Below are 53959 nucleotides of genomic sequence, written 5' to 3' on the forward strand. Positions count from 1 at the left end.
GGACGGCTGCTAGGTTGCGGTGGCATGGCGAAGTCCTCCCGGCATAAGGCGCCGCACCTTTATGTGATCGATGAAGATTTCGTCCTGCCCGATCGGGGTGACGAGCAGGAAGGGGCGCCTGAGTCCGCGGTTCCCGCCGGCGATCCGGACGAGGCGGTGCGGCTCTTCCACTCCTACCGGCGGCTGATGGCGCGGATCCTCGGATACGAGGAGGAGCTCCCCGAGCCCGCGAGTGAGGAGGACCTCGCCGCGGTGGAGGACAGATTCGGCGTTACGCTGCCTCCGGACCTCCGCGCGCTGTACGGCATCGCCGACGGTGACGGCGACCTGATCAATGCGCTGTTCGACCGGCACCCGTGGCTCTCCCTCGCCGAGATCGGCGACCAGGATGACGAGTGGTTCGACATCGGGCGGGAGTGGCAGTACGAGCCCTGGCGCCGGACGGTGTTCGATGCCCAGCCCCCGAACACCGTCCTGAGGTCGTCGCTGCGCCTGGGCTGGATCCGGTTCGCCTTCGACACCGGCGGCAACTGGCTCGCCGTGGACATGGATCCCGGCCCGAACGGTCGTCCCGGGCAGGTCATCTCGGTCGGAGTCGACTACACGACAGAGCCGACGTACATCGCCGACTCGGTGACCACGTTCCTGCGCCGTCTGGTGGAAGCGCTGGAACGCGGTGACTACCGCCGTCACGACGAGAGCCTGTGGATCGACGCGGACCTGCCGCAGCTGCCCGTCGAGCATGCCACGTACAGCGACGACCCGCCCTCCCGGGAGCGGGCCATGCGGGCCGGTCCACGGGTGCAGGAGGTGCGGGTGGTCGACGTAGAGGATTGCGCGTTCCTCGCCGTGGTGCCCGAGGTGTGTTCGCTGGCGCTGTCGAGCAAGGGTTCGCCCGATCTGACCCTGCTCGGTGACCGTCCGGTGGAGTATCTGGAGCTCGATGTGGAGTCGGCCGACCTGACGGCGCCGGCCCGAAACCGGGAGTTGCGTTCGCTGTCGATCACCTGCGCGCGACCCGTCGAGCTGGCTCCGCTCCGTACGGTGCCGAACCTGTGGGCGCTGGACATCGCGGCGGCGCCCGTCGCCGACATCGCCACGGTGACCGAGCTGAAGGGACTGCGGTACCTGGAGGTGACCCAGGACCAATGGCGGGAGCTGTCGGAACTCGATGACCTGCCGCCGCTGGCCGTCGTCGGTATCCACCCCCACCGCCCCGAACGCGACTGGCCGAGCTCAACGGACTGGGTCACCAGTTATGACGATCCGCCCAGGAGCTAAGAGGGCGGCTCGCCCGAATCGACGTCTGGTTCGGGCTCGCGGCCCGGGGTCATGATGTTCAGTTTGCGGATGAGGAAGCTGAACACCACGTAATAGACCACCCCATAGATCACCCCGAGCAGGAGGATGCCCGGCAGGTTGTGGGTGTTCGACTTGCTGGCGTTCAGCAGCATGTCCAGCAATCCCGCCGAGAAGCCGAAGCCGAGCTGCCCGCCGATGAGCGTGGTGAGCGCCATCGCCAGTCCGGTCAGCACAGCGTGTACGGCCAGCAGCACGGGTGCCACGAAGATGAACGCGAACTCGATCGGCTCGGTGATCCCGGTGACGAACGACGCCAGCCCGGCCGACAGCATGATGCCGCCCACGGCCGCCCGCCGGTGCGGGGGCGCGGCCCGCCACATGGCCAGCGCGGCGGCCGGCAGCGCGAACATCATGATCGGGAAGAACCCGGCCATGAACTGGCCGGAGTGCGGGGCGCCGCCGAAATAGCAGTTCCAGTCGCCGCCGAGGACCTGGCCGCCGACCTGGCACTGCGGCACCACGTACCAGACGATCGAGTTGACGAAGTGGTGCAGACCGAGCGGGATCAGTAGCCGGTTGATCAGGCCGTAGATGCCGGTGCCCAGTGGTCCGAGTGTGGTCAGGGCCTCGCCCGCGTGGCCGATCCACTCGCCGAGAATCGGCCACACCCAGCCGATGAGCACGCCGAGCAGCAGCGCCACGATCGAGGTGATGATGGGTACGAACCGGCGCCCGCCGAAGAAGGCCAGCCAGGACGGCAGCTTGATCCGGTGGAAGCGCTGCCACAGCATGGCGGTGACCAGCCCGATCATGATGCCGCCGAGCACCTGGGTGGGGTTCTGCATGCCGTAGTTGATGATCTCCTTGATGCTGCCCTGGGGCTGGACCGCCTTGATCAGGACCGTGTCCCTGATCGCCGAGCCGAAGAACATCACCTTGGTCACGCGGTCGAACACCAGGTAGCCGACCACCGCGGCGAGCGCGGTCGAGCCGTCGGACTTGCGGGCGAACCCGATCGCCACCCCCACCGCGAACAGCAGCGGCAGGTTCTCGAACAGCGCCGCACCGGCGGCGGCCAGCACCTCGGCGACCTGGTTCATCCAGCCGAAGCCGGCCACGTCGGCCAGGCCGCCCGGCTCGGCGCCGTTGGAGCCGAGCATGTCGGGCTGGCCGAAGCGGAGCAGCAGCGCGGCCGCGGGCAGGGCGGCGATGGGCAGCATGAGCGAGCGGCCCAGGCGCTGGAGCACGTTCATCACGCGTGAGAACGGCGAAGGCCTGGCGGCGGTGGTCTCGTTCACCGGGCGTTCCTCCGGGTCGGGCCCTCAGCCCCGTCTGGTGGGCATTTCCAGAATGGTGCGCAGCTGGTAGCGGTCCGCGCGATAGGTGGACACGCCCAGCTCCGCGCAGATGCCGCCGGAGAAGGATCTGCGCTGCAACAGTAGTACGGCCCCGCCCCGGGGGAGTTTGAGCAGATCGGCGTCGCTCGGATCGGCGATGCCCCCGTCGATGGTCAGCTCGCCGGCGTCCATGACCAGCCCGTAGCGGTTCTCCAGCAACTCGTAGAGCGACCTGCCCGACAGGTCGTGCTCGGCCAGGTCGGGCGCGAGCTTGACCGGGATGTGCGCGCGCTCGATGGACAGCGGTTCGCCGTCGGCGGTGCGCAGCCGCTCGATGAAGTGCACTTCCTCGCCCGGCTGGATGCCCAGCTCCTTGGCCAGATGGGCGCTGGCGCGTACGACCCGCCGGTCGAGGTCGCGCGAGCCCGGCTCCATGCCGCGCGCCCGCATGTCATCGCTGAACGACGTGAGCTGCAGCGCGAGCTCGATCTTGGGTCTGGCCACGAACGTGCCCTTGCCCGGCACCCGGTGCAGGCGGCCCTCGGACACCAGGTGGTCGACCGCCTGCCGGACTGTCATCCTGGAGAGGCCGAAGCGCTGGCAGAGCTCGCGCTCCGACGGGATGGCGGCGCCGATGCTCAGCTCGTCGCTGTCGATCAGGTCCAGCAGGATCTCGCGCAGCTGGAAGTACTTGGGCACCGGGCTGTCCGGATCGATGTGCGCCACGGATCCTCCCCTCGATCTGACCTGGGCGATGGGCTATGGTTCGTACTGGTCTAGTCCGGACTAGACCACATGTCGCAAAACAGGGTCAAGTCTGCCCGGTAACGATTTGAGGGATGATGACCACCAAGATGCGCAGCGAGATCGCCGAGCAGCCTGAGGCGCTGCGGGCCACGCTCGATTCCCTGCTCCCCAGGGTCGACGAGGTGAGAGCACTGGGCGAGCGGACCCGCCAGCTCCTGTTCATCGCGCGTGGCACCTCCGACAATGCCGCAGTCTACGGCCGCTACCTGGTCGAAGCCCACGCCGGGCGGCTGGCCGCGCTCGCCGCCCCGTCCGTCGCGACGACGTACAAGCGCAAGCTGGACCTCGACGGCGTGCTGGCCGTCGCCATCTCGCAGTCCGGCCGGACCGAGGAGATCGTCGAGACGCTGACCTGGGCCAAGGACTGTGGCGCCAGTACGGTCGGCGTGACCAACGGCGGCCCGGACAGCCCGCTCGCCCAGGCCGCCGACCTGGCGCTGTGCACGCTGGCGGGTGAGGAGAAGGCGGTCCCGGCCACGAAGACCTACACCACCCAACTCGCCGCGCTGGCCGTGCTCGCGCTCGGCCTCGGCGCCGACGTGGACGCGGCCGACCTGCAGCGGGTCCCGGATGCGGTCGAGAAGCTGATCGCCGAGCCGGGCGACCTCGACGCGGTCGTCGAGGGCCTGGCCGACAAGCAGGGCGCCGTGGTCTCCGCGCGCGGGCTGGCCTTCTCCACCGCGCTGGAGACCGCGCTGAAGCTCAAGGAGGCGTGCTACCTGCACGCCATGGGCCTGTCGTACGCCGACCTGCTGCACGGGCCGATCGCCGTGGTCGACGCCGACACCCCCGCCCTGCTGGTCGCCGCCGAGAACAGCCCGACGCTGTCCGGTACGGTCGCGCTCGCCGAGCGCGTCGTCGCCGCGGGCGCCGCGGCCTTCACCATCGGCGGCGGCCCGGCGCTGGCCCACGCGGGTACGGCGGCGCTCAACGGCCCCGATCTGCCCGAGTGGGTCGCGCCCATGGGCCTCATCGTGCCGGGGCAGTTGCTCACCGAGGCGCTGGCCCGGAGGCTGGGCATCGACCCCGACGCGCCGCGCGGGCTCAACAAGGTGACCCAGACCGACTGACGTTTAGCCTGGTCGTAACGTTACGAGGAGGACGGATGGCGGCTGATGCCAGCGCGATCATCGCGGGGCTCGGCGGTGCGGGCAACATCATCGACATAGAACCGTGCATCACCCGGTTGCGTACGGAGGTGCGTGACGTCTCCAAGGTCGACCAGGCCGCGCTCAAGGCGGCGGGGGCGCACGGCGTCATGGCCGCGGGCAACGTGGTGCAGGTCGTCGTCGGGCCCGAGGCGGACACGATCGCCAGCGACATCGAGGACATCATCGGCTAGAGGGCGAGACCATGACGACTGTTCTCGCCCCGGTCGAGGGGGTGGCCGTGGGGCTGTCGGCGGTGCCCGACCCGGTGTTCTCCGCGGGCATGGTGGGGCCGGGAACGGCGATCGATCCGGCGCGGGAACCCGGCAAGGCCGTAGCCCCAATATCCGGGAAAATCATGAAATTGCATCCGCATGCCTACGTCATCGTCGGGGATGACGGCAAAGGCGTGCTGGTGCATCTGGGCATCGACACGGTCCAGCTGAAGGGGAAGGGCTTCGAGTTGCTCGCGGCCGAGGGCGACAGGGTCCGCGCGGGCCAGCCCGTGGTGGCCTGGGACCCGGCCGCGATCGAGGCCGGTGGCCGCTCGCCGGTCTGCCCGGTGGTCGCGCTCGACGCGCCCGCCGGTGCGGTGACGGCCATGGCCGGCGGGCCCGTGCACGCCGGCGACGAGCTTTTCCTGTGGGACTGAAGAGAGCCATGGGCCGAAACTTTGGGTAGGTGCCGGGGTCGGGTGGTCCGGACCGGTTGGACAAGGAGGAGTACATGGCCGAGCGCAAGGTCACCGTGGCGGCGGAAGTGGGCCTGCACGCCCGCCCGGCGGCGACATTCGTGCAGACCGCAGTCAAGGCCCCGATGGACATCACCGTGAGCAAGGGGGTGACCGGCCAGCCCGTCAACGGCAAGAGCATCCTGCAGATCCTGGGGCTGGACGTCCGGCAGGGCGAGGACATCGTGATCAAGGCCGAGGGCGAGGGCGCCGACGAGGTGCTCGACGCACTGGCGGCGATCGCCGGGACACCATGAACCTGCGGGGGGCCGGGGTCAGCCCGGGGATCGGGACCGGGCCCGCCTACGTGCTGACCGGGGCCGTCCCCGAACCCCCCGCCGGCTCCACCTACGAGGGTCCGCCGGAGCCGGAGCGCGAACGCGCGGTGGCGGCGCTCGGACAGGTCGCGGGAGAGCTGGAGGCCCGGGGCAACCGGGCCGGCGGCGAGGCCAAGGAGATCCTCAAGGCCCAGGCGCTGATCGCCGAGGACCCCGGGCTGGTGGTGGGGGTCAAGGCCCTGATCGACCAGGGCGTCGCGGCTCCCCGGGCGGTTTACCAAGCTTTCGCGAAATATCGGGACATGCTGGTGAGTGCGGGTGGGTACCTCGGCGAGCGGGTCGCCGACCTGGACGACATCAGGGACCGCGTGATCGCCCGCCTCACGGGCCACCCCCTGCCGGCCCCGCCACCCGTTCCGGGCACGGGTGAGCCCTATGTGCTGATCGCCGTCGATCTGGCGCCCGCCGACACCGCGTTGCTGTCGAAGGACGCCGTGGCCGCGTTCGTGACCGAGGCGGGCGGGCCGACCAGCCACACCGCGATCCTGTCCAGGGCGATGGGCGTGCCCGCCGTCGTGGCCTGTCCGGGCGCGACGGAGATCCCGGCCGGCACTCGGATGCTGGTCGACGGCAACACCGGGGAAGTACGGCTGGAGCCCACCGAGTCCGACATCGCCCGGCACGTCAGCGCGCACGAGGCCAGGCGGCGACGCATGACGACCGGCGGTCCCGGCCGGACCCGGGACGACTTCCGGGTGCAACTGCTGGCCAACATCGGTGGCCCGGACGATCTCGACGCGGCGCTGGCCGCCGGGGCCGAGGGTGTGGGGCTGTACCGGACCGAGTTCCTGTTCCTCGGGCGGACCGAGGCGCCGTCCGTGGCAGAGCAGGAGGCGGCCTATCGGGCGGCGCTGGCCGCGTTTCCCGGCGGAAAGGTGGTGGTGCGGACGCTGGACGCCGGTGCCGACAAACCGCTGGCGTTCCTGCCCTCCGCCGCGCCCGAGCCGAACCCGGCCCTGGGCGAGCGTGGCGTGCGGCTGTTCGAGAGGTTCCCCGAGGTGATGGCCGCCCAGCTGGAAGCGCTCTCCGTGGCGGCGGCGGTGAACCAATCGGGTGCGGTGCGGGCCAGTGCGGCGGCGGCCGAGCTCCAGGTGATGGCTCCGATGGTCGCCACGGCCCAGGAGGCCCACTGGTTCGTCGACGCCTGCCACGCCAGGGGGCTCCCGCAGGCGGGCGTGATGATCGAGATCCCGGCGGCGGCGCTGCGGGCGGAGAGCCTGGTCACCGTGGTCGATTTCGTGTCGATCGGGACCAATGACCTGGCCCAGTACGCCTTCGCCGCCGACCGCCAGTCCGCCGCGCTGGGCTCGCTGCAGGACCCGTGGCAGCCAGCGCTGCTCGACCTGGTCGCCATGACCGCTACGGCCGCCTCCGACAACGGCAAACCGTGCGGCGTCTGCGGGGAGTCGGCCGCCGATCCGGCGATGGCCTGCGTGCTCGTGGGGTTCGGGGTGTCCACGCTGTCCATGGGGGCCGCCGCGCTGCCCGCCGTACGGACCGGGCTGGGGGCGCACACACTCGACCAGTGCCAGCTCGCCGCCCAGGCCGCGCGGGGAGCGGCTACGGCGGCGCACGCCCGCGCGGCGGCCCGCTCCCACCTGCCGGGCCTCGTCGAGTTGGGGATCTGACCGGACCGGGAGGGCTGGGGCTCCGACAAGACCGGGAGGAAGAGGGCATTTGACGGCTGTGTGGCTCAGGGGTCCCGCGGCATGGATACCTTTGAGAGCATGTTTCGACGGACAGGCACGGCTGGGCTCCTCGTGATGGCTCTCGCGGCATGCGCCGGGGGAGGTGGCGGCCCGGTGGGTGCGGCTCCGGCGACCCGGCCGGAGGTGGCGCCTCCGTCCACGGTTCAGCAGAGCTCCTCGTCGGCCGGCCAGGGCAGCGGGTTGCCGGGCGTCCTGTCGAAGATGAGCGTGGAGGAGAAGGTCGGCCAGCTGTTCATGCCCGTCCTGTACGGCACGGGCCCCGGTAGCGTGTCGGGCGAGAACCAGGCGAGGTATGGTGCGCAGACCCCGGCCAAGGTGGTCGCCAAATACCATCTCGGCGGCGTGATCCTCTTCCCGGCGAACATCCAGAGTGTCGGCCAGGTCGTCGGCCTGACCAACGGGCTGCAGCAGGCGTCGAAGGACGTGCCACTCCTGATCGGCACCGACCAGGAGAACGGCCTGGTGTCCAGGATGGGCGCGCTTATGACCGACTTCCCCGGCGCCTCGGTCATAGGCGCGACCAAGGACACCGCGGTCGCCCGGTCCGTGGCCAAGGCCACCGGCGAGGAGCTGCGCGCGGTCGGCGTCAACCTCGACTTCGCCCCGGTCGCCGACGTGAACATCGACCCGAGAAACCCGGTCATCGGCAAGCGCGCCTTCGGCGATCAGCCCGGTGAGGTGGCCAAGATGGTGGCCGCGTCGGTGAAGGGTTTCAACGACGCCAAGGTAGCCGCCACCGCCAAGCACTTCCCCGGCCACGGCGACACCAACATCGACAGCCACACCGGACTGCCGGTGATCAAGCACACGAAGGAGCAGTGGGAGCGGATCGACGCGCCGCCGTTCAAGGCCGCGATCGCCGCCGGTGTCGACGCTGTGATGAGCGCGCACATCGTCTTCCCCAAGCTCGACGCGTCACGCGACCCCGCGACGCTGTCCAAGCCCATCCTGACCGGACTGCTCCGTAACAAGCTCGGCTTCCAGGGCGTGATCTCCACGGACGCGCTCAACATGGACGGGGTGCGCAAGAAGTACAGCGACGCCGAGATCCCCGTACGGGCCATCCAGGCGGGCGCCGACCTGCTGCTCATGCCGAACAACCTGCCCGTGGCCTACAACGCGGTGCTGGCGGCGGTGAAGTCGGGCAAGATCTCGCAGGAGCGGCTCGACCAGTCGGTGACGCGGCTGCTCAAGCTCAAGCAGGCCCGCGGACTGCTGCCCAAGGCGCCCGTGGCGTCGGCCGCGCAGGCGGCCAAGGTGCTCCGCAGCACGGAACACCGCAAGGTGGCCGCCCGCGCCGCGCGTTAGTGCGAGCCCTTCAGCCCGCTGGCGATGAACATCGCGGCGAGCAGGGCGAACAGGAACGCCTGCAGGAACTGGATGAACATCTCGAACGCGGTCATCAGTATCGTCATCGCCACGCCGAGGACGCCGATGCCCGCGCCGAGCACGGTGAGCCGCTCGAACAGGAACCAGAAACCGACCGAGCTGAAGAAGGCCAGCAGGAGATGGCCGGCGAACATGTTCGCGAACAGCCGGATGAAGTGCGTGAACAGCGAGTTGATGAAGGTCTCGGCGAGGATCAGCGGGGCGTAGATGCCGTAGGCCCAGCCGGGTAGGCCCTCCAGGTACACCACGCCCTTCAGGTAGCCGCGCACGCCGTGGTGCTTGACGCCGAGGAAGACCTTGACGACGTACACGCTGAGCGCCAGCCCGAGAGGGAAGTCGATGTGCGCGGCGACCGGGAACTGGATGAACGGGACGACGCCCATCAGATTCCAGACCAGCACGGTCAGGAAGATCGTGAGGAGCAGGCCCATCCACCGGTCGGCGTCCTTGCCGAGATTGGGCTTGGCCACCTGTTCGCGGACGAACACGTAGGCGTACTCGCCGAGGTTCTGCCAGCCTCGGGGGACCAGTTTCGGCTTGGCGAAGGCGCCCCAGCACAGGGCGATGACGATGATCGAGGAGAGCAGGGCGAGCAGCGTGGGCTTGGTCAGCCATTCCGGCCCGCCGGGGAGTATCGGGTCGAAGTCGAACAGCTCCGTACCAGGAGCTTTGAACTCATCCGAGGTGATCAGGATCGTCGTGCGCACGGCGGTCCCTCCATGGGGTCAGCTCAATGGACCCTCACGATAGCCAGGGAATTTGGCCGCCCTTTATCCGGGGTTTATGTGGGTCTGCGGGTGATGTGCGACGCTCAACTACCCTAGAACGGGATTCCAAGGAGGGGCCTTGATCACAGGGGTGCTGATCGACTGGGGTGGCGTGCTCACCACCAGTCTCTCTGTCTCCATCGGCAAGTGGATCGAGGCGGATCGCATCGACGACCGCCACTACCGAGCCGTCATGCGCGAGCTGATCGACCAGGCCTACGGCGGCGAGCAGGAGAGCGTCGTGAACGCGCTGGAGCGCGGGGAGATCGACGGGGCCGCGTTCGAGCGCGACCTGGCCGCCCGGCTGCTGACCGTCGACGGGGTCTCGCCCGAGGCCGAGGGGCTGCTGGAGCGGATGTTCGCCGGCTTCGAGCGGGTCGAGGTGATGTACGACATGCTGCGCGACGTCAAGCGCAACGGCGTCAAGACGTGCCTGCTGTCCAACTCCTGGTCCAACGTCTATCCCCGGGACGGCTGGGACGAGCTCTTCGACGCGGTAGTGATCTCCGGAGAGGTCGGCATGCGCAAGCCGGAGCCGCGCATCTTCGAGCACGCGCTCGGCCGGGTCGGGCTGCCCGGCGAGGCGTGCGTGTTCATCGACGACATCGAGGTCAACATCCTGGCCGCGCGGGGCCTCGGCATGGCGGGCATCCACCACCGCGACGCCGATTCGACCATCGCGGAGCTCGAGACTCTGCTCCAACTTCCGTTGCGACGGGCATGATAGAGCCCTTGCACGCTGTGAAAGGTTCGTGATGCGCGTCTATTTGCCGTGCACGCTCCCCGCGCTGGCCCGAGCGGTCGAGGCGGGGGAGCTAGGCCCGGCCCCGCTGACCGGCTACGCGGTGACCCCCGCGCTGACCGAGTGGTACGCCTCGGGTGACACCGAGGAGCTCGAATACGTGGCTCTCACCGAGGCCGCCCGCGCCTCGCTGCGCCGGCTGGCCGCCGACCGCGCCGACGGCGTCGAGGCGTCCTCCCGGCGCGTGGTCGTCGTGGCCGAGGTGCCCGACGGCACGCTCTCGATCGGCTCCGACCTGGAAGAACGGGCCCGAGTGCGCGTGACGGCGCCGGTTCCGCTGGGCAAGGTGGACGCGGTCCACGTCGACGACCTCTACGCGATCCCGGACATCCAGGCCGCGGTCGCCGCCCTCCCCGCCGCCGACGAAGGCGACGACGACGCCCGCTTCACCGTGGACGGCGCCGAGGCGCACGAGCTCATGTGGTTCGCCACGCAGGAGATCCCCGATCTGCTTCAGACACGTTAGGTATACGTTAAATAGCTCACAGTGCCTTGACCATTTCTTGAAACTTCTCGCTATGGTCCAGACGGATCCCCATCCCGAACCCAAGGAGTCGGTTCCAGTGAAGTTTCGAGTGACGGCCATCGCGGTCGGCGCGGTGGCGGCGGCCCTGCTCACGATCTCTCCTGCCAGTGCGCAGGCGACCGCGAAGCCGTACGACCACAAGGACCCCTACCAGACCGGCTGCGGCAACTCAGCCAAGATCGTGAAGACTGGCTCGATCAACAGCCGGGCCAACGGCAAGGTCGGCACGATCCAGCTCTGGTGGTCGGGCAGGTGCAAGACCAACTGGATCGAGATCAAGACGGCCACGTCCGCGTCCGGCAGCATCAGCGTCTACACCGAGGACGGCAGGTACGACCGGTTCGCCTTCAAGAAGGGCAACGGCGGCCGTCACTGGGGCAACATGCTCTCTGCCAACAACATGTGCGCCTGGGGCGGCGCCAGCGTCCAGTGGAACGGCGGCCGGGGCGGCCAGAACGGCGCCGGCAGCACCGCCAAGGCCTGCGGCTAGCCACACCTCTGTAGTGCGGGTCTGACCCGCAGTCACGGGTGAAGCCGCGGCCAACGGGCTGCGGCTTCGCCGTTCACCGGGATGTCACACCCGCCCGTTAAACTGATCGTGACATGACAAAGCACATCATCTGGGACTGGAACGGCACGCTGTTCCACGACATCGACGCCGTCGTCGGGGCCACCAACGAGGTCTTCCGGTCGTACGAGTTGCCGCCGCTGACCGCTGACGACTTCCGCGCGGTCTACACCCGGCCCATCTGGGTCGCCTACGAGCGGCTGCTCGGCCGCCCGCTCAACGAGGGCGAGTGGGAGCTGCTCGACAACGGCTTCCATGAGCACTACTTCCGCCTCAGCGTCGCCTGCGGGCTGGCCGCCGACGCCGAGCTGTCGCTCACCAGCTGGACGGGCACCCAGTCGCTCTGCTCGATGGCCCCGCACACCCACCTGGTGCCGCTGATCGAGTCCTTCGGCATCACCCGGCACTTCACCAGGGTCGACGGCCTGGTGGGGCTGACCGGCGGCGAGAAGGCCGCGCACCTGACCGCGCACATCGAGGCCATCGAGGTCGAGGCCGGCGAGATCCTGGTGATCGGCGACAGCGTCGACGACGGGCTCGCCGCCAAGCACGTGGGCGCCAGGGCCGTCCTCTACACCGGTGGCATGACGACGCGCGCCGAGCTGGAGGCCACCGGGCTGCCGGTCGTCGACACCCTCGCGCAAGCCCTCACCTATGCCTGAATGCCCCAGCAGGCAGCCTTCGGCGGCCAGATAGCCGTACCCTGGCTGGATCCCCCACAGGAGGTCGCCATCAAACGCCTTGTGCTCTGGAACATCGACCTCACCTTGGTCGACGTCGCGATCGTGACCAGGGACGCCTACGCCGAGGCGTTCCGCGCCGTGACGGGGCGTCCGTTGCTCAAGCTGGCGCCGGCGCGCGGCCGGCCCGACTCCGAGATCGTCTTCGAGACCCTCGCGGTCAACGGCATCGTCACCGAGGACGACACCCTGCCGAGATTCCTGTCCGCGCTGGCGATGGCCTTCGCCGACCGGCGTAAGCGGCTGGCCACTGAAGGCCACGTGATGGCGGGGGCCAAGGAGGCGCTCAAGGCCGTCGCCGGGCTCGACGGCGTGGTCCAGTCGGTGCTCACCGGCACGATCAAGAGCAACGCCGTGCACAAGCTCAAGGCGTTCGGGCTGGACAAGCACGTCGACTTCGAGCTCGGTGGCTACGGCGAGGAGGTCTATCCCAAGGCGACGCTGCTCCAGGTCGCCCAAGGGCGGGCCAAGGCGCGTTTCGGCATGCCGTTCACCGCGGTCAACACCGTGGTGATCGGCGACTCGACGCGTGACGTGCAGGCCGCCAAGATCGGCGGGGCGGCGATGATCGGGGTGGCCTCGGGCCGGTCGATGGCGAGCGAGCTGCGCGAGGCCGGGGCCGACCTCGTGCTGCCCGACCTGTCCAACGCCTCGGAGGTGGTGGCCGCGGTCGCGGGCCTCACCACGCCGGTCGACCGCAGACCGGTCAGCCCTTGACCTGACCATCGGGCCGCACGTCTGCCGGGCCGCACGTCTGCTGGGCCGCACGTCTGCTGGGCCGCACGTCAGCCGGGCCGCGCGTCAGCTCAGCGCGCTGAGGAAGCGGGCCGCGATCGGGGCCGCCACCGCGGAGCCCGCGCCGCCGCCCTCCACGATCACCGCGAACGCCAGGTCCCCTCGGTAGCCGATGAACCAGGAGTGCGCCGGCGGCTCCTTGCCCGAGCCGTACTCCGCCGTCCCGGTCTTGCCGGCCGTACCGGAGGGGAACCGCACCGCCTGGGCGGTTCCGTCCGTGACGACCGCGGGCATGAGCTCGCGCAGGGCCCGCACCACGCCGTCCTCCAAGGGGCGTGGCCGGAGGGTGCGGTCCGGCACCAGCTCCTGGGCGACCAGCCGGGGCGGGCGCCAGGAGCCGTCGGCGATGGCGGCGGCCACCGAGGCCATGTTGAGCGGGCTGGCCAGCACCCTGCCCTGGCCGATCGAGGCGGAGGCCAGGTCGGTGTCGTCCTTCGGCGCCGGGAACTCGGCCTTCACCGCCGGCACGCCCGGCGTGATCGCGGAGCCGAAGCCGAAGGCGCCGGCCACCTCGGCGAGCCGGCCGTTCCCGAGCTTGGCCACCCCCATGGCGCCGAACGTGGTGTTGCACGAGTGGGCGAAGGCGTCGCGGAAGGAGAGCCTGCCGTAGTCGTGGAAGCCCGCGTTGTGGAAGGGGAAGCCGCCGATGTTCTGCTCGGGCGGGCATTCGACCTGCTCGTTCGCCTTCGCCCCGTCCGCGACCAGCGCGGAGGCCGTCACGACCTTGAACGTCGAGCCGGGCGGGTACTTGCCGAGCAGCGCCCGGTTGAACCCGCCGGGCTTGTTGACCACCGACAGGATCTCGCCGGTCGACGGCCGGACGGCGACCAGCGAGGCCGGTTTGCGCACGCCGTCGAGCGCGGCGGCGCCCGCCCGGTGCACCTTGAGGTCGATCGTGGTGTGCAGCGGCGTCCGCGCCGCCGGCTTGACCATGGTCTGGAGGAACTGATCGCCCTGGTAGAGGTCGATCCTGCGGGACTGCCCGTCGGCGAGCCGGTCCGGATAGGTCTGCTTGAGCCCTTCGACGAGTTGCAGCACCGAGCCGGGCGCGTCCGGGGTGTCGACGCGGCTGCCGTCGGCCGCCAGCACCGGGACCGTCGCGGCCTTCTCCGTGACCAGCCGCAGGGACCTGCCCTGCTTGAGCGAGGGATTGATGGCGGCGGGGGTCCAGTCGACCTTCCACTCGCCGCCGCGTTCGACGAGCTTGAGCTTGCCGTCGTACGTCCAGCTCTTCGGGCCGGTGAGACCGGCGTGGAAGGCGATCACACCAGCCGGGCCGGCGGCCGCGTCGCGCTTGAAGGTCGCGCCGGTGAGCTTGAGGTCGGCGCGGAAGCGCTGGTGCCAGCGCTCGAAGTCGGCGGGCGGGTCGGCGACGAGCTCCCGCATCCGCGCATAGTTCTGGACGGACCAGGCGGACAGGTACGAGTCCGCGGTCTCCTCCGGGGTGCCCTTCGTACGCAGCACCCAGATCGTGCCGGCCGCCGCGACGGCGGGAACCAGCACGGCGGCGGTGATCCACGGCCATCGGCGTTTTCGCCTGGGCGGCGATTCTGGCTGAAGATTCATGAAGATTGTCCCCCTTTGTGACCCCATGCGGCCGAGCACACCAGAGCCCGCCGTGTGGTGTCCAATACCGATATGAGCGCTATGTAGATATAAATGTGGATATAGTTGCTGGTCATGGACCTTGTCCGGCACCTGCGCTACTTCACCGTGGTGGCGGAGGAACTCCACTTCGGCAATGCCGCGATCCGGCTCGGCATGGCCCAGCCGCCGCTCAGCCAGCGGATCAAACGCCTGGAGGAGGAGCTCGGCGTGCGGCTCTTCGACCGCTCCGCCCGCCAGGTCCGGCTGACCGAGGCGGGCCGCCTGCTGGTCGGCGAGGCCCGCGAGATCGTGACCAGGGCCGACCGGCTGCGCGAGCTCGTCCGTCACGGCGAGGGCCGGGCGCTCAAGCTCGGCGTCCCGCCCGACCTGGCCGCCGCGGTGATCGCCGCCCTGGTCGAGGGCTTCCGCGCGAGTAATCCGGACGTACGTCTCACGCCGGCGGAGATCTGGACGGCCGATCAGGTGGCCGCGCTGACCGAAGGCGCCATCGACGTCGGCATCGTGCGCCACCCGATCAACGCGCCGGGGCTGCGGTTCGGGCAGGTGCTGGTGCAGCCGCAGGGCGTGCTGCTGGCCGAGGGGGATCCCCTGGCCGTGGCCGGGGAGGTGCACCTGGCCGACCTGGCGGACCGCGAGCTGCTGATGCCGCCCAAGGAGGGGGAGCCGGGGCTGCACGCCGTGACGCTGGCGGAGTGCCGCCGCCACGGCTACGTGCCCGCCCAGGTGCATCAGGGCGCCGGGCTCGGCCTGGTGCTCGCCGGGGCGGCGGTGGCGTTCGGGGCCAGGACGGACCACCCTGGGATCGTCTGGCGTCCGCTGCTAGGCTCGCCGATCAGTTCCCGGGTCTCCACGGCCTGGCGAGTGGAGACGGAGGCGGTCGCCGGCTTCTCGGCGGTGGCCGTACGAACGCTGAAAGAGAGCGCCGGGATGACGGACGAGGCCGCGGCGCCCGTGCGGCACATCAGCCGCAGACCCGGGATGCTGGCATGAACGAGCCGGATCTGGCCGCGCTGTTCGGCGCGGCGGGCGTGACCGGGTGGCTGCACGCGACCGACCTGCGCTCGGGCCGGGAGATCGGGCTCGGCTCCGATGTGCCGCTGCCGACCGCCTCGATGTTCAAGGTGCCGTTGATGGTGGAGTTCTGCCGTCAGGCCGACGCCGGGCTGCTCGATCCGGCGAGTCGGGTGACCGTGGGGGCCGCCGACCGGGTGACCGGGCCCACCGGCCTGTGCGCGATGCTCGACGACGTCACGATCTCCCTGCGCGACCTGGGCCACCTGATGATCACGCTGAGCGACAACACCGCCGCCGACGTGCTGCTGGCCAGGGTCGGGCGCGAGGAGATCAACGCGATGCTCTACGGGTTCGGGCTGCGCGAGACGCGGGTGCGGCAGAGCTGCCGGGACATCTACGAGAGCATGGCCGAGGACGCCGGGCACAGCTGGCCGTACCTCGATCCGGAGGACATCGCGCGGCTACGGGTGCTCGATCCCCCGCGCGCCAACAGCGCCACGCCGCGCGAGACGGCCGCGCTGTTCGGGCTGATCTGGCGTGATCAAGCGGCCTCGGCGGAATCGTGCGCCTGGATGCGCAACGTCCTGAACCTGCAGGTCTGGCCGCACCGGCTGGCTTCCGGCTTCCCGTACGACGACGTGGAGGTCAGCGGGAAGACCGGGACACTCCCGACACTCCGCAACGAGGCGGGCGTGGTCGAATATCCCGACGGCGGCCAGTACGCGGTGGCGGTGTTCACCCGCTCGCTCAGCACCGCGCTCAACCAGCCGCGCGCCGACGCGGTGATCGGCACGGCCGCGCGTATGGCGGTGGACCACCTACGCCGGTAGCAAGTTATGTGGCGGTTCGGGTATGACATTGCCCTTACCGGCCGACAGGATGGGCACATGGTTGCTGAAGGCACACTTCTCTGGGAACCGACCGAAGACATCATCGCGCGCGCCAGGCTGACTCACTATCTGGAGTGGCTGGGCCGGGCAGGGTCGGACTATGAGGAGGTGTGGCGCTGGTCGGTCGACAGTCCGGCGGAATTCTGGACGTCGATCTGGGACTACTTCGAGGTCATCGGCGAACGTGGTGACGGGCCCGTCTTGACTGGGACGATGCCGGGCGCCGAATGGTTCACCGGGAGCTCTGTCAATTACGCCGAGAACGCGCTGCGCGAACGTGACGGCACCGCGATCGTCTTCGTCTCGGAGGACGGCGCCCGCCAGGAGCTGACCTACGCCGAGCTGCGCGAGGAGGTCGCCCGGGTCCGGGCGGGCCTGATCCGCCTCGGCGTCGGGCGCGGCGACCGGGTGGCCGGTTACCTGCCGAACATCCCGCAGGCCCTGATCGCCTTCCTGGCCACCGCGTCCCTGGGCGCGATCTGGTCGGCCGGGTCCCCGGACTTCGGCGTGCCGAGCATCGTCGATCGGTTCAAGCAGATCGAGCCCAAGGTGCTGATCGCGGTCGACGGCTACCACTACAACGGCAAGAGCTACGACCGGTCGGCGGCTGTCAACGAGATCGCCGCCGAGCTGCCCACGCTCCGCGCGACCGTCTGGATCCCGTACCTTTCGGCGGCCGAGGAGGGGCAGCCGCCGCAGCGGGCCGAGCCCGGCGCCGCGCACACCGACTCCGTGCCGCACGGCGAGGTGATCGGCTGGGAAGGGCTGCGCGCGGAGGAGGGGCCGCTGGAGTTCGAGCGGGTGCCGTTCGGCCACCCGCTGTGGATCCTCTACTCCAGTGGTACGACCGGGCTGCCCAAGCCCATCGTGCACGGGCACGGAGGAGTCATCCTCGAACACCTCAAGTCGCTCTCCTTCCACCAGGATCTCGGTGAGGGGGACGTGTTCTTCTGGTACACCACCACGGGCTGGATGATGTGGAACTACCTCATCGGCGGCCTGCTGGTGGGCGCCACCCCGGTGCTGTACGACGGTTCGGCCGCCTACCCCTCCGCCGCGGTGCTGTGGCGGATCGCCGCCTCGGAAGGGGTGACCTACTTCGGGGTCGGCGCGCCGTACATCATGGCCTCGCTGAAGGCCGGGATCGCGCCCGAAGGGCTGGAGGCACTGCGCGGCATCGGCTCGACCGGGTCGCCGCTGCCGCCCGAAGGGTTCGCCTGGGTGGCCGCGGAGCTGCCGGGCATACCGCTCGGGTCGTTCTCCGGCGGCACCGACGTGTGCACCGGGTTCGTCGGGGCGACCGTGCTGCATCCGATCCGGGCGGGCATCATCCCCTGCCGGTCGCTGGGGGCGCGGGTGGAGTCGTTCAACCCCCTGGGCGAGCCGGTCGTGGGGGAGGTGGGCGAGCTCGTGCTCACGCAGCCGATGCCGTCGATGCCGGTCATGTTCTGGAACGACCCCGACGGCGACCGCTATCGCGAGAGCTATTTCGACGTCTACCCGGGCGTGTGGCGGCACGGCGACTGGATCAAGCTGAACGAGGACGGCAGCTGCGTGATCTACGGCCGCTCCGACTCGACGCTGAACCGGGGCGGCGTCCGGATGGGCACCAGCGAGTTCTACCGGGTCGTCGAGCGGTTCGACGAGATCGCCGACAGCCTCGTGATCGACACCGGCCAGCTCGGGCAGGAGGGGCGGCTGCTGCTCTACCTCACGCTGGCCGAGGGTGTCACGCTGTCGGACTCGCTGGTCGAGGCCCTGCGTACGGCGCTGCGGCAGGAGCTGTCACCCCGGCACGTGCCCAACGAGATCCACGCGGTGCCCGGCATCCCGCGCACCCTGTCGGGCAAGAAGCTAGAGGTGCCGGTGCGTAAGATCCTCCTCGGCACCCCGGTCGAGCAGGCGGCCAACCCCGACGCCATGGCCAACCCCGAGGTGCTGCGCCACTTCAAGCCTTGAATCCGCTTCAGCCATGAGCCTGCTTCAGCCATGAGCCCGCTTCAAGCCTTGAGCCCGCTTCAGGCCGCCCTGAGCGGGCGCAGCGCGGTGCCCCAGGAGACGATCTGGTCCAGCATCGTGGTGACCATCTCTTCGCGGTGCGCGGCGGGCTTGAAGTCGGTGAACCCCTCGAAGTCCGTGTGCAGAGAGAGCGTGACCTGAGCCGGCACATCGGCGACCTTGACCCGGCCGAGCACCTGCCTGAGGTGTTCGGCCGCGCGGGCGCCGCCGTCGACGCCGTAGCTGACGAATCCGGCCGCCTTGTCCGCCCACTCGGCGTAGAGGAAGTCGATCGCGTTCTTCAGCACGCCCGAAGTGGAGCTGTTGTACTCCGGGGTCACGAACACAAAGCCGTCGAACGAGGCGATGCGCTCCGACCAGGCACGGGTGTGGGGGTGTTCGTACTGGCCATAGGCCGCCGGGAACGCCTCGTCCAGGTGCGGCAGGTCGAAGTCCCGCAGGTCCACCACCTCGAACTCGGCGTCGCCGCGCTTGGCGGCCAGGTCGTGCACCCACTCGGCCACGGTGTCCGCGTTGCGGCCCGGCCGGGTGCTGCCGATGATGATGCCAATCTTGATCATTATTTATCCCCTTGAATGATGATTTTTCCGCGTGTCTGCCCGGCCTCGGCCCGGCGATGGACCTCGTCGAGGCCGGTCAGTGGGTATGTCTCGGCGACCTCCACCACGAGCTCGCCCTTGTCGATCAGCGCCACCAGCCGGGCCAGGTGCGCCGGGTCGTTGCGGGCCACGAAGTGGGTGGCTCGGGGCGCGTCGATCGGAGTGGCGATGGTGACGATCACCTCGCCCAGCGTGGCCAGCGTCGCCGCCTGCTCCGGGCCGATGGCCGCCAGGTTGAGCACCACGTCCATGCCGCCGGGCAATGGGGTCGTGGTGTAGTCGACGACCTCGTCGGCGCCGTAGCGCCGTACCGCTGCCGCGCTGCGCGGACCGGCCGTCGCGATCACGGTCGCGCCCGCCAGCTTGGCCAGTTGCACGGCGAACAGCCCCACCCCGCCGCCCGCCCCGTTGATCAGCACCCGCTGCCCCGGCCCGACGCGGGCGTGCTCGTGGACCGCCTGCCAGGCGGTGAGCCCGGCGACCGGGATGGCGGCGGCGTCCGCCAGCGGGAGCCGCTCCGGCGCCCTGACCAGTGAACTCGCCGCCGCCACCGTGTACTCGGCCGCCGCCCCCTCCACGAGGCCGATGACCCGGTCGCCGACGGCGGGCCCTTGTACGTCCGCGCCCACCTCGACGACCGTGCCGGCGAGGTCCAGGCCCAGCGTGTACGGCAGGGTGACCGGGAGCAGGTCCCGCAGGAACCCGGCCCGCAGCCCCACCTCGGATGGGTTGAACGAGGTGGCGGCCATCTGGACCAGCACGTCCCCCGGCCCCGGCGAGGGCCGGGGGATCCGGTCGTAACGGATCACGGACGCGTCGCCGTACTCGTGGATGCGGGCGGCGGTCATGGTTGGGCTCATGAGGGACAACGGTAGGAGCCTGGAGCGAGATGGCCAATGCTTGTGTATCTGCCTTTTATACGCGATCGTCTCGCAGGGTAGACTTCGGTCATGGACGTGCTCAGCGACGTGATCGCCATCATGCGCACCGGACAGCCCCGTTCCGCGCTCGTCGAGTGGCACGCCCCCTGGGGTCAGTGGTTCCCCTCGGCTCCCGGCTCGGCGGGCTTCCAGGTGATCATCCAAGGCTCCCCGTGGCTCATCCCGCCGGACGGCGATCCCGTCCAGCTGAGCGTCGGCGACGTGGTCTTCTTCCCGCACGGCCACGGCTACGCGATGGCCGACAGCCCGGCCACCCCGCTGGCCGACCCTGAGTGCGACCCGCTGGAGGAGCGGGACCTGTTCGCCTCGGCCTCCATGGAAGGGCCTGGCGCGGCCACGGTCCTGCTCTGCGGCGGCTACCGGCTCGACCCCAGCCGGGCCCATCCGGTCCTGCGCGACCTGCCCGACATGGTCCACCTGCCCGCCCGCCTCGGCCACCACCCCGAGCTCCGCGCGGCCGTCGACCTGCTGGGCAGCGAGATCGGCAGTCCGCGCCTGGGCGCCGACACCGTCGTCACCTCGCTGCTCGACATGCTGCTGCTGTACATCCTGCGCGCCTGGCTCGACACCGAGCCCGGACAGTGCGAGGTCGGCGGCTGGGCCACCGCCCTGGCCGACCCGTCGATCAGCGTGGCGCTCAACGCGATCCACCGCGATCCCGCGCATCCCTGGACGGTCGAGGCGCTCGGCGGCGAGGCCGGGCTCTCCCGCGCGGCCTTCTCCCGCCGCTTCACCAGCCTGATCGGCCAGCCGCCGCTCACCTACGTCACGTGGTGGCGCCTGGCCACGGCCGCCCGCCTGCTCCGCGAGTCGGAGGACTCACTGAGCGAGATCTCCGCGCGCGTCGGCTATACCTCCGAGTTCGCCTTCGCCAACGCCTTCAAGCGCGAGTACGGCACCGCGCCCGGCAGATACCGCCGCCACGCCTGCCCGCCGCCCGCGTCTGTCGGGGTGGCGCCTTAGCCCGCGAAGGGGTGCGTCACGCATGAAGCAGGCGCGAAAGCCGTGCACCCGGCACACCTGCGGACGGCCGGGACCGCATACGGTGCGGCCATGACTTTTCGCGTCGCCATGGACATCGGCGGTACCTTCACCGACGTGGTCTGCTACGACGAGCAGACCGGTGCCGTGCTGGCCTCGAAGGCGCCGACCACCCCCGGAGATCTCGCCGAGGGCGTCTTCGCCGCACTCGGCCGCGTGGTCGACGACCCGACCCGGATCTCCTTCTTCGTGCACGGCACCACCCAGGGTCTCAACGCCCTGCTCGAACGCAAGGGCGCCAAGGTCCTGCTGCTGACCAGCGCCGGCGCGCGCGACGTCTACCAGATCGCCCGCGGCAACCGCGACCGCATGTTCGACCTGCGCTACCGCAAACCGACGCCACTGGTGCCCCGTGCCGACGTCATGGAGGCGGCGGGCCGGCTCGACTGGCGCGGCACCGAGCTTCAGCCGCTCGACGAGCAGGCCGTACGGCGGGCCGCCCACCGCGCGAAGGCCGAGGGCTTCGACGCCGTCGCGGTCACGCTGCTGTTCTCCTTCGCCAACCCGGCCCACGAGCTCCGCGCGGGCGAGATCCTCCGGCATGAGCTCGGCGACGACGTGCTGATCGTGCTCAGCCACGAGGTGGCCAGGGAGTGGCGCGAGTACGAGCGCACCTCCTCCGCCGTTCTCGAGGCCTATGCGGGACCGGTCGTACGCACCTACCTGTCGCGGATCGAGCGGCGCTTCGCCGAGCGTGGCCTGACCGTGCCCGTACACGTGATGCAGTCCTCCGGCGGCCTGGTCAACGCGGGCTTCGCGATGCGGCGGCCCCTGCAGACCCTGCTGTCGGGCCCCGTCGGCGGCACGATGGGCGGGGTCGCCGCGGCCCGCCTGCTCGGCCGCGAGAACGCCATCTGCGTGGACATGGGCGGCACCTCCTTCGACGTCTCCCTCGTCGTCAACGGTCGCCCGGACGTCAGCGCCGAGGCGCACATCGAGGGCTTCCCCGTCCTGATGCCGATCGTGAACCTGCACACGATCGGCGCGGGCGGCGGCTCCATCGCCTACGCCGAGGCGGGCGCGCTGCGCGTCGGCCCCGAGTCGGCGGGAGCCGTGCCGGGGCCCGCCTGTTACGGCAGGGGCGGCGACCGGCCGACCGTGACCGACGCCAACGTGGTGCTGGGCCGCGTCGACCCCGCCTGGTTCGCCGGCGGTCTGATGGAGCTGGACGTCGAGGCCGCGGGGACGGCCGTCGCCACGCTCGCCGAGACCCTCGACATGGATCCGCTCCAGCTGGCCGAGGGCGTGTGCGACGTCGCCAACGCCAAGATGGCCCAGGCCATCCGTACGCTCACGGTCGAGCACGGCGTGGAGCCGCGCGAGTTCGCCCTGGTCGCCTTCGGCGGCGCGGGCGCCATGCACGCCGTCTTCATCGCCCGCGAGCTCGGCATCGGCGAGGTGGTCGTGCCGCGCTTCCCCGGCGCCTTCTCCGCGTGGGGGATGCTGGAGGCCGACGTACGGCGCGATCTCACCCATCCGTACTTCCGCGCGCAGGACGACCTCGACGGCGAGCACCTGGCGGCGCGGCTGGCCGAGCTCGAACGCGACGCCATGGCCGCGCTCGACAGCCAGGGCGTCCCCCTCGACCGGCGGCGGGTCGAGCACGCGCTGGACATGCGTTACGAGGGGCAGGACTACACGCTCACGATCCCGCTCCTGGACGCCACCGAGCCCGCTGCGCCCGGCTTCCTCCAGGCCATCGCGCGGCGCTACGCGGAGGCTCACACCAGCAGATATGGCCATGCCACGCCTGAGGCGCCGGTTGAGTTCGTCATGCTGCGCAGCGCCGGCTTCGGCACCTTCCCCAAGGCCGCCACCGCGGCTCCGGTGCGCGAGACGCACCCGCCCGCCGTACGCGATGTGATCTTCGACGGGCAGGTGCACCGCACCGCCGTCCTGCGCAGAAGCGCCCTGGACGGTGAGGTTGAGGGGCCCGCCATCGTGGTGGAGGAGACGGCCACCACCGTCATCCCGCCCGGCTGCCTGGCCACCGTCGACGCCAACGGCTTCCTGATCATCAAGGTGACCTCATGATCGACCCCGTGACCACAGAGATCATCCGCTGCGTGCTCCTCCAGGCGGCGGAGGACATGAACACCACCCTCATCCGCTCCTCCTACACGCCGGTCATCTACGAGGCCAAGGACTGCGCCGTCGCGCTCATGGACCGCGACCACAACGTTCTCGGCCAGTCGAGCGGTCTGCCGATCTTCCTGGGCAACCTGGAGGTGTGCACCCGCGAGACCGAGCGGATGTTCGGCCGTGACGTCTGGCAGGAGGGCGACGTCTGGGTGCTCAACGACTCCTACATCGGCGGCACGCACCTCAACGACGTCACGGTCTACGGCCCGATCTTCGTCGGCGGGGAGCTCGTGGGATTCGCCGCCTCGCGCGCCCACTGGCTCGACATGGGCTCCAAGGACCCCGGCGGCTCCATGGACTCCACCTCGATCTTCCAGGAGGGCCTGCGCATGGGCCCGATGAAGATCTACGAGAACGGCGCGCCCTGCCGCGACCTGCACGAGGTCATCGCCCGCAACGTCCGCTTCCCCCATGCCACGCTCGGCGACATGCGCGCCCAGGTCGCCTGCGCGATGACCGGACAGCGCCGCCTGGCCGAGATCATCGGGCGCTGGGGCGTGGCGACCGTGATGGCCGCCCGTGACGAGATCTTCGCCCAGACCGAGCGCCTCGAACGCCAGGCCGTCGCCGCCATCCCCGACGGCATCTACACCGCCGGTGGGTTCCTCGACAACGACGGCATCGACCTGGCCACCCCGCTGCCGGTCAACGTCACCGTGACCGTCGAGGGCGAGCGCGTCCACGTCGACCTCACCGACTGCGCCGACCAGGCGACCGGGCCGGTCAACTGCGGCGCGGCCCAGGCGGTCGCCGCCGTCCGCGTCGCGTACAAGCTGCTCATCAGCGCCGACGTGCCGCTCAACGGCGGCTCGTTCCGTCCCCTCGACGTGGCCACCAGGCCGGGCTCCATGCTGGCCGCCCAGTCGCCCGCCGCTTGCCAGTACTACTACTCCCACCTCGGCCTGCTCATCGACCTCGTCGTCAAGGCGCTGGCCCCGGTCGTGCCCGGCAAAGCCGCCGCGGCCTCCTACGGCGACTCCCTCATCGTCCAGTTCACCGGCACCGACCCGCGTACCGGCAAGCTGTACGTCTCCCAGGAGGCCACCGTCGGCGGCTGGGGCGCCTGGGAGGGAGGCGACGGCGAGACCTGCCTGATCAACAACGTGAACGGGTCGCTGCGCGACATGCCGATCGAGGTGCTCGAAACGCTCTTCCCGGTCCGCGTCACCCGCTACGAGGTCCGCCCCGACACCGGCGGCCAGGGGCGGTGGCGCGGTGGCCACGGCGTGGTCCGCGAGTACGAGTTCATCGGCGACACCTCGTTGTCGCTGTGGTTCGAGCGCTCGGTCACCCCAGCGTGGGGTCTGGCCGGGGGCACGGCCGGTGCGCCGCCCCGCGTCACGCTCAACCCCGGCACGCCGCGGCAGCGCGAGATGCTCAAGGTCAACGCGCTGCCGGTCAGCGCGGGGGACGTGCTGCGCTGCGAGTCGGGAGGCGGTGGCGGGTACGGGCAGGCGGACCTGCGCGATCCTGATGCTGTGGCGGACGACCTCACCCAGGGGATGGTCACCGGCCCTTGCTAGAGACCGAAGAGGGGCAGACAGGGCTCTAGGTTGTGGATTTCGATGCCGTTCATCGGCTTCCAGTCGGACCGGGGGAGGCGGAAGCGGCGGCCCGTTGCCACTGTGCCCTTGCGGTTGTGCAGGATGATGCCGTCCTCGTGGTAGCCGAGTCGGCGCGTCACCGCGAGTGAGGCGTGGTTGTCGTGGAAGGCCTCCGTCGTCGCGTACTCGGCGCCCAAACCCTCGAAGGCCAGGTGAAGCACCGCCGCGCGCATCTCCCTGCCGATGCCCCGGCCCTGGAAGCGTTTGCCGAGCCACGAGCCCGTCGCGGCCTCCCGCGTGACCAGGAAGTCGGCGGCCATCAGTGCCTGCACGCCGACCACCTGGCCCTCCGAGACCACCGCGAACTCCAGCGTCCACTTCTCCCGAGTGAGCTCGGCCCAGGTGCGGAAGTGGTAGCGGACGGTGGCCTTGGCCCGCTCCTGCGGCTCGGCGTCCGACCACGGGAACAGGAACGGCATGTAGCCCGGCTCGTGTACGCCCTCGGCCGCTCGATCACCGAGCTCGTCGAGGTCGGCGAGCGACGGCATGCGGAGTTCGAGGCGCGGGGTGGTCACGGAGAGCCCGAAGAGCGGCCAGTTGCGCATGTTACCGATCTTCCCAGCTCACGGCCCGGTCCGGCGACCGATTTAGACACCTTGGGGCAGGTGGAAGACCCGGCCGGGATCGTAGGCGGCCTTCACGGCGGCCAGGCGTGGCGCGTTGGCTCCGTAGTAGGCGGTCCGCCAGTCGGTCAGGTCCGGGTCGATGTAGTTCACGTACGCGTGATCGCCCAGATGCGCCCGCATGTCGCCGTGGATGCCGCGCAGCCAGGCCCGGCCGGTGCCCTTCGAGTAGTACTGGACACCGAACAGCGCCGCCCGGTGCGGGAAGGCGGTGGCGTCCGGGCGGACCCGGGCGACCGCGCCGCCCAGCGCGTCCAGTTGTACGGTGTGCTCTCCCGCTCGGGCCACCCCGGCGACCAGCGCCTTGACCCCGGCCGCCGACAGCTTCTGGTAGGCCAGATGCGACTTGGCGGCGAAGGTGTCCCTGCTGAGGCGGCCCGCGGCGGTCTGGCCAGGAAGGTGACACTGCGCTACCGAGAGCGAGGAGCAGCCCGCCATGACCATCATGGCGTGCGTGTAGGACGTCGTGGAGGCGTAGCGGGAGGAGGGGCGGCCGATCTGGGCGACGAGCGGCGCCAGGAGGCGGTCGAGCGCCGCCTTCCCGCCCAGGTACGTGCCGCCGATCTGCACGTCCAGCCCGTTGTTGCGCGTCAGGTGCAGCGTGGACCACAGCTCGTCCGGCGCGGTGGGCGCCCAGGACTGCCAGGCCTTGACCGCCGCCTCGGCCTTGGCCCACGGCCAGTGCAGGAAGAACACGGTGGTGTCGCGGGTCTTGTGCGTGCGGAAGGTGAAGGACACGGCCACGCCGAAGTTCCCGCCGCCACCGCCCCTGCACGCCCAGTAGAGGTCGGGGTGGTTATTGGCGTCGCAGGTCAGGAGGCGGCCGTCGGCCGTGACGATCCGTACGGACTCGAGCGTGTCGCAGGTCAGGCCGTACTTCCTGGAGACCACGCCGATCCCGCCGCCCAGCGCCAGGCCGCTCACCCCGACCGTGGGGCACGAACCGGCGGGGATGCTCACGCCGGCGCGGCCCAGCTTGTCGTAGACGTCGACCAGCTTGGCCCCGGCGCCCACGGTGGCGCGGCCGGCGGCGTGAGTGACGGAGTTCATCCGGGAGACGTCGATCACCAGGCCGGTGCCGGTGGACCAGCCCGCGTAGGAGTGGCCGCCCGAGCGGGCGGTGACGGGCAGGCGGTTCGCGCGGACGAAGGACAGGCACGCGGAGACATCCGCGGGGGTCGCGCAATAGGCGACGCCGCCCGGCCTGATGCTGTCGAAGGCGGGATTGAACAGCCGTCGTGCCGCGCCGTACCCCGCGTCGGCCGGCAGGACGAGCGTGCCGGTGAGGCGGCGGCGTAACCCCGACCAGTCGGGGGCGGAGGAGGCGAGCGCGGGCGGTACGGAGACCAGCCCCAGTACCGGTGCCAGCGTGGCGGCGCGGAGGAAGTCGCGACGGTCCATGGTCGTCTCCTGGTGATCGTGGTGAACCGATCGGTGAGACGACTCTGGAAGCCGCCAGGTTGGTCACAAATGCATAACCGGAAGAGCGCGGCCCGTCCGCCTGAGCGCGCTCAGGCGGACGGGCCAGGGATTAGCCCGCCCGTACCGCTATGGACTCATTGAGGCGCAGGGCCAGCGCGGGGCACATGTCGACGGCCCGACGCGCCTCCTTCGCCATCCAGCCCGGCACGGTCTTGAAGGACGGGAAGCCGTATTCGTCCAGTTCCACGAATTCCGGCAGCAGGTGCGCGCACAGGCCGTGGCCCTCGCAACGGGTCCAGTCCACGTCCAGGCGGTACTCGGGCTCGTCCTCGTGCTCCGGGAGGGGCAGCACGCCGCGGACCGGCCGGCCGCAGGAGCCGTACTCCAGGTGAAGGGCGATGTCGCTCTCGAAGGCGTCCAGGGAGGAGAGGACGAACCTGGCGGTGCCGTCGGGGTGGAAGCAGGCCCCTCTCCGCTCGACGGCGCGTACGGTGCGGCGTACCGCGTCCGTGGACCCGGTGCCCTCGACCAGCGCGAGCAGTGCCCGCGCCACGTCGGGCAGCCCGAGGCGGCAGGGGCCGCACTGGCCCGAGGACTGGGCGGCGAGGTAGGCCGCCACCCGGGTGGTCTCGCCGAGTGGGCAGGTCGAGTCGCCGAGCGGGACGATGATCCCAGCACCCAGCTCGCTGCCCATCTTCTTCATGCCTTCGCGCGAGATCACCGCGGAGAGGGCGTTCTCGTAACTCATCCAGGCGCCGTGGTAGCCGCCCATGAGGACGCCGTCGCCGATCTCCGCCTCGCACAGGTCGAGGACGTCGATCAGCGGGGTGCCCGTGGGCGCTTCCACGACGGCGGGGTTGGTGGCGCCGCCGCTCACGCTGAGCAGGACGGTGCCGGGTTCCTTGGCGGTGCCGTACTCGGCGTACCCTTCGGGGCCGAACTCGGCGAGCAGGGCGAGCTGGGCGAAGGTCTCCGTGTTCGACAGCAGCGTGGGCAGGCCGTCCACGCCGCTCTCGGCGGCGCGCTTCTTGCGGCCGTTGGGGATGGCCACGTCGCCGTTCACGCCGCGGACCAGCGCGCCGCCCTCGCCCGAGATGAACCGCTCCTCCAGGCCGACCACCCGGATCTTCACGTGGCTCTCCTGGCCGCCCGCCACATTGGCGGCGCGGCGCTCGGCCACGGCGGCGGAGACCGACGACTCGGCCACCTCGCCGCCGGATCCGATCGCCACGACGACCTCGCGCGCGTGCAGGGCCTCGGCGGCGAGGACCGCTCCGTCGAGCACGAGGTGCGGGTTGCGGATGAGCATCATGGTGTCCTTGAAGCTGGCCGGCTCGCCCTCCGAGCCGTTGACCAGCACGACACTCTCGCGTGCCCCGGCGGCGTCGGCGACGGCGCGCAGCTTGCGGCCGACGGGGAACGCCGCTCCGCCTCGGCCGCGCATGTCGACCTCGTTCACCTGGGCGATCAGCGTCTCGATATCGCGCAACACCGGCTCGCCATGAAGCGTCCGGTGCGCCGGCAGGTCGATCCGCCTGGTGTGCTCCAGCCCGGCGGTCAGCCGGGCCGGGCCCACGCGTAACACGCGTGGGACTCTATGCGGGATCACTCTGGCGCCTCCTGGGCATTCCTGTGCGGTCTCATCCCGCCTCCCGGTACTTCCTGCGCGCCGCGTCGAGGCTAACCGGCGCGTTGACGTCCACCGGCCGCTCGACCGGTGAGGTGTCGACCTCCATCGTCTTCACCCATTCCGGCTGGAGAGCCGGCCTGAGCGTGGTGGCGAGCACTCGTACGAGCAACGCCCCACCGACCGCCGCGAGGCAGGCGATGTAGGACCACGCCACCCAGGGCGCCGGAGGACGGCCCGCCGTGAGGCCATGCATGATGGCCACGGGCCAGGACAGGTACGCGGTGGCATGGAGCGTCCGCCATATCCATGGCTTGGCCGTCACCGCGAACCGTCCTCGGACCATTCCCGACACAACGATGATCACCATCATGTCGAAGGCTACAGCGCCGAATCCCACATAGATACCGGCAATTGGGACCACTGTCGCGGCCAGTGGGGCATGCCCCAGACTGACCATGAGGGTGATGTGCGTGACCAGGTAGGCCATCCCGATCATCGCTGTGGCCCGGTGTGCCAGCTGTGCCCTGACCCTGTTGGACGGGGACAGGAAGACGCGTTCGGTGGTGAGCAGGCCGAGCCCGACCGTCGCGCTCAGCAGCACCAGGGCGAACACGCCCGCGTAGAACTCGAGGAAAGCCACCCCTTGGCCGAGCACTGACATCCCGCTGTCGGTCCTGGTCAGGGCGAACCCCGCCAGGACCAGCGCGGCCAGCACGGCGCTTACCCCGAACCGGACCCACCTGGAGTCCAGCTTGCTCGGAGCATGCCGGGGCAGTCTTCTGTGGAGCATCGATTCCCTCCATGGTCGTCGATTGAGGGTGCGACTCGGGAGGGCCGATCTACGTCAGCAACGACGTCCGCGGTTGATGCAGCTGACCACGAAGTTCATGAGCTGGTCAGACATCACGTTGGCGAAGTCTGCGTGATCGGTCACCGGATTGTGCTTCTGCTCAGGGAACGCGTCCACGGCGAAGGACGGTCCCTGTGGAACCGAGTACGTGAGCGACATGCGCAGCTGTGGGACGGCCTTCGTTCCCTGCGGGCAGGCGCCACCCTGGCCCGGGAACACGATGTGCGTGCGGTGGTTGGCGCTGTCGGTGTTCTGTCCGTCCCAGCAGCTTGGGAAGTCTAGAATACGGACGACCTGGCTGCCGCGTGGGCAGAGTGGATATTTGTTATTAGTGATGCGGTTCTGGAAACCGGTACACGTCCACGCGGCCTTCGCGTTCGCTCCGCCGTTCGTGGCCGCCTTCGCGTCACCGGTGATGATCCTCAGGAACCTCGGCATCGCGACCACCCTGGACGAGGCGTTGCCGCGGAACTGGAGGGTCACCTGGCGGGCCCGCAGGACCTGGCCGACGTTGCCGTCCTGGTCGTTGGTGTTGACGTCCACCTTGCGGTCGCGGAGCACCGGCCAGAAGTAGGTCGACTTGTCGCCGAACCGGCAGGTGGTGCCTCCCGCGGCGAGACTCTGGTCCGTCGAGAACCCGTCCGTCGTCAGGTTGCCCACGTAGTCGTGCAGGTGGTGAGCGCCGTTGCTCACGCCCGGAGCGACGATGAAGTTGTCAGGGTTGTTGTGCTTGTTGCCGTTCGTCCCACAGGCGGAGACGAAGGTGCCCCTGGAGCCGTTCCTACCGAACTGGGGGTTGGCGAGCTGGCCGCGGCCGACCTGGCGGATGTCGACGAAGTCCTCGACGAACGGGCCGAGGTCGGCGCACTCGCCCTCGTCGTGGTCGCTCTCGGTGGGGGAGGGGGACGCGGACGGGCTCTTCGTCGGGTTCTGGTTGTTGTTGTTGCCCCGGCGGCGGAACTGCTGCTGCTGGCCCTGGTCCTGCTGCTGCTGGCCCTGGTCCTGCTGACCCTGCTGGTCCTGCTGCTGCTGGTCCTGGTTGTTGTTCTGCTGGTTGTTGTTCTGCTGGTCCTGGCCGTTACCGGTGTCCTGCGTTCCCGGCTCCGGGGTCGGCGCGGCCAAGAGGGCTCCGCCGCCTTGCTGCTGCTGCTGACCCTGCTGCTGTTGCTGGCCCTGGTCCTGCTGCTGACCCTGGTCCTGTTGCTGTTGCTGTTGCTGGCCCTGGTCCTGCTGCTGACCCTGCTGGTCCTGCTGCTGCTGATCCTGGTTGTTGTCCTGCTGCTGGCCCTGGTCCTGCTGCTGTTGCTGGTCCTGGTTGTCCGGGGCCTGCCGCTGTCGCCGTTGTTGCGTCGGTGATTGAGACGGCTGCTGGTTGCTGTTCTGCTGCGCCGGATCGCAATGGTCCGCAAGCGCCGGACCGACGCCGATCACGGCCGCGGACACCAGGCCGCTGGCCATTACGGCCAGGGCGGACACGGCCGCGGCCGTGCGTCTGGATCTCCTCATTACTGTCTCCTCGTATCGACCGCCGTTGCGACGGGTGGAACCGGTGAGGGCGTGGGGGGCTCGGGAAGGTCGCCGAAGTCGACCAGGCCAGTGCCTTCCAGCAGCGTCATGTGCTTCAGCACCACCGTGTTGGCGGTGTTGGCGAACTTCCTGATCTCGGTATTGCGAGTCCCCGACCGCACCTCTGCCACGACGGCGAAGACCTTGCCGTGCGCGGCACGCAACAGGTTGGCGAAGTCCTTGTCGAAGGCGGGACCCTTCTCCGCGGACAGCTGGGCCATCCAGCTCTGCTGATCGGCATTGGCCACGTCTGGGATGGGCACGCCGAGTTTCGCGGCGAGCGCGCGAGTCGCCTCGTCCAGCTTCGTGTGATCTTCGACCAGGTGCCTCCCGGTCTCCTTCACGCTCGCTGACTCGGCGCGTGTCTGGGCCCATTGGCCAACAGGAATCTCCCAGAGGCCCGCCTGGCGTACTCTGACTAGCAGGTCGCGGTCCGCCGGCCCGAGAGGGCCGGCGGCCGACTGCGTGTACTGAGTGGATCCTGCGGAGCTTCCTGGCGGCAGGACCAGCAGGATCGTGACCGTGGCAGCCACTGCGAAGCCGCCGAACATGAGCAGTTCGCCGCGCAAAAGCCTGTGCATGATCGGAGGTACGCGGGCCTTCGGGGACCGGTTCACTCATGGGGTCCAAATAGTCAGAAATGACTGGAGTTATCGGAGTGGCTACCGGAGTGATAACGAAGGTGTAAAGATGTGCCCCGTGCTAGGTCATCTCGCCGGCAGGTTAGAGAGTGCGGATGCCGAGGCGGAACACCGCATTGCGGTGCTCTACCAGGAGTTCGGCGGCCCTCTGCTGCGCCACGTACGCAAGTCGACCGGGAACGATCTTCAATGGGCCGAAGACGTCGTTCAAGAGACGATCGTTAGAGCCTGGCGTCACTCGGCAAGACTGCAATGGGAGCCCAGCCTCATCTGGGCATGGCTACTGACAGTGGCCCGCCGTATCGTCATCGACGGTCGCCGGCGTAAGAGTGTTCGGCCTCACGAGGTCGAGCCGCCGGAAGTCGACATGCTGGCGGTGCCTGACGGCTCGGAGCGGGCGCTCTCGGCCATGGTGGTCGCTGACGCGCTGCGGAGCCTGTCGGACGAACACCGGGAAGTCATTGAGCAGACCTACCTTCGGGACCGTACGATAAGTGAAGCGGCGGAGATTCTGGGGATTCCGCCGGGCACGGTGAAGTCCAGGCTCTACTACGGGATCCGGGCTCTCCGTGTGCTTCTGCAGGACAAGGGGGTAGCCGGGTAATGCATGAAGGGGTGGCCGCCTACGTCCTCGGTGTCCTCGATGAAGAGGAACTAGAGGAGTTCGAGCGCCACCTCGACACATGCGCAAGGTGCCAGGCGGAGCTCCAGGACATGGCCGAGATTCCGAGCCGACTCGACGAGCTCAAACACCTGCCCTCAGCTGCTGAGGACGACCCGCCGATGTCGATGTCACGTTGACCTTTTTCCCCTTTTCGGGTGATATCGGTACGGCGAGGCGCGTACGCCCGGTCGAACAGACCGGGCGGCTTGGGGAGGTGTTCGGTGGGCATCGACGGTGATGCGGCCGTTCCTCCCGACAGGCGATTCGGCGAGGAGGGCGGCCGGCTCTCCTATGGCGGCTACCTTCGCCTGCCCGAATTGCTCGACCAGCAACGGCCTCAGTCCGAGGCGCCCGACGAGCTGCTGTTCATCACCATCCACCAGGTCTACGAGCTCTGGTTCAAGCTACTGCTGCACGAGCTGGAGGCCGGCCGCGAGGCCATGTTCCAGGGCGAGCTCTGGCAGGCCAGGCACGTGTTCCAGCGGGTGCACGCGGTGGAGCGGGTGCTGATCGAGCAGGTCGACGTGCTGGAGACGATGACGCCCCAGGACTTCCTGGAGTTCCGGGCCAGGCTCGCCCCGGCGAGTGGGTTCCAGTCGGTGCAGTTCCGCGAGCTGGAGTTCCTGTCGGGGCTGAAGGATCCGAGCTATCTCGGCCGGCTCAGGGACGCCGACGACGCCGAGCTCACCAGGCTGCGCCGCCGACTCGACGAGCCGACACTGTGGGATGCTTATCTCACCGCCCTTTCCCAGCGTGGGCTGCCGGTCTCCGACGAGGAGATCATGGGCACGCTGCTGGCCGTGGCGAGGGACCGCGGGTCGCACGACGACCTGTGGCAACTGGCCGAAGATCTGCTGACCCACGACGAGACCGCCGCCCAGTGGCGGACCCGCCACGTGCAGATGGTCGAACGGCAGATCGGCACCAAATCGGGCACCGGCGGCTCGACGGGAGCCCCCTACCTGCGAGGCAGGACCCGCCTGCACTACTTCCCACTGCTGTGGGAACTAAGGGCCTGGCTATGACAAGCCATGGCGAACCCTCACAAAGGAGTGAGAGCGAAATGCCGCTCGACGAGGCCAAGGATGAGCTGCTCCAGCGAGCCGCGCAACGATGCGCGGTGAGCAGCGACCATGTGAGCCCCGAGGACGCGCTGGCCTTCCTACGCGTCTACTACCGGCACATCGCGCCGGAGGACCTGCTCGACCGCAGCCCCATTGACGTCTACGGCCCGGCGATGTCGCAGAAGCAGCTGGCCGAGGTACGCCCCCAGGGCCGGGCCATGGTCCGCGTCTACACGCCGACCCTCGAGGAGAACGGCTGGGACCCGGGACACTCCGTGGTGGAGGTGGTCACCGACGACATGTCCTTCCTGGTCGACTCGGTGACGATGGAGCTGGCCAGGCATGACATCAACACCTACCTGGTGGTCCACCCGCAGATGCGGGTACGCCGCGACATGACCGGCAAGATGCTCGGCCGGGGCCAGGAGGACGTCACCGGCCAGATGCTGGTCGAGTCCTGGATGCACTTCGAGATCGACCGGCAGACCGACCCCGAGGTGCTCGGGCAGCTGGAGGCCGACCTTCAGCGGGTCCTGTCCGACGTACGGCAGGCGGTCGAGGACTTCAGGAAGATGCGGGGGGTGGCCGTACAGACCGCCGAGGACCTCACGCTGAACCCGCCGCCGCTGGAGCCCGCGGAGGTCGAGGACAGTCTCGACCTGCTGCGCTGGCTCGCCGACGGGCATTTCACCTTCCTCGGCTACCGCGAATACCGCCTGGAGCAGACCGACGAGGGCGACGCGCTGCGCGCGCTGCCCGGCGCGGCGCTGGGCATCCTGCGGGATGACAAGATCGGCTCCGAGAGCTTCTCCGTGCTGCCCCCTGAGGTACGCGCCAAGGCGCGCGAGAAGCAACTGCTGATCATCACCAAGGCCAACTCCCGGGCGACCGTGCACCGCGCGGCCTACCTCGACTACATCGGGGTGAAGCTGTTCTCGCCGGAGGGCGAGGTGATCGGCGAGCGCCGGTTCCTCGGCCTGTTCACGCACGTGGCCTACAGCGAGTCGATCTCCAGGATCCCGGTGCTCAGGCGCAAGCTCGCCGACGTGCTGGAGCAGGCCGGGCTGGCTCCCGACAGCCACGACGGCAAGGACCTGATCGAGATCCTGGAGACCTTCCCGCGCGACGAACTCTTCCAGACCTCGCTCGACCAGCTGCTGCCGATCGCGCTCGGCGTACTGCGGCTGCGCGAGCGCAAGCAGGTCAAGCTGTTCCTGCGCCGCGACGACTACGGCCGCTACATCTCCTGCCTGATCTACCTGCCGCGCGACCGCTACACCACCCAGGTGCGCTACAAGATGCAGGAGCTCCTGCTCAAGGCGCTGGGCGGCAAGACGCTCGACTACAGCGCGATGATCGGCGAGTCCGCCCTGGCCCGGCTGCATGTGGTCATCCGCGGCGAGCGCGGCAGGCAGCTGCCGCCGCCGGGCGTCGACGTGCAGGAGCTGGAGTCGCGGCTGGCCGCGATCACCCGGTCGTGGGAGGACGACCTGGCCACGGCGCTGGCGGAGCAGACCTCCGAGGCGGAGGCCCCCAAGCTGACCAGGCGCTACCAGTCGGCCTTCCCCGAGGGCTACAAGGCCGACTTCCCTCCGGAGATGGCCGTGGTGGACCTGCGCCGCCTGGAGGAGCTGGTCGGCGCCGACGAGAACGAGATCGGCCTCAACCTCTACGAGCCGTACGACGCGGCCGAGGGCGAGCGGCGGCTGAAGATCTACAAGCTGGGCTCGCCCATCTCACTGTCGCGGGCGCTCCCGCTGATCCAGCGGCTCGGCGTCGAGGTCGTGGACGAGCGGCCGTACGAGATCGACAGGGACAACGACCCCGCCACCAAGAACGCCTGGATCTACGACTTCGGCCTGCGCTACACGCCGAACGACGAGGTCGACAGGAAGGACTTCAAGCGGCTCTTCCAGGACGGCCTCATCGCGCTGTGGAAGGGCGAGGTCCAGGCCGACAACTTCAACGCCCTCGTCCTGCGGGCCGGACTGACCTGGGAGCAGGTCGAGATCCTGCGCGTCTACGCCCAATACCTGCGCCAGGCGGGCTCCGCCTTCTCCCAGCGCTACATGGAGCGGGTGCTGACAGGCAATGTACGGCTGGCCCGGCTGCTGGTGCGGCTGTTCGAGGCGCGGCTCGACCCCCGGCGCGGCGACGACGTGCGGACCGACCTGGCCGACGCGCTCAACGAGGAGATCCTGGGCGCGCTCGACGAGGTCGCCTCGCTCGACGAGGACCGGATCCTGCGGGCGTACCTGGAGATGATCCAGGCGACGCTGCGTACCAACTACTTCCAGACCGTCGGCGGGCGCCGCAAGCCGTACATCTCGCTGAAGTTCGACCCGCAGGCGATCAGCGTGCTGCCGCTGCCGCGGCCCAAGTACGAGATCTTCGTGTACTCGGCCCGGGTCGAGGGCGTGCACCTGCGTTTCGGCAAGGTGGCCAGAGGCGGGTTGCGGTGGTCGGACCGGATGGAGGACTTCCGGACCGAGATCCTCGGGCTGGTCAAAGCCCAGATGGTGAAAAATACCGTTATCGTGCCCACTGGGTCCAAGGGCGGATTTGTCGTGAAGCGTCCGCCGGTGGGCGGAGGGCGGGAAGAGCAGCTCGCCGAGGGCGTGGCCTGCTACCGGATGTTCATCTCCGGACTGCTCGACATCACCGACAATCTGGTCGACGGCAAGGTCGTGCCCCCGCCGGACGTCGTCAGGCACGACGGCGACGACCCCTACCTGGTGGTCGCCGCCGACAAGGGCACCGCGACCTTCTCCGACATCGCCAACGGCGTGGCCAAGGAGTACGGCTTCTGGCTCGGCGACGCCTTCGCCTCCGGCGGCTCGATCGGCTACGACCACAAAGCCATGGGCATCACCGCGCGCGGCGCCTGGGAGTCGGTCAAGTACCACTTCCGCACGATCGGGACCGACATCCAGACCACCGACTTCACTGTGGCCGGCGTCGGCGACATGTCGGGCGACGTGTTCGGCAACGGCATGCTGCTGTCGCGGCACATCCGGCTGGTGGCCGCCTTCGACCACCGGCACATCTTCATCGACCCCGACCCCGACACCGCTCGCAGCTTCGCCGAGCGGCAACGGCTCTTCGACCTGCCCCGCAGCTCCTGGGCGGACTACGACACCCAGCTGATCTCGGCGGGCGGCGGCGTCTACCCGCGTACGGCCAAGTCCATCAAGATCACGCCGCAGATCCGCGAGGCGCTCTCCATCCCCGCGGCGGTCGCCTCGATGGCGCCGAACGACCTGATCAGCGCCATCCTCCGGGCCCCCGTGGACCTGCTGTGGAACGGCGGCATCGGCACCTACGTCAAGGCGGGCACCGAGTCCAACGCCGACGTGGGCGACAAGGCCAACGACCCGCTCCGGGTCGACGCCGGAGACCTGCGCTGCAAGGTCATCGGCGAGGGCGGCAACCTGGGGTTCACCCAGCTGGCCCGCATCGAGTTCGCGCGCGGCGGCGGGCTGGTCAACACCGACTTCATCGACAACTCGGCCGGGGTCGACACCTCCGACCACGAGGTGAACATCAAGATCCTGCTCGACCAGGTCGTCCGCGACGGCGAGCTGACCGACAAGCAGCGCAACCAGGTCTTCACCTCGATGACCGACGAGGTCGCCGACCTGGTGCTGCGCGACAACTACGCCCAGAACGTGGTGCTGGCCGCGACCCGCGCCCAGGCCCCCGAGATGCTCCACATCCACTCCCGCTACCTGCGGCGCCTGGAGCGTGACGGGCTGGTCAACCGGGAGCTGGAGTTCCTGCCCTCCGACAAGATCCTGGCCGAACGCCGCCAGGCCCGGCTGGGTCTGACGGCGCCCGAGTTCTCGGTGCTGCTGGCCTACACCAAGCTGGTGGCCGACGCCGAACTGCTCGCCTCCGATCTGCCCGACGATCCGTACCTGGCTTCGTGGCTGGTGTCGTACTTCCCGTCGGCGCTGCGCGAACGGTTCCGGCCGTACATGGACGCTCACCCGCTGCGCCGCGAGATCATCACCACCACGGTGGTGAACGAGCTGGTCAACTCGATGGGCACCACGTTCATGTTCCGCTTCAGCGAGGAGACCGGCGCCTCGACGCCCGACATCGTCCGCGCCTACCTCGTCGCCCGCGAGGTGTTCGACCTGGCCAGCTTCCACCGCGCGGTGGAAGCGCTGGACAACAAGGCCGACACCTCGATCCAGATCGCGATGCTGCTGGAGGCCAGGAAACTGGCCGAGCGCGGCACGCGCTGGCTGCTCGGCAACCGCCGCCCGCCGCTCGACCTGGCCGGGTCGGTGAGCTTCTTCGTCAAGGGCGTGAACGGCCTGCTCTCCCACATCCCGAAGCTGCTCGCCGGACCCGACCTGGCGGCCTTCGAGGAGCGCCGCGACTCCTTCGCGGCCCGCGGCGTGCCGATGGAGCTGGCGGAGCGGGTGGCGGCCATGGTGCCCGCCTATTCGACGTTCGACCTGGTGGAGATCTCGTCGCTCACGGGGCGTCCGGTCAACGAGGCGGCGGAGGTGTACTTCGACCTCGCCGACCGCCTCCAGCTGGCCCTCCTCAGGGAGCGAGTGATCGCGCTGCCGCGTGACAACCGCTGGAACTCGATGGCGCGGGCGGCACTCAGGGACGACCTGTACGCGGCCCACGCCTCGCTGACCCGCGATGTGCTGGCCCACAGCACGCCTGGGCTGTCTCCGGAGGAGCGACTGGCCCGCTGGACGGAGGCGAACTCGGCGGCGGTCCACAGGGCCCGCCAGACGCTCTCGGAGATCTGGGAAAGCGACAACTTCGACCTGGCGACGCTGTCCGTGGCCCTCCGCGCCATCCGCACGCTGGTGGCCTCAAGCAGCCTTCCCCACAGCGAAGGTTGATCGCTTTTACAACCTTTTCGATCCTTTACGGCAGGCACGGTGGGCCCCAGTCGCCGCACGGCGCTGGGGCCTGTCCAGGGGCACGCTCCTCCGGTGGAGGTGGTTGAGCGCCGTTACGTGCGCATTCTTGGCCCCGGCCGTGGGCAGTCCCCACCCATCGCACAGAGCCGGACCCCCGTCCCGGGGCACGCTGCTCTGGTAGGGGTGGCTGGTCGCCGTGACATGCGCGTTCTTGGCTCCGGCCGTGGTCGCGCCTTACCCCCGGCCGGGGGTCTTCTCAGCCCTCGGACTCTGGTTGGTTTGTGGCTGTGAAGGCGTGCTTGTGGTCTTCTGTCCACTGGGCGAAGGTTCTTGGGGGTTTGCCGGTTAGGTCGGTGAATGTGGTTGATGGCGTTTCTGGGGTGTTTATGGCCGCTATGGAGTTTTGAACGAGTGACTCCACTACTTCCGGTGAGCCCCAGCGGGACAAAGCCTGGCGGTGAGTTTCCAAGTCCTGTAGGTGCCACTCGATCGTCCTGCCGATCACTCGCGCAATTGTGTTCATCTGGTCGCGTTGGGTAAGGGAAGCGGGGCCGGTCAACCTGTAGACGGCGTTCTCGTGGCCATCTTCTGTCAGGGCTTTCAGCGCGATTTCGGCTATGTCGGCTTCGTGGATGGGGGCGGAGTGGGTGTCAGGGAACGGACTGGTGACCTTGCCTTCCGCGATGATCTCCGGCGCCCATCCGAGGGTGTTGGTGGCGAAGGCGCCGGGCCGCAGGACGGTCCAGGAGAGCCCTGAGGCGGTCACCGACTCCTCCGCCACGCCGTGCATGCGGGCGATCGCGTCCGTGGCCGCAGGGTCCGCCAGAGCGGCCGACAGGAGGACCGCGTGGCGCACTCCGGCCTCACGGGCCTTCGCCAGGAAGGGGTCCAGCCCCTGCCGGTCGGCGTAGAGGAACATCCGGTCGACGCCGTCCAGCGCGAGTGCCGCACTGCCCGCGTCGACCACGTCCACGCCAGCGGGCAGGTGGGTGGCGGCGGGATTCTTGCTGGCGGCGCGGACCTGCTCGCCGGCCGCCAGGAGCTGCCGTATGAGACTCCGGGCCACGTGTCCACGGGCCCCGGTTACCAGGATCGTCATGCGGACATGCTGGTCCGGGGCCGTATCGGGCGGGTAGGCACCGCCAGGGCTGGGACTCGCGGTACCAGGCCCGGATGGGCTGGGTCATCATGGTTGGGATGAACAGGGAGGAACTCGGCGGCTTTCTGCGTAGCCGGAGGAGCCGGATCCAGCCCGCGGAGGTGGGGCTGGCGCCCGGCCCACGCCGGCAGACCCCTGGGCTGCGCCGCGAGGAGGTCGCGCTGCTGGCGGGCATCTCCGTCGACTACTACATCAGGCTGGAACAGGGCCGCGGCCCGCACCCGTCGGACCAGGTCCTCACCGCGCTCGGCCGGGTGCTGCGGCTGACGGGCGACGAGCACGACTACCTGCTCCGGCTGGCCGACCACTCCCCGGCCCGCGCCGAGCCCGCACGCGAGGTGCCCGCCTACGTCCGGCGCCTGCTGGACCGCCTCACTGACGTCCCGGCCATGGTGATCAACGCAGGCTACGACGTACTGGCCTGGAACCGCATGCTGGTCGCCCTGATCGGCGACCTGTCAGAGACGCCATCCCGAGAACGCAACACGCTGCGCTGGCTCTTCGGCAATCAGGCCACGCCGCCCGACAAGCTCCAACTCGCCCGCAAGTGCGTGGCCGACCTCCGAGCCACCGGCCGCTACCCAGGGGACGCCGACATCAGATCCCTGGTCGACGACCTGAAAGAGCGCAGCCCTTATTTCGCCGAGCTGTGGGCGACCCGCGACATCGAGATCCAGCGCACCCTGACGAAGCACATGACCCACCCCATCGCGGGCCCCATCGAACTCGACTGCGACTTCCTCCCCATAGCCGGCGCGGACCAACGCCTGGTCCTCTACACCGCCGCCCCCGGAACCCCCTCCCACAAGGCCCTCCAACGCCTACGAGAGACCTACGCGTAGCCACCACCGCTCCTGCCGCCACAGTGCGGAAGGCCACGGCCAAGAAGACGCACGTCACGGCGCTCAGCCCCTCCACGGGGGCAGCGTGTCCCGGCTCTGTGCGGTGGGTCAGGGACGACCACGGCCGGGGCCAAGAACGCGCACGTCACGGCGCCCAGCCACCTCCACCGGAGGAGCGTGCCCCTGGACAGGGCTCAGCCCCGTATGGCGGGTGGGGCCCACCGCGCCTGCCGTAAAAAAAGAAAATGGTGTTAGGGGTCGCCGCCTACGGCCTTGGTGAGGGCGCCGGTGTGGGCGATGATGGCGGCCGGGGTCGGGGTGCCGGATGGCGGGACGACCGTTGCGTACTGGTTGATCTCCGTCGTCTTCAGGAAGCGGCGCGCCCTGTCGTTGTGATAGAGCCAGCGGGCCGACTCAGGCACCGGGACGAAATCCGCCTTGTCCGTCTCCACCGTGGTCGTCGTCGTGCGCGTCATCGCGTATTGGATCAGCGCCCCGCCGCCCACCATGCGCAGCGCGTAGACCGGGTAGTCGCCGGCGCTGAAGATCGAGTCGTAGCTGAACCCGCCGATCTTGGCGCGTTCCCGGTCGGTGGTGATCTGCTCCGCCACGTCCGTGGTGTAGGGGCCCCGTTCGAGCAGGCCGGCCGCCACGCCCGTCTCTCCCGCCTCCGCCACCGTGGCGTGCAGCGGGCCCATGAACTGCGGACTGATGGTGATGGTTTTGTCGTCGGGCGCCAGCACCGTCGCGTAGCCGTCAGCGTCGAACTGGATGTGGGGCGGGTCCTGCCCCGGCAGCAGCTGCGTCGCCGAGCTGAGCCGCCAGTCGTCGGTCTTGGCGTCGGCATTGGCGAACGTCAGCAGCGTCGGATGGCCGTTGCGCGTGGCCAGCACCGTGAACCAGGCCGCCGTCTCACTCTGCTTGAACCGCGGGACGATCAGCGTCGGCGCGCCCCACGTGAAGCGCGGCGGCCGGTTGCCCGTCGACAGGAACGCGGACGAGGTGAGCTGCGCCTCCGCGTCGCGGGTCAGCTCCATCGCCAGCCGCAGGTCGCCCCCGGCGCGCAGCAGGTCGTCGGTGGCGGTGAACGTGGCGAACGCCTTGGCCGCGTCGGCCGGCGTGATCAGCGGGGTCTCCGCCGAGGGCGTCGGGGTCACGGGCTTGGCCGTGGTCGCCGCCACCTGACTGGGCTCGGATTGTGGCGCGGCCGAGCAGCCGACCGCCGCGGCCAGCAGGCCGGCGGCGAGCGCCAGCACCTTCCGCCGACCGTAACTACGCACGTGGCCATGTTATTCGGGCCCGCGAGGGTCGCGTACCCTAAGGAAACGTGGCAGGTATCGATCCAGCAGAAGAGATCAACGAGCTCGCGGGCACCCTGCGGAGCATCCAGGACGTGCTCGACCTCGGCGCCATGCGCAAGCAGATCGAGGAGCTGGAGGGGCAGGTAGCCGCGCCCGACCTGTGGGATGACCCTGAGCAGGCCCAGAAGGTCACCAGCAAGCTCTCGCACATGCAGGGTGAGCTCAACCGCGTCGAAGGGCTGGTGCGCCGCCTCGACGACCTCAGCGTCCTCTACGAGCTGGCCGCCGAGGAGGGCGACGAGGACACCAGGGCCGAGGCCGACAAGGAGCTGGCCTCCCTCCGGTCCGACATCGGCGCGCTGGAGGTCCGCACCCTCCTGTCGGGCCCCTACGACGCGCGCGAGGCGCTGCTCACCATCAACTCGCAGGCCGGTGGCGTCGACGCCGCCGACTGGGCGGAGATGCTGCTGCGGATGTACTTGCGGTGGGCCGAGCGCAAGGGCTTCCCGACCGAGGTCTACGACACCTCCTACGCGGAAGAGGCCGGCATCAAGTCGGCCACCTTCACGATCAAGTCGCCCTACGCCTACGGCACGCTCCGTGGCGAGCACGGCACCCACCGTCTGGTCCGCATCAGCCCGTTCGACAACCAGGGCCGCCGCCAGACCTCGTTCGCCGGGGTCGACATCGTGCCGGTCGTCGAGCAGACCGACCACATCGACATCAACGAGGACGAGCTCCGCATCGACGTCTACCGCTCGTCGGGACCTGGCGGCCAGGGCGTCAACACGACCGACTCGGCGGTCCGCATCACCCACCTGCCGACCGGCATCGTGGTCTCCTGCCAGAACGAGCGCTCACAGCTCCAGAACCGCGCCTCGGCGATGAACGTGCTGCAGGCCAAGCTGCTGGAGCGCAAGCGGCAGGAGGAGGCTGAGCGCATGTCCGAGCTGCGGGGCGCCTCGACCACGTCATGGGGCACGCAGATCCGCAACTACGTGCTGCACCCCTACCAGATCGTGAAGGATCTGCGCACGGGCACGGAGGCGGGCAACCCGACCGCCGTTCTCGACGGCGACATCGATGAGTTCATCGAGTCGGAGATCCGCTGGATGCGCCGGCAGGAATCAGAGCCCGCTTAGGTGCTTGAGCACCAGGGCCAGGAAGAGCAGCACGACCAGCAGCAGCAGGATAAGGGCGGGTGACAGCCCGGCGAAGCCGTGGTTGTGCATCCGCTCGCGGTTGGCACGGCACAGGGGGCAGCGGCCCTCGATCACGGGGTGGGCGCACTGCGCGCATACGAGGTGTTGGCAACTCATGTCAGCCCCAAGTCTAGCCGCACAATCGTTTTGTTTCCGTTATGGACGTTCCATGCCAGTCTTCCCCCTAGACTGTGCTCTGGCCAATCGGAACGTCGATCATCAGTAAAGAAAGCCGTCCCCGATAGGCGTGTGGCGGGAAGTGGGCATGTGCCACCCTCGCTTCCGTCCTGACCCCTAGACTGGCATGCCGTGATGCTCTCGTGATCCATTTCGATAATGTCACCAAGGTCTACACGAACCAGAACCGGCCCGCTCTCGACCATGTCTCCGTTGACGTGGACAAGGGCGAGTTCGTGTTCCTCGTCGGTCCTTCGGGATCAGGCAAGTCCACCTTCCTGCGTCTGGTTCTGAAGGAGGAGCGGCCCAACTCCGGGGCGATTCACGTCGCCGGCAAGGATCTGGCCCGCCTGTCCAACTTCAAGGTGCCGCACCTGCGCCGCCGCATCGGCTGCGTGTTCCAGGACTTCAGGCTGCTCCCGAACAAGAACGTCTACGAGAATGTGGCGTTCGCGCTCGAGGTCATCGGTAAGCCGCGGCGGTTCATCCGCAAGGTGGTGCCCGAGGTCATCGAGCTGGTCGGCCTGGAAGGCAAGGCCCACCGGATGCCCGACGAGCTGTCAGGCGGCGAGCAGCAGCGCGTCGCCATGGCCCGCGCCTTCGTCAACCGGCCCATGATCCTGCTGGCCGACGAGCCGACGGGCAACATCGACCCCGCGACGAGCATCGGCATCATGAAGGTGCTCGACCGGATCAACAGGACTGGCACTACGGTCGTCATGGCCACGCACGACGCGGCCATCGTCGACTCCATGCGCAAGCGTGTCGTGGAGCTGGAGGACGGCAAGATCGTCCGCGACCAGTCGCGTGGCGTGTACGGCCAGGCGTACTGACAGGGAGCAGTAGACAGAACATGCGGGCGAACTTCATCTTCTCCGAGGTCTGGATCGGCCTCCGTCGCAATCTCACGATGACGATCGCAGTGGTCATCACCGTGGCCGTCGGCATGGCGATGCTGGGCGTCGGCCTGATGATCAACGCCCAGGTCACGATGATGCAGGGCTTCTGGTACGACAAGGTCGAGGTATCGGTCTTCTTGTGCGGCAAGAACCCCACGATGCCCACTTGCAAGGGCAAGCCGATCAGCACCCAGCAGACCAAGGCTCTGGAGGGCGAGATCCAGGGCATGGCCGGCGTCGAAGCGGTCATCTACGAGGACCAGGCCACCGCGTACGCCAACTTCCAGAAGTCCTATGCCGCCAACAAGCTGCTCGTCGAAGCGACCAAGGTCGACGACATGCCCACGTCCTTCCGCGTCAAGCTGAAGGACCCCAACAACTATCAACCGATAGTGCAGGCGCTCACGGGCAAGCCCGGCGTGTCGCAGGTGACGAACCAGAGGGACCTGGTCAACCAGTTCTTCGGGCTGCTGGACAAGCTCAGATCCGGTGCGCTGGCGGTGGCCATCGTCCTTGTGCTGGCGGCGGCGTTGCTGATCGGCAACACCGTGCGGCTGTCGGCCTTCAACCGCCGTCGAGAAACCGGGATCATGCGGCTGGTGGGGGCGTCCAACCTCTATATCCAGCTGCCCTTCGTCATGGAGGGCGTGATCTCCGGGCTGATGGGCGGGGTGATCGCCGCCGTGATGCTGATCGTCGCGAAGGTCTTCCTGTTCGAGGAGATCGCGCGTTATTTCGCGTTCGGCAGTCAGCTCGGCTGGGACTCGGTGGCCTCGGTAATCACGCTGACCATGGTGATCGGTGTGTTCATCTGTGTGCTGGCATCCTTCGTCACGCTCCGCCGCTACCTCAGGGTCTGACGAATCGCCGGTAAGGTCGAGGCATGCCACGTGAGACCGGGCGGAAGGTCGTCGCCCAGAACAAACGTGCCCGGCACGACTACCACGTCGAGGACACCTTCGAGGCGGGGCTCGTGCTGCAGGGCACCGAGGTGAAGTCGTTGCGCGAGGGACGGGCGTCCCTCACCGACGGCTACGCCTCCATCGACGATGGCGAAGCGTGGTTGCTGAACGTCCACATCCCCGAATACACCCAGGGGACGTGGACGAACCACGCCGCCCGTCGCAAACGCAAGCTCCTGCTCCACCGCAAGGAGATCGACAAGCTCGCCGCCAAGACCAAGGAGGGCGGGCTGACGATCGTGCCGCTGTCGCTCTACTTCAAGGACGGCCGGGCCAAGATCGAGATCGGCATCGCCCGCGGTAAGAAGGACTGGGACAAGCGGCAGACGCTGGCGGAGCAGCAGGCCAAGCGCGAGATGGCCCGGGCAGTGCGGCATCGCAACCGATGAACCGTCCCGTACGCCTGGGCCGCGTACGCCGCGGCCTGGCCGCGACCGTCACGCTGGCCGTCGCGAGCATGTCGCTGACCGCCTGCTTCGAGGAGTCCTCCCCGCACGATGCCGTGCGGGACTTCCTGGTGGGCTGGCAGTCGGAGGACTACGACCTGGCCGCCGGCCGTACCGACGGTGACCGGGCGACCGTACGCAAGGCGCTCTCGGACGCGAAGGTCGAGCTCGACGCGGCCTCGTTCCGGTTCAAGATCACAAAGATCAGCCTGGCCGGCGACCAGACGCGGGCCGACTTCCGCGCCGAGGTCGACCTGGGGGAGAACAATCCCCTCTGGGCGTACGACGGCGTGCTCCCGCTGCACCTGGTGAACGGTCAGTGGAAGGTGCGCTGGTCGCCTTCCGTGCTGCACCCGCAGCTGAAGGACGGCCAGCGGTTCGCCGTCTCCACCGATCCGAACCCCCGCCAGTCGGTCGTCGACAGAAACGGCAACCCGCTGCAGAGCCCCCAGTTCCTCTACGTGGTCAGAGTCATCCCGTCGCAGCTCGGTGACCAGGCGGAGGAGGTCGTCGCGCAGCTCTCGGCGATCACTGAGTTCGCCCAGGACCGGCTGCTGAGCCGCATCAGGTCGTCACCGCCGAAGCAGTTCGTCCAGCTCGCCAACTTCGGCGCCCAACGCTACCGCGAGCTGAAGGACAGGCTCGACAAGATCCCGCAGCTCAACATCCAGCAGCAGAAGCAGCCTGTCGCGCCCGACGCCCCCAAGGACATCGTCGGCAAGGTGAGCGCGCTGACCCCGGAGACCGAGCAGAAACTCGGCGGCCCGCAGCGGGCGGGCGACTCCTATGGACAGAGTGGGCTCCAGCGGGCCTATCAGGACTACCTCACCGGATCCACGCAGACCCGGGTGATCACCCTCGACCTCAAGACCGACGACGAGGTCGCGCAGCTAAAGGAGTGGCCCGGCCGCAAGAACGTACCCGTACACACCACGATCGACAGCGCCAAGCAGCGCGCCGCCGAAGCCGCCGTGGCGCAGACGGAGACCAGCGCGCTAGTGGCGGTCGACCGGTCGACCGGCGAGATCCTGGCGGTGGGCACGAAGGGCCTCAACCAGGAGAAGGACGCCTTGGCCGGCAAGTTCCCGGCCGGCAGCGCCTTCTCGATCGTGGCCGCCGACGCGCTGCTCAAAGCCGGGATGAAGACCAAGCAGAAGCTCGCCTGCCCGGCCGAGCGCACGGTGGGCGGCGCGCACTTCGTGACGGCGAGTCAGGTCATCGGCGCCTCACCGACGTTCAAGGACAACTTCGCCAAGGGCTGCGTCACCGCACTGGCCTCGCTGGCCCGGCGCGTCGACGCCACGGCCCTGAAAAAGAGTGCTGAGGCGCTCGGCATCGGCAAGGACTGGCGGCTGCCGCTCAAGTCGTTCAGCGGCTCGCTGCCCGAGCTGACCAGCGACGCCGACAAGGCCAGGGCCATCGCGGGCCAGAACGTCCAGGTCAGCCCGCTCAGCATGGCCCTCGTCGCGGGGGCGATCGCCTCGGGCACCTGGCACCCGCCGGTGCTGGTGACCGACCCCAAGACGCCCGACCCCTCGACGGAGACGGTCGCGGTCAAGCCGCCGCAACCGGTCGCCGTTGACCCCAAGGTGCGCACGGCACTGACCGCCATGATGCAGGCCGGCGCCACCGACTCGCCCGCCCAGGCCGGCCGCGGCCAGGTCTACGGCGTGACGGCCGCGGGCGACCAGGAGAAGCGGATGGGCTGGTTCGTGGGCTGGCAGGGTGACGTGGCGATAGCCGTCATGGCCAAGAACTACGACCCCGCGGCGGTCGCGGGCGACTTCTTCTCCGGCCTGCGCGACGCTAAGTGATTTCTTGTCGCTCTAGGCAACCGTTCGGGCGGTCGGCTGCGTCTTACTCAGTGACTGCCCCGCTCGGGGGGTTGCGGGTGCAGTCGCCGTGATGAGTTCAGGACTTCATCTCGGGGGAAGTCCTGCCGTCCGGACCGGCTCGACCCTGCCGGTCGGCCCCCGGGGACGCCTACGCGTTTCCGGGGGTTTCGGCGTCTAGGGAATCAAGTTGACGCCGCAGGTGTTGGAGCATGTAAGGTCATGTTGCTCGGCTCTTCGGGGCCGTGTTGACAACTGCACATGGGGGTGACTGGCTTCGACTTCGACTTTGCAAGTCAGGTGAAGCGGGCCGAGGACTGCGGACATAACCTCGTTAACACTGTGACCGCAAACAACAAGTGCCAATTCTAAGCGCACTGTGGTCGGCCAGGGTTCCCTGGCCCTCGCTGCCTAAGTAGCGTAACCACTGTCAGCCCGGGAGTGCCTTCGGCCCGGGATCTGGCATCGTTAGAAGGCTCAACCGCTCAACCCGGCCACGGGGGAGAGCGGGAAATCAAACAGTGGCTGAGCCCGTCGGCGACACGCCTGCGTGATTGCCGGGGCTGAGAAAAGCACAGCAGGCTGCGCCCGGAGAAGCCCTGTCTTGGGGTTGAAGGACGCGGGTTCGATTCCCGCCACCTCCACAAGATCAAACCGTCTCTGACCTGCCGAAACTTCGACAGGCAGGGGCGGTTTTTTGTTCGTGGACGCGCCATGGACGCACGGGTCGTCGGACGGGGACGTAAGACCTGGTCGTTGCCTACGTTCACGGAACCGCCCTAGCGGAAGGGACAGATGGTTCCGTGGCACCACGCAAACGAGCCGAAGGCATCGACTACCGGAAGAAGAAGGACGGCGCCCTCTCCTTCAGGGTGCGCTGGCGGGAAGGCGGACGCCGTGACGGCCCGCTCGGGTCGTACACCTTCGACGACCTGGAGTCCGCGAAGATCTTCCGTGGGGCACTCGTGGCCAACGGGTTCCGTGACCGTACAAGAGCCCGGCGTTCGCCGAGATGCTCGGCCTGGCCTCCCAGCCGACCGACGTCCTCACCTTCGCACAAGTCGCCAACGAGTACCTGGCCACGCTCGTGGACGCCGAGCGGCGGACAATCGGTCAGTACCGCAAGACGCTGGAGGACCATTTCCTGCTCGCGATCGTCACGCTTCCCGATGGCACCACCGTCGGGCCTCTCGGCCGATTACCGATTGACGAGCTCACGAAGGACATCATCCAGGCGTGGATCAATCTGATGCGGGCGAAGCAGCACGGGAAGAACGTCCTGCGCCCTTACGCGCCCAAGACGATCATCAACATTCACGGGACGGTGATATCGCGGGTCTTCGACTACGCCATCGACGATGAGTACTGCTCGCGTCAGCCGTGCTGGCAGGTCAAGCTGCCGGAGCGAAAGGGCAGGGCGGTTAAAGCGGTCAATGTGATCACCGGTCTGGAGATCCCGGAATGGATAGCGTGCGCCTACGAGGTCGATGAGGACACGGGCGATATCACGTTGGTGCTTCTCGCCAAGGGACTTCGGTGGGGCGAGCTGACAAGCGCTACGGGTGTGTGATGTGGACTTCGACTCCGGGACGCTGACCGTGGCCCAGGTTGTCCGCGAGGACGAGAATCGGCGGCCCTACATCGATTTCACGGAAGGCAAGAGCGCGAACGCCTTCCGCACTATCACGCTCCCTGCCAAGGCTCTGGAGGTGCTTCGTCGGCGCGCTGAGGGCAGGGCCAAGCTGGGACTCCCACCTCACCCCTGACGCCGACTCCAGGATGGCCACGGCCATCGACTCCACCCTCACCGGAGGAAAGACCCAAGAGATCGTGTCCGAGGCGTCCGCCGCCGCGGCCCCGTCGAACGACGCAGCCACCGATCTGCCGCCCGAGCTGACGGCGTTGCTGACCAAGGCCATCGGGCAAGCCCTTGCGGACGGCGGATCCTCATCCCCTACCTGCGCGGCAATCCCGCCGTTAAAGTGATCAAACTCCGGGGGAGGGATTCTCGAATGGTCAGACTCGACAGGCCTGTACCGCTGGCGGATCCCGGCGAGCAACGCCGGCAGGGCCACTCACGAGACAGTTCTCGACGCCATCGCGGACTACGAAGGTAGAGCAGCCGATTTCGTTAACGACAGGCCGACTTCTCAGGCGGGGCCCAGGTCCCACAGCCGAGTTGCCCTTGGGCCTCCCTCGCGCTCAGAGCGCGAGGTAACAAGGACGACGGTCCTGTCTTCGAGCCGACCAAGTGCCGCTATGCCTTGGAAGACCGGAAGACGGTCTTGCAAGGTCTTGCCGCGCTGCCGGCCGGACCGCAGATCCCACACTCGCATGGCGTTGCCGTCGTCGATGAAGGCGGCGATGGGCCGGCCCTCGAGCTGCCCGATCCCGACCCAATAAACGGGTCGGAGATGGCTTTTCAGCGGCTCTCCGCGCTGCCTGCCGGTATCCAGGTCCCAGACGCGCACCGTACCGTCGTCACTGCCGGAAACGGCGATCGCCTCACCGTCGAGCTGCCCGATCGCGATGGAGTTGATCCGACCGGTGTGGCCCTTGAGGAGATCACCGCGCTGCTGGCCGGATTCCAGATCCCAGACCGCTAGTCCTCCGTCGGAGTCACTGGCGGCAACGATGGCCTGGCCGTCGAGTTGTCCGACCGCCACCGCCGCCACATCTGAGCCGGACAGGCCGGTGAGACGTGCGCCGTATCGCTCGCGAGTCCCCAAGTCCCAGACGTCGATCGAGGGACCGTGGCTTTCACACACGGCGACCGTACGCTCGCCGAACTGCGCGACCTTCACGCCGAAATTGAAGCCGTTATCAGGCTTGATTCCGATGGTTTTGCCCAGCCGTCGGCAGGTTTCCAGGTCCCACACCACGATGTCGTAGAGACCGATGGATACGCAGATGGTCTTGCCGTCGAGCTGCCCGATCGCCGCTGCCTCGATGAAATTGAATGCGCCCGACAGAAACGGCTGATGAGTTCCTTTCATGGTTTCGCCATGCTGTTCGAGCGTCTTCAGATTCCACATGCGGACCGTGTTGTCGGCGCTGCCTGTCACGGCGATGGCCATGTCACCGAGCTGCCCGATCGCCAGCGCAGTGACATGGAGATCGGAGATGAAGGTTGTGGCCCGGGGAGAGCTCGCGGGCGTGGCGGGGGCCGCTGCGGTGGCCATCGTGCTGGGGACGGTCGAGACCTGGCCGGACGGGGCGCCGGAGGGGCTGGTGCCGCGACGCCGCTGGTCAAGCCAGGGCGGAATGAGCAGGCCCGCGACCCCGGCGGCGGCCGCGGTGGTCGCCGCGGCCACGACTGCCCGCCTGTTGAGGAGCCGCGGCGGTGAAGGCCGGCCACGTGTGGTGTGGAGGTCTTGCGGAGGCGAGGTGCGGGCGGAAGCGGCGCCGACGGCGGGAAGGCCGGTGGGTAAGGCGAGGTTGCGCGCGAAAGGGTAGCGGTCCGCGGTGTCGGTGCCGCGCTGGTGAGGCAGGGGCAGGCCGGTCGCGGCGAGGCGGCTGCGCAACTGGGGGAACAGGTCGGCGAAGGTGAGGTACGCCGGACCGTCCGGGATCCCCTCGCGCAGCAGGCCCAGCAGCTGACCCGTGAACGAGGTGAGCGTCCCATGCTGATCGGCCAGAGGCGGGACGTGGGCGGGCTGATTCCGGGTGGTCGCGGTCAGCGTGTAGGCGCCGGCGACGTGGGTGAGATCGGCCAGCCCGCCAATGGAGTCGGCGGCCAGAGCTTCGATGGCCTGACCGGAAAAGCAGCAGTCCAGAATGGTGATCTTCGTCCGGGCGGGGCTCTCGCGCAAGGCCTGAGCCAGCCAGGAGTAGGCGATGCCGGTGTAATCGGGGGCGTCGGCGACGGAGTCGGCCACCGCCAGGCACAACTGGCCGCGGACGGTGAGCTTGCCGTGCCCGACGTAGTACAGCAGCAGCACCCCACGCGCCTCGCGGGCCAGCTCGCGCAGCGTCCGGGCGACCTGGCCGGCGTTACGCGGATCCCCCAGCACCGTGACCTGCTCGGCCGGCCAGCCGCACAATCCCGGGGTGGTCAGCACCCGGCGCATCGCCTCCAGGCTGTTCAACGCGGCAGGCACCGGGGGGAACCCAGGGTCGTCGTAGCCGCCCACGCCGATCAGGACCGCCCGGGAATCCGAGCGGTCGAAGGGATCAGGGGGTCTGGTCGTCACCGAGCACCTCCCGTAGCAAGGGTAAGACGTCCTTGACGTTGCTGGCTTCCAACTCCACGGTCCGCTCCCCGTCGGAGACGGTGACCTTGACGTCGCCGCGCCGGGTACGCAGCCAGGTGTTCAACGCTCGGGACAGGGCAAGACCGGCCCCGCCGGAGCTCAGCACCACGGTGATCAGCTCTACCGCGCCGCCGAGCTCTTCCTGCCCGATCTCTTTCTCCACCGGGCTGACCTCGCCGCGCAGGGTTTCCTCATCCTGCAGCCACTCCCACAACGCGGCCAGTTCCGCTAATGCGTCTCCGCCGGTGATGCGAATCCGTACGTCCACGTCCCCCCCTTTTCGCTGTATGGATTGGATCGCCGGAGCGGCCTTTGAAAACATGAGACCGCTGGTCCACTTATCACTTTGATACATGTGCGAAGGACAGAGGTGATTATTCCTGGAAATAGCTGTTTAGTGGGGCGAACGTGGTGAGGTGTGATCACCGGTGCGGAGATCCCGGAGTGGATCGAATGCGCCAACGAGGTTGATGAGGATACGGGCGACGCTGGTGCTGCTCGCGACCGGGCTGCGCTGGGGCGAACTGACCGCGCTGCGGGTCTGCGATGTGGACTTCGACGCCGGCACGCTCACCGTGGCCCAGGTTGTTCGTGAGGATGAGAACCGGCGGCCCTACATCGAATCCACAGAGGGCAAAAGTGCGAACGCATTCCGCACTATCACCCTGCCCCCGAAGGCATTGAAGGTGCTTCGGAGGCGCGCCCAGGGCAAGGGCAAGCCGGCGCTCCTCTTCCCGACCCCGGGCACCCGCGGCGGCACCCTGTGGCGCAACGCTAACTTTCAACGAACACCGCTGGCAGAAGGTGAAGGAGTTCGCGGTGCAGCGTGGCCTGATCAAGGAGCCGACCCCGCACGGGCCGCGCCACAGCCACGCAAGCGAGCTCATCCCCGTGGTGGGGATCGAGCCCGTTTCTAAGCGGATCGGGCACGCCAACGTGACCGTCACCAGTGCGGTCTACTCTCACCTCACCCCTGATGCAGACTCCAGGATGGCGCCGGTTCTACGGCGCGGCCGACGGCGACATCGAGCCATCGCACGTGCGCGAGCGGCAGATTCGCCCGGCGTTGTTCGCCGGCCCTCCGCTGCGTACGCACTGCTGGCGTGGGAAGGCGATCAGCTCGCCGGGTTCGCCTCCTACAGCTTCTTGTGGCCGAACGCGGGGCTCACGATGAACTTGTTCGTGAGGGAACTGTACGTGATCGAGCAGTGGCGGCGGCGTGGCGTAGGCCGCGCCCTCATGAACGAGCTGTTCGACATCACCATCAAGGCGGAATGCTCGCGTGTGGAGTGGACCGCCGATGGAGATAACGGGGCCGCGTACCGGTTCTACGAACGGCTCGGCGCGCGGGTGCTTGGGTCCAAGGTGTTCTATCGGGCCGACGGCGGCTGCGTTGCGCTTCGGCTGAGCCGTTGAGTCGGGCCGGTGCGGGTTGAGGCTGCCACAGCTGCCGGTGGGCACGGTGCCGCTCCGTTGGACGGGGCCGATCGCCGGACTGGTCGGCCGAAGAGGTGCCGTCCGTTCCGGTGGACCCTGTCGATGCGCGGCGTGCTGACCTGCGGGAGGACGAGTAGGCCGATAGCGGCGGTTGAGGTGGTCCAGACTCGGTGCCTTCGAGGGCCAGCTGCTGCACCTGTCATCGAACGGTGCGGCCGTTTTCGTGTTGCCTCTTGCTGAGGCGGGTGTGTTGGGCCAGGGTCGTGTCGATGATCTGAGTGTTGCTGGGGGGAGGGGTGGTGGTGTTCCACCAGCAGATGGCGCTGATCTCCTGGTTGGGGATGAAGTCGTGGTGGCGGGAGGTGGCATGGGCGGTGTAAACGGCGGCGTATTCGTTGTGTGGTGGAGTGGTGAGCCAGAAGCGTGCGTACCCGGCGAGGGTGAGGGTGGGCAGGTGCAGGCCGCTCTCCTCGTGCAGTTCCCGTACGGCTGCTTGGAGGGGAGTCTCGCCAGGGTCGATCCGGCCGCCTGGTAGTTCCCACTGTTGACGGAAGCGGTCGAAGACCAGGAGCAGGTGCCGGGCGTACCAGACCACGACCAGGGCTGCCGGCATCGGTGCGTCGTCCGGCACGCCGGGGACGTGTGTGGCTGGCAGGAACGCCGTCAGCGCGTTCCCCCTCTTGTCCATGGCCAGGGTTCGATCCATACGTCCCATGGTGAGCACTCCGCGTGCAACACCTCAACCAGACCGTTGACAGGATGCATCCGAACGTGGCGTCCGCGCTGGCAGCGTAACTCGGGAAGTAACAGCCTTCGCCCGGACAGTACAGGAGCGGCGGATCAGGTGCCGGTGCCGAGGCGGTCGTTGTCTCCGAGGTCGCGGGCGAGCCGGCGCAGGAGCGGCCCGTACTCGGGGTGTGCCAGGGCGGAGGCGAACTGGGCGGTGAGGTAGTCCGTGGGTTGCCGGTGTCGTACCAGCGGCTGGAGATGACCTGCCCGTACACGAGGTGGCTGCTGGCCGCCGGTTCGTTCCCACAGCTGAGGCGCAGGCCGTTTTCGCCACAGCCCCGGCTATTGACTGGGACGAGGTGCGGGCTGATCTGGATACGATGATCGATGACGAGCTAGGCGATCCGTTCGGCGGGACCGGCCTGTGATCCGGCATGAGCGGGGCGTTCTCGACACGAACATCGTGGCCGCCTTCAAGCTCTTTGATCCCGCCGAACTGCCCGCGGAGTCGGCGATCACCGCAGTCACGCTTGGCGAGCTGTCGCGTGGCCC

General features: G+C 68.8%; 51 protein-coding genes and 1 other RNA gene. 34 read left to right on the forward strand and 18 right to left on the reverse strand.

Annotated features, from left to right (window positions below):
• The first annotated feature begins 63 nt into the window (after window positions 1–63).
• On the forward strand, window positions 64–1281 hold the full coding sequence (locus AB0J16_RS42725) for an SMI1/KNR4 family protein (protein ID WP_358550864.1): 1218 nt from the start codon (window positions 64–66) through the stop codon (window positions 1279–1281).
• Here the strand turns inward: AB0J16_RS42725 and AB0J16_RS42730 are convergent.
• The gene (locus AB0J16_RS42730) at window positions 1278–2600 is read right to left on the reverse strand and encodes a PTS transporter subunit EIIC (RefSeq protein ID WP_358550866.1); all 1323 of its coding nucleotides are present in this window, start codon (window positions 2598–2600) and stop codon (window positions 1278–1280) included. The two genes, AB0J16_RS42725 and AB0J16_RS42730, sit on opposite strands and share 4 nt — an antisense overlap.
• A 24-nt stretch (window positions 2601–2624) precedes the next feature.
• The gene (locus AB0J16_RS42735) at window positions 2625–3365 is read right to left on the reverse strand and encodes a GntR family transcriptional regulator (RefSeq protein ID WP_358550868.1); all 741 of its coding nucleotides are present in this window, start codon (window positions 3363–3365) and stop codon (window positions 2625–2627) included.
• Between the two features lie 113 nt (window positions 3366–3478).
• Here AB0J16_RS42735 and AB0J16_RS42740 point away from each other — a divergent pair, with 113 nt between their 5' ends.
• The 6 genes from AB0J16_RS42740 to nagZ all read left to right on the forward strand — a co-directional run bounded on the left by AB0J16_RS42740 (window position 3479) and on the right by nagZ (window position 8679).
• The gene (locus AB0J16_RS42740; protein WP_358431891.1) at window positions 3479–4516 is read left to right on the forward strand and encodes an SIS domain-containing protein; all 1038 of its coding nucleotides are present in this window, start codon (window positions 3479–3481) and stop codon (window positions 4514–4516) included.
• An 8-nt stretch (window positions 4517–4524) separates the two neighbouring features.
• The gene (locus AB0J16_RS42745; RefSeq protein WP_263655705.1) at window positions 4525–4788 is read left to right on the forward strand and encodes a PTS glucose/sucrose transporter subunit IIB; all 264 of its coding nucleotides are present in this window, start codon (window positions 4525–4527) and stop codon (window positions 4786–4788) included.
• Between the two features lie 11 nt (window positions 4789–4799).
• The gene (locus AB0J16_RS42750) at window positions 4800–5246 is read left to right on the forward strand and encodes a PTS glucose transporter subunit IIA (protein ID WP_358550870.1); all 447 of its coding nucleotides are present in this window, start codon (window positions 4800–4802) and stop codon (window positions 5244–5246) included.
• Between the two features lie 74 nt (window positions 5247–5320).
• Window positions 5321–5581, forward strand: coding sequence for an HPr family phosphocarrier protein (locus AB0J16_RS42755; protein WP_357949124.1), 261 nt, complete (start codon window positions 5321–5323; stop codon window positions 5579–5581).
• On the forward strand, window positions 5578–7290 hold the full coding sequence (gene ptsP / locus AB0J16_RS42760; RefSeq protein WP_358550872.1) for a phosphoenolpyruvate--protein phosphotransferase: 1713 nt from the start codon (window positions 5578–5580) through the stop codon (window positions 7288–7290). The genes AB0J16_RS42755 and ptsP overlap by 4 nt, the downstream gene beginning before the upstream one ends.
• 174 nt (window positions 7291–7464) lie before the next feature.
• The gene (nagZ, locus tag AB0J16_RS42765; RefSeq protein ID WP_358550874.1) at window positions 7465–8679 is read left to right on the forward strand and encodes a beta-N-acetylhexosaminidase; all 1215 of its coding nucleotides are present in this window, start codon (window positions 7465–7467) and stop codon (window positions 8677–8679) included.
• Here nagZ and atpB read toward each other — a convergent pair.
• Window positions 8676–9467, reverse strand: coding sequence for a F0F1 ATP synthase subunit A (gene atpB / locus AB0J16_RS42770; RefSeq protein WP_357949131.1), 792 nt, complete (start codon window positions 9465–9467; stop codon window positions 8676–8678). The two genes, nagZ and atpB, sit on opposite strands and share 4 nt — an antisense overlap.
• A 139-nt stretch (window positions 9468–9606) precedes the next feature.
• On the opposite strand from atpB, the gene AB0J16_RS42775 reads away from it, so the two are divergent.
• The 5 genes from AB0J16_RS42775 (at window position 9607) to AB0J16_RS42795 (ending at window position 12880) form a co-directional block, all read left to right on the forward strand.
• On the forward strand, window positions 9607–10251 hold the full coding sequence (locus AB0J16_RS42775; RefSeq protein ID WP_358550876.1) for an HAD family phosphatase: 645 nt from the start codon (window positions 9607–9609) through the stop codon (window positions 10249–10251).
• Between the two features lie 31 nt (window positions 10252–10282).
• The gene (locus AB0J16_RS42780) at window positions 10283–10795 is read left to right on the forward strand and encodes a hypothetical protein (RefSeq protein ID WP_358550878.1); all 513 of its coding nucleotides are present in this window, start codon (window positions 10283–10285) and stop codon (window positions 10793–10795) included.
• A gap of 97 nt (window positions 10796–10892) precedes the next feature.
• On the forward strand, window positions 10893–11345 hold the full coding sequence (locus AB0J16_RS42785) for a DUF2690 domain-containing protein (RefSeq protein WP_358550880.1): 453 nt from the start codon (window positions 10893–10895) through the stop codon (window positions 11343–11345).
• Window positions 11346–11458: 113 nt separating this feature from the next.
• On the forward strand, window positions 11459–12085 hold the full coding sequence (locus AB0J16_RS42790) for an HAD family hydrolase (protein WP_358550882.1): 627 nt from the start codon (window positions 11459–11461) through the stop codon (window positions 12083–12085).
• A complete protein-coding gene (locus AB0J16_RS42795) occupies window positions 12086–12880 on the forward strand; it encodes a haloacid dehalogenase-like hydrolase (protein WP_358550883.1) in 795 nt (264 codons plus the stop codon).
• Between the two features lie 84 nt (window positions 12881–12964).
• Here AB0J16_RS42795 and AB0J16_RS42800 read toward each other — a convergent pair whose 3' ends face one another.
• Window positions 12965–14524: a penicillin-binding transpeptidase domain-containing protein gene (locus AB0J16_RS42800; RefSeq protein WP_358550885.1), complete on the reverse strand. Its 1560-nt coding sequence runs from the start codon at window positions 14522–14524 to the stop codon at window positions 12965–12967.
• A 114-nt stretch (window positions 14525–14638) separates the two neighbouring features.
• Between AB0J16_RS42800 and AB0J16_RS42805 the strand changes: the two genes are divergently transcribed.
• Genes AB0J16_RS42805 through AB0J16_RS42815 form a run of 3 tightly spaced genes read left to right on the forward strand, consistent with a single transcriptional unit; the run spans window position 14639 to window position 18429 of the window.
• Complete coding sequence (locus AB0J16_RS42805) at window positions 14639–15556, forward strand: LysR substrate-binding domain-containing protein (protein ID WP_358550887.1); 918 nt, start codon at window positions 14639–14641, stop codon at window positions 15554–15556.
• On the forward strand, window positions 15553–16410 hold the full coding sequence (locus tag AB0J16_RS42810; protein ID WP_358550889.1) for a serine hydrolase: 858 nt from the start codon (window positions 15553–15555) through the stop codon (window positions 16408–16410). Before AB0J16_RS42805 ends, AB0J16_RS42810 begins: the two co-directional genes overlap by 4 nt.
• A gap of 57 nt (window positions 16411–16467) precedes the next feature.
• Window positions 16468–18429 carry an acetoacetate--CoA ligase gene (locus tag AB0J16_RS42815; protein ID WP_358550891.1) on the forward strand — a complete coding sequence of 654 codons (1962 nt, stop codon included), beginning with the start codon at window positions 16468–16470 and terminating at the stop codon, window positions 18427–18429.
• Window positions 18430–18488: 59 nt separating this feature from the next.
• Here the strand turns inward: AB0J16_RS42815 and AB0J16_RS42820 are convergent, their stop codons facing one another.
• On the reverse strand, window positions 18489–19049 hold the full coding sequence (locus AB0J16_RS42820; protein ID WP_358550893.1) for an NAD(P)H-dependent oxidoreductase: 561 nt from the start codon (window positions 19047–19049) through the stop codon (window positions 18489–18491).
• Window positions 19049–19948: an NADP-dependent oxidoreductase gene (locus tag AB0J16_RS42825; RefSeq protein ID WP_358550895.1), complete on the reverse strand. Its 900-nt coding sequence runs from the start codon at window positions 19946–19948 to the stop codon at window positions 19049–19051. The genes AB0J16_RS42820 and AB0J16_RS42825 overlap by 1 nt, the downstream gene beginning before the upstream one ends.
• A 90-nt stretch (window positions 19949–20038) precedes the next feature.
• Here AB0J16_RS42825 and AB0J16_RS42830 point away from each other — a divergent pair, with 90 nt between their 5' ends.
• The 3 genes from AB0J16_RS42830 to AB0J16_RS42840 all read left to right on the forward strand — a co-directional run bounded on the left by AB0J16_RS42830 (window position 20039) and on the right by AB0J16_RS42840 (window position 24735).
• On the forward strand, window positions 20039–20992 hold the full coding sequence (locus AB0J16_RS42830) for an AraC family transcriptional regulator (RefSeq protein WP_358550897.1): 954 nt from the start codon (window positions 20039–20041) through the stop codon (window positions 20990–20992).
• A gap of 90 nt (window positions 20993–21082) precedes the next feature.
• Window positions 21083–23104, forward strand: coding sequence for a hydantoinase/oxoprolinase family protein (locus tag AB0J16_RS42835; protein WP_358550899.1), 2022 nt, complete (start codon window positions 21083–21085; stop codon window positions 23102–23104).
• Window positions 23101–24735, forward strand: coding sequence for a hydantoinase B/oxoprolinase family protein (locus AB0J16_RS42840; protein WP_358550901.1), 1635 nt, complete (start codon window positions 23101–23103; stop codon window positions 24733–24735). Before AB0J16_RS42835 ends, AB0J16_RS42840 begins: the two co-directional genes overlap by 4 nt.
• Here the strand turns inward: AB0J16_RS42840 and AB0J16_RS42845 are convergent.
• The 5 genes from AB0J16_RS42845 to AB0J16_RS42865 all read right to left on the reverse strand — a co-directional run bounded on the left by AB0J16_RS42845 (window position 24732) and on the right by AB0J16_RS42865 (window position 30463).
• Window positions 24732–25361: a GNAT family protein gene (locus AB0J16_RS42845; protein ID WP_358550903.1), complete on the reverse strand. Its 630-nt coding sequence runs from the start codon at window positions 25359–25361 to the stop codon at window positions 24732–24734. The two genes, AB0J16_RS42840 and AB0J16_RS42845, sit on opposite strands and share 4 nt — an antisense overlap.
• Before the next feature lie 42 nt (window positions 25362–25403).
• Window positions 25404–26840 (reverse strand): FAD-binding oxidoreductase, encoded by a 1437-nt coding sequence (locus AB0J16_RS42850; RefSeq protein WP_358550905.1) that lies wholly within the window; start codon window positions 26838–26840, stop codon window positions 25404–25406.
• Between the two features lie 130 nt (window positions 26841–26970).
• Window positions 26971–28446 carry a ferredoxin gene (locus AB0J16_RS42855; RefSeq protein WP_358446506.1) on the reverse strand — a complete coding sequence of 492 codons (1476 nt, stop codon included), beginning with the start codon at window positions 28444–28446 and terminating at the stop codon, window positions 26971–26973.
• A gap of 55 nt (window positions 28447–28501) precedes the next feature.
• Window positions 28502–29281, reverse strand: coding sequence for a hypothetical protein (locus tag AB0J16_RS42860; protein WP_358550906.1), 780 nt, complete (start codon window positions 29279–29281; stop codon window positions 28502–28504).
• Window positions 29282–29335: 54 nt separating this feature from the next.
• Window positions 29336–30463: a DUF1996 domain-containing protein gene (locus AB0J16_RS42865; RefSeq protein WP_358550908.1), complete on the reverse strand. Its 1128-nt coding sequence runs from the start codon at window positions 30461–30463 to the stop codon at window positions 29336–29338.
• A gap of 15 nt (window positions 30464–30478) precedes the next feature.
• Between AB0J16_RS42865 and AB0J16_RS42870 the strand changes: the two genes are divergently transcribed.
• Window positions 30479–30697, forward strand: a complete 219-nt coding sequence (locus tag AB0J16_RS42870) for a hypothetical protein (protein ID WP_358550910.1) — start codon at window positions 30479–30481, stop codon at window positions 30695–30697.
• Window positions 30698–30846: 149 nt separating this feature from the next.
• On the opposite strand, the gene AB0J16_RS42875 is transcribed toward AB0J16_RS42870, so the two are convergent.
• Window positions 30847–31488 carry a DUF4142 domain-containing protein gene (locus tag AB0J16_RS42875; protein WP_358550912.1) on the reverse strand — a complete coding sequence of 214 codons (642 nt, stop codon included), beginning with the start codon at window positions 31486–31488 and terminating at the stop codon, window positions 30847–30849.
• Between the two features lie 109 nt (window positions 31489–31597).
• Between AB0J16_RS42875 and AB0J16_RS42880 the strand changes: the two genes are divergently transcribed.
• The 4 genes from AB0J16_RS42880 to AB0J16_RS42895 all read left to right on the forward strand — a co-directional run bounded on the left by AB0J16_RS42880 (window position 31598) and on the right by AB0J16_RS42895 (window position 38147).
• On the forward strand, window positions 31598–32152 hold the full coding sequence (locus AB0J16_RS42880) for a sigma-70 family RNA polymerase sigma factor (protein ID WP_357949189.1): 555 nt from the start codon (window positions 31598–31600) through the stop codon (window positions 32150–32152).
• Entirely contained in the window at window positions 32152–32349 is a 198-nt protein-coding gene (locus AB0J16_RS42885) for a zf-HC2 domain-containing protein (protein WP_225295840.1), read from the forward strand. The genes AB0J16_RS42880 and AB0J16_RS42885 overlap by 1 nt, the downstream gene beginning before the upstream one ends.
• A gap of 84 nt (window positions 32350–32433) precedes the next feature.
• Window positions 32434–33237 (forward strand): tryptophan 2,3-dioxygenase family protein, encoded by an 804-nt coding sequence (locus AB0J16_RS42890; RefSeq protein ID WP_358550914.1) that lies wholly within the window; start codon window positions 32434–32436, stop codon window positions 33235–33237.
• A gap of 38 nt (window positions 33238–33275) precedes the next feature.
• Window positions 33276–38147: an NAD-glutamate dehydrogenase gene (locus tag AB0J16_RS42895; protein ID WP_358550916.1), complete on the forward strand. Its 4872-nt coding sequence runs from the start codon at window positions 33276–33278 to the stop codon at window positions 38145–38147.
• 277 nt (window positions 38148–38424) lie between these two features.
• On the opposite strand, the gene AB0J16_RS42900 is transcribed toward AB0J16_RS42895, so the two are convergent.
• Window positions 38425–39267, reverse strand: a complete 843-nt coding sequence (locus AB0J16_RS42900) for an NAD(P)H-binding protein (RefSeq protein ID WP_358550918.1) — start codon at window positions 39265–39267, stop codon at window positions 38425–38427.
• 98 nt (window positions 39268–39365) lie between these two features.
• On the opposite strand from AB0J16_RS42900, the gene AB0J16_RS42905 reads away from it, so the two are divergent.
• Entirely contained in the window at window positions 39366–40169 is an 804-nt protein-coding gene (locus AB0J16_RS42905) for a helix-turn-helix transcriptional regulator (protein ID WP_358550920.1), read from the forward strand.
• A 251-nt stretch (window positions 40170–40420) separates the two neighbouring features.
• Here the strand turns inward: AB0J16_RS42905 and AB0J16_RS42910 are convergent, their stop codons facing one another.
• Window positions 40421–41449: a hypothetical protein gene (locus AB0J16_RS42910; RefSeq protein WP_358550922.1), complete on the reverse strand. Its 1029-nt coding sequence runs from the start codon at window positions 41447–41449 to the stop codon at window positions 40421–40423.
• Window positions 41450–41496: 47 nt separating this feature from the next.
• Here AB0J16_RS42910 and prfB point away from each other — a divergent pair, with 47 nt between their 5' ends.
• The gene (gene prfB / locus AB0J16_RS42915) at window positions 41497–42612 is read left to right on the forward strand and encodes a peptide chain release factor 2 (RefSeq protein WP_358550924.1); all 1116 of its coding nucleotides are present in this window, start codon (window positions 41497–41499) and stop codon (window positions 42610–42612) included.
• Here prfB and AB0J16_RS42920 read toward each other — a convergent pair.
• Window positions 42598–42789, reverse strand: a complete 192-nt coding sequence (locus AB0J16_RS42920; RefSeq protein WP_225295827.1) for a hypothetical protein — start codon at window positions 42787–42789, stop codon at window positions 42598–42600. The genes prfB and AB0J16_RS42920 overlap by 15 nt on opposite strands.
• 203 nt (window positions 42790–42992) lie before the next feature.
• On the opposite strand from AB0J16_RS42920, the gene ftsE reads away from it, so the two are divergent.
• The 7 genes from ftsE to AB0J16_RS42955 all read left to right on the forward strand — a co-directional run bounded on the left by ftsE (window position 42993) and on the right by AB0J16_RS42955 (window position 48974).
• Window positions 42993–43682 carry a cell division ATP-binding protein FtsE gene (ftsE, locus tag AB0J16_RS42925; RefSeq protein WP_049564761.1) on the forward strand — a complete coding sequence of 230 codons (690 nt, stop codon included), beginning with the start codon at window positions 42993–42995 and terminating at the stop codon, window positions 43680–43682.
• 20 nt (window positions 43683–43702) lie between these two features.
• The gene (gene ftsX, locus AB0J16_RS42930) at window positions 43703–44608 is read left to right on the forward strand and encodes a permease-like cell division protein FtsX (protein ID WP_358550926.1); all 906 of its coding nucleotides are present in this window, start codon (window positions 43703–43705) and stop codon (window positions 44606–44608) included.
• Window positions 44609–44631: 23 nt separating this feature from the next.
• Complete coding sequence (gene smpB / locus AB0J16_RS42935) at window positions 44632–45099, forward strand: SsrA-binding protein SmpB (RefSeq protein WP_357949212.1); 468 nt, start codon at window positions 44632–44634, stop codon at window positions 45097–45099.
• A complete protein-coding gene (locus AB0J16_RS42940) occupies window positions 45096–46970 on the forward strand; it encodes a penicillin-binding transpeptidase domain-containing protein (protein WP_358550928.1) in 1875 nt (624 codons plus the stop codon). The genes smpB and AB0J16_RS42940 overlap by 4 nt, the downstream gene beginning before the upstream one ends.
• Before the next feature lie 281 nt (window positions 46971–47251).
• Window positions 47252–47635: a transfer-messenger RNA gene (gene ssrA, locus AB0J16_RS42945) on the forward strand.
• A gap of 365 nt (window positions 47636–48000) precedes the next feature.
• Window positions 48001–48558, forward strand: a complete 558-nt coding sequence (locus AB0J16_RS42950) for a hypothetical protein (RefSeq protein WP_358550930.1) — start codon at window positions 48001–48003, stop codon at window positions 48556–48558.
• 209 nt (window positions 48559–48767) lie between these two features.
• Complete coding sequence (locus AB0J16_RS42955; protein WP_358550932.1) at window positions 48768–48974, forward strand: hypothetical protein; 207 nt, start codon at window positions 48768–48770, stop codon at window positions 48972–48974.
• Between the two features lie 164 nt (window positions 48975–49138).
• Here AB0J16_RS42955 and AB0J16_RS42960 read toward each other — a convergent pair whose 3' ends face one another.
• Window positions 49139–51181 (reverse strand): caspase family protein, encoded by a 2043-nt coding sequence (locus tag AB0J16_RS42960; RefSeq protein WP_358550934.1) that lies wholly within the window; start codon window positions 51179–51181, stop codon window positions 49139–49141.
• Window positions 51162–51509, reverse strand: a complete 348-nt coding sequence (locus AB0J16_RS42965) for a hypothetical protein (RefSeq protein ID WP_358550936.1) — start codon at window positions 51507–51509, stop codon at window positions 51162–51164. The genes AB0J16_RS42960 and AB0J16_RS42965 overlap by 20 nt, the downstream gene beginning before the upstream one ends.
• 202 nt (window positions 51510–51711) lie before the next feature.
• Between AB0J16_RS42965 and AB0J16_RS42970 the strand changes: the two genes are divergently transcribed.
• Window positions 51712–52158: a tyrosine-type recombinase/integrase gene (locus AB0J16_RS42970; protein WP_358550938.1), complete on the forward strand. Its 447-nt coding sequence runs from the start codon at window positions 51712–51714 to the stop codon at window positions 52156–52158.
• Window positions 52061–52657: a GNAT family N-acetyltransferase gene (locus tag AB0J16_RS42975; RefSeq protein WP_358550940.1), complete on the forward strand. Its 597-nt coding sequence runs from the start codon at window positions 52061–52063 to the stop codon at window positions 52655–52657. The genes AB0J16_RS42970 and AB0J16_RS42975 overlap by 98 nt, the downstream gene beginning before the upstream one ends.
• Window positions 52658–52877: 220 nt before the next feature.
• Here AB0J16_RS42975 and AB0J16_RS42980 read toward each other — a convergent pair whose 3' ends face one another.
• Window positions 52878–53384, reverse strand: a complete 507-nt coding sequence (locus AB0J16_RS42980; RefSeq protein ID WP_358550942.1) for an NUDIX hydrolase — start codon at window positions 53382–53384, stop codon at window positions 52878–52880.
• Window positions 53385–53959: the final 575 nt, after the last annotated feature.

The organism is Nonomuraea sp. NPDC049750, assembly GCF_040659625.1.
In the GTDB taxonomy this organism is placed as follows: Bacteria; Actinomycetota; Actinomycetes; order Streptosporangiales; family Streptosporangiaceae; genus Nonomuraea.

Excerpts from the sequence above, each read along its gene's own strand:
- AB0J16_RS42780 (WP_358550878.1), top strand. The coding sequence starts at position 10,283 with ATGCGCGTCTATTTGCCGTGCACGCTCCCCGCGCTGGCCCGAGCGGTC.
- ftsX (WP_358550926.1), top strand. The coding sequence starts at position 43,703 with ATGCGGGCGAACTTCATCTTCTCCGAGGTCTGGATCGGCCTCCGTCGC.
- ptsP (WP_358550872.1), top strand. The coding sequence starts at position 5,578 with ATGAACCTGCGGGGGGCCGGGGTCAGCCCGGGGATCGGGACCGGGCCC.
- AB0J16_RS42885 (WP_225295840.1), top strand. The coding sequence starts at position 32,152 with ATGCATGAAGGGGTGGCCGCCTACGTCCTCGGTGTCCTCGATGAAGAG.
- AB0J16_RS42895 (WP_358550916.1), top strand. The coding sequence starts at position 33,276 with ATGCCGCTCGACGAGGCCAAGGATGAGCTGCTCCAGCGAGCCGCGCAA.
- AB0J16_RS42815 (WP_358550891.1), top strand. The coding sequence starts at position 16,468 with ATGGTTGCTGAAGGCACACTTCTCTGGGAACCGACCGAAGACATCATC.
- AB0J16_RS42805 (WP_358550887.1), top strand. The coding sequence starts at position 14,639 with ATGGACCTTGTCCGGCACCTGCGCTACTTCACCGTGGTGGCGGAGGAA.
- AB0J16_RS42980 (WP_358550942.1), bottom strand. The coding sequence starts at position 53,384 with ATGGATCGAACCCTGGCCATGGACAAGAGGGGGAACGCGCTGACGGCG.
- AB0J16_RS42950 (WP_358550930.1), top strand. The coding sequence starts at position 48,001 with ATGCTCGGCCTGGCCTCCCAGCCGACCGACGTCCTCACCTTCGCACAA.
- AB0J16_RS42850 (WP_358550905.1), bottom strand. The coding sequence starts at position 26,840 with ATGGACCGTCGCGACTTCCTCCGCGCCGCCACGCTGGCACCGGTACTG.
- AB0J16_RS42900 (WP_358550918.1), bottom strand. The coding sequence starts at position 39,267 with ATGACGATCCTGGTAACCGGGGCCCGTGGACACGTGGCCCGGAGTCTC.
- AB0J16_RS42750 (WP_358550870.1), top strand. The coding sequence starts at position 4,800 with ATGACGACTGTTCTCGCCCCGGTCGAGGGGGTGGCCGTGGGGCTGTCG.
- AB0J16_RS42800 (WP_358550885.1), bottom strand. The coding sequence starts at position 14,524 with ATGAATCTTCAGCCAGAATCGCCGCCCAGGCGAAAACGCCGATGGCCG.
- AB0J16_RS42970 (WP_358550938.1), top strand. The coding sequence starts at position 51,712 with ATGAGGATACGGGCGACGCTGGTGCTGCTCGCGACCGGGCTGCGCTGG.
- AB0J16_RS42955 (WP_358550932.1), top strand. The coding sequence starts at position 48,768 with ATGGCCACGGCCATCGACTCCACCCTCACCGGAGGAAAGACCCAAGAG.
- AB0J16_RS42810 (WP_358550889.1), top strand. The coding sequence starts at position 15,553 with ATGAACGAGCCGGATCTGGCCGCGCTGTTCGGCGCGGCGGGCGTGACC.
- smpB (WP_357949212.1), top strand. The coding sequence starts at position 44,632 with ATGCCACGTGAGACCGGGCGGAAGGTCGTCGCCCAGAACAAACGTGCC.
- AB0J16_RS42740 (WP_358431891.1), top strand. The coding sequence starts at position 3,479 with ATGATGACCACCAAGATGCGCAGCGAGATCGCCGAGCAGCCTGAGGCG.
- AB0J16_RS42880 (WP_357949189.1), top strand. The coding sequence starts at position 31,598 with ATGTGCCCCGTGCTAGGTCATCTCGCCGGCAGGTTAGAGAGTGCGGAT.
- AB0J16_RS42830 (WP_358550897.1), top strand. The coding sequence starts at position 20,039 with ATGGACGTGCTCAGCGACGTGATCGCCATCATGCGCACCGGACAGCCC.
- AB0J16_RS42835 (WP_358550899.1), top strand. The coding sequence starts at position 21,083 with ATGACTTTTCGCGTCGCCATGGACATCGGCGGTACCTTCACCGACGTG.
- AB0J16_RS42755 (WP_357949124.1), top strand. The coding sequence starts at position 5,321 with ATGGCCGAGCGCAAGGTCACCGTGGCGGCGGAAGTGGGCCTGCACGCC.
- AB0J16_RS42845 (WP_358550903.1), bottom strand. The coding sequence starts at position 25,361 with ATGCGCAACTGGCCGCTCTTCGGGCTCTCCGTGACCACCCCGCGCCTC.
- AB0J16_RS42840 (WP_358550901.1), top strand. The coding sequence starts at position 23,101 with ATGATCGACCCCGTGACCACAGAGATCATCCGCTGCGTGCTCCTCCAG.
- AB0J16_RS42795 (WP_358550883.1), top strand. The coding sequence starts at position 12,086 with ATGCCCCAGCAGGCAGCCTTCGGCGGCCAGATAGCCGTACCCTGGCTG.
- AB0J16_RS42875 (WP_358550912.1), bottom strand. The coding sequence starts at position 31,488 with ATGCACAGGCTTTTGCGCGGCGAACTGCTCATGTTCGGCGGCTTCGCA.
- AB0J16_RS42940 (WP_358550928.1), top strand. The coding sequence starts at position 45,096 with ATGAACCGTCCCGTACGCCTGGGCCGCGTACGCCGCGGCCTGGCCGCG.
- AB0J16_RS42820 (WP_358550893.1), bottom strand. The coding sequence starts at position 19,049 with ATGATCAAGATTGGCATCATCATCGGCAGCACCCGGCCGGGCCGCAAC.
- AB0J16_RS42905 (WP_358550920.1), top strand. The coding sequence starts at position 39,366 with ATGAACAGGGAGGAACTCGGCGGCTTTCTGCGTAGCCGGAGGAGCCGG.
- AB0J16_RS42860 (WP_358550906.1), bottom strand. The coding sequence starts at position 29,281 with ATGCTCCACAGAAGACTGCCCCGGCATGCTCCGAGCAAGCTGGACTCC.
- AB0J16_RS42825 (WP_358550895.1), bottom strand. The coding sequence starts at position 19,948 with ATGAGCCCAACCATGACCGCCGCCCGCATCCACGAGTACGGCGACGCG.
- AB0J16_RS42790 (WP_358550882.1), top strand. The coding sequence starts at position 11,459 with ATGACAAAGCACATCATCTGGGACTGGAACGGCACGCTGTTCCACGAC.
- AB0J16_RS42920 (WP_225295827.1), bottom strand. The coding sequence starts at position 42,789 with ATGAGTTGCCAACACCTCGTATGCGCGCAGTGCGCCCACCCCGTGATC.